58 protein-coding genes and 1 riboswitch (1 of these 59 cut by a window edge) are annotated in these 55,582 nt (G+C 62.1%); of the genes, 33 read left to right on the top strand and 25 right to left on the bottom strand.

Annotation, left to right across the window (positions count from 1 at the left end; translation table 11 throughout):
* The 6 genes from thiL to IDM28_RS19980 form a co-directional block, all read left to right on the top strand.
* Positions 1-58 carry the 3' end of a thiamine-phosphate kinase gene (gene thiL, locus IDM28_RS20005; protein ID WP_188036748.1) on the top strand. Its footprint begins 908 nt before the window's first position, so the window shows 58 of its 966 coding nt (coding positions 909-966); its start codon lies beyond the left edge, outside the window; its stop codon occupies positions 56-58.
* On the top strand, positions 55-558 hold the full coding sequence (locus IDM28_RS20000; protein WP_101322304.1) for a phosphatidylglycerophosphatase A: 504 nt from the start codon (positions 55-57) through the stop codon (positions 556-558). Before thiL ends, IDM28_RS20000 begins: the two co-directional genes overlap by 4 nt.
* 14 nt (positions 559-572) lie before the next feature.
* On the top strand, positions 573-1,322 hold the full coding sequence (locus tag IDM28_RS19995; protein ID WP_188036747.1) for a substrate-binding periplasmic protein: 750 nt from the start codon (positions 573-575) through the stop codon (positions 1,320-1,322).
* A gap of 124 nt (positions 1,323-1,446) precedes the next feature.
* On the top strand, positions 1,447-2,064 hold the full coding sequence (gene ribA, locus IDM28_RS19990) for a GTP cyclohydrolase II (RefSeq protein WP_101322302.1): 618 nt from the start codon (positions 1,447-1,449) through the stop codon (positions 2,062-2,064).
* The gene (locus IDM28_RS19985) at positions 2,061-2,480 is read left to right on the top strand and encodes an MFS transporter (protein ID WP_101322301.1); all 420 of its coding nucleotides are present in this window, start codon (positions 2,061-2,063) and stop codon (positions 2,478-2,480) included. The genes ribA and IDM28_RS19985 overlap by 4 nt, the downstream gene beginning before the upstream one ends.
* Positions 2,480-3,295, top strand: coding sequence for a cobalamin-binding protein (locus IDM28_RS19980; RefSeq protein WP_188036746.1), 816 nt, complete (start codon positions 2,480-2,482; stop codon positions 3,293-3,295). Before IDM28_RS19985 ends, IDM28_RS19980 begins: the two co-directional genes overlap by 1 nt.
* Here the strand turns inward: IDM28_RS19980 and IDM28_RS19975 are convergent.
* The 4 genes from IDM28_RS19975 to IDM28_RS19960 all read right to left on the bottom strand — a co-directional run bounded on the left by IDM28_RS19975 (position 3,267) and on the right by IDM28_RS19960 (position 8,443).
* Positions 3,267-5,144 (bottom strand): TonB-dependent receptor domain-containing protein, encoded by a 1,878-nt coding sequence (locus IDM28_RS19975; RefSeq protein WP_188036745.1) that lies wholly within the window; start codon positions 5,142-5,144, stop codon positions 3,267-3,269. The two genes, IDM28_RS19980 and IDM28_RS19975, sit on opposite strands and share 29 nt — an antisense overlap.
* 155 nt (positions 5,145-5,299) lie before the next feature.
* On the bottom strand, positions 5,300-7,195 hold the full coding sequence (gene dxs, locus IDM28_RS19970; protein WP_150570991.1) for a 1-deoxy-D-xylulose-5-phosphate synthase: 1,896 nt from the start codon (positions 7,193-7,195) through the stop codon (positions 5,300-5,302).
* 121 nt (positions 7,196-7,316) lie between these two features.
* On the bottom strand, positions 7,317-8,204 hold the full coding sequence (ispA, locus tag IDM28_RS19965) for a (2E,6E)-farnesyl diphosphate synthase (protein ID WP_188036744.1): 888 nt from the start codon (positions 8,202-8,204) through the stop codon (positions 7,317-7,319).
* Positions 8,201-8,443, bottom strand: coding sequence for an exodeoxyribonuclease VII small subunit (locus IDM28_RS19960; protein ID WP_188036743.1), 243 nt, complete (start codon positions 8,441-8,443; stop codon positions 8,201-8,203). Before IDM28_RS19960 ends, ispA begins: the two co-directional genes overlap by 4 nt.
* Before the next feature lie 255 nt (positions 8,444-8,698).
* On the opposite strand from IDM28_RS19960, the gene IDM28_RS19955 reads away from it, so the two are divergent.
* From IDM28_RS19955 to IDM28_RS19945, 3 genes are read left to right on the top strand one after another with little or no spacing between them, the layout of a single operon-like run.
* Positions 8,699-10,102, top strand: coding sequence for an MBOAT family O-acyltransferase (locus tag IDM28_RS19955; RefSeq protein ID WP_188036742.1), 1,404 nt, complete (start codon positions 8,699-8,701; stop codon positions 10,100-10,102).
* Positions 10,089-11,189 carry a DUF459 domain-containing protein gene (locus IDM28_RS19950; RefSeq protein ID WP_188036741.1) on the top strand — a complete coding sequence of 367 codons (1,101 nt, stop codon included), beginning with the start codon at positions 10,089-10,091 and terminating at the stop codon, positions 11,187-11,189. The genes IDM28_RS19955 and IDM28_RS19950 overlap by 14 nt, the downstream gene beginning before the upstream one ends.
* 1 nt (position 11,190) lies before the next feature.
* Positions 11,191-12,384, top strand: a complete 1,194-nt coding sequence (locus tag IDM28_RS19945; protein WP_188036740.1) for an SGNH/GDSL hydrolase family protein — start codon at positions 11,191-11,193, stop codon at positions 12,382-12,384.
* 60 nt (positions 12,385-12,444) lie between these two features.
* Here IDM28_RS19945 and ribB read toward each other — a convergent pair whose 3' ends face one another.
* Complete coding sequence (ribB, locus tag IDM28_RS19940; protein WP_188036739.1) at positions 12,445-13,095, bottom strand: 3,4-dihydroxy-2-butanone-4-phosphate synthase; 651 nt, start codon at positions 13,093-13,095, stop codon at positions 12,445-12,447.
* Between the two features lie 79 nt (positions 13,096-13,174).
* A riboswitch (FMN riboswitch) is annotated at positions 13,175-13,316 on the bottom strand.
* A 156-nt stretch (positions 13,317-13,472) separates the two neighbouring features.
* On the opposite strand from ribB, the gene IDM28_RS19935 reads away from it, so the two are divergent.
* Positions 13,473-14,462, top strand: a complete 990-nt coding sequence (locus IDM28_RS19935; protein WP_181107895.1) for a zeta toxin family protein — start codon at positions 13,473-13,475, stop codon at positions 14,460-14,462.
* Between the two features lie 20 nt (positions 14,463-14,482).
* Here IDM28_RS19935 and IDM28_RS19930 read toward each other — a convergent pair whose 3' ends face one another.
* Positions 14,483-15,379, bottom strand: a complete 897-nt coding sequence (locus IDM28_RS19930) for an alpha/beta hydrolase (RefSeq protein ID WP_188036764.1) — start codon at positions 15,377-15,379, stop codon at positions 14,483-14,485.
* Between the two features lie 213 nt (positions 15,380-15,592).
* Between IDM28_RS19930 and IDM28_RS24065 the strand changes: the two genes are divergently transcribed.
* From IDM28_RS24065 to IDM28_RS19920, 3 genes are all read left to right on the top strand, one after another.
* Entirely contained in the window at positions 15,593-16,018 is a 426-nt protein-coding gene (locus IDM28_RS24065) for an Arm DNA-binding domain-containing protein (protein ID WP_316937019.1), read from the top strand.
* Positions 15,990-16,292, top strand: coding sequence for a hypothetical protein (locus tag IDM28_RS24060; RefSeq protein WP_316937018.1), 303 nt, complete (start codon positions 15,990-15,992; stop codon positions 16,290-16,292). Before IDM28_RS24065 ends, IDM28_RS24060 begins: the two co-directional genes overlap by 29 nt.
* A 520-nt stretch (positions 16,293-16,812) precedes the next feature.
* The gene (locus IDM28_RS19920; RefSeq protein WP_188036738.1) at positions 16,813-18,573 is read left to right on the top strand and encodes a retron Ec67 family RNA-directed DNA polymerase/endonuclease; all 1,761 of its coding nucleotides are present in this window, start codon (positions 16,813-16,815) and stop codon (positions 18,571-18,573) included.
* 67 nt (positions 18,574-18,640) lie between these two features.
* On the opposite strand, the gene IDM28_RS19915 is transcribed toward IDM28_RS19920, so the two are convergent.
* From IDM28_RS19915 to IDM28_RS19860, 12 genes are all read right to left on the bottom strand, one after another.
* Positions 18,641-18,871, bottom strand: a complete 231-nt coding sequence (locus tag IDM28_RS19915; protein ID WP_188036737.1) for a helix-turn-helix domain-containing protein — start codon at positions 18,869-18,871, stop codon at positions 18,641-18,643.
* Positions 18,837-19,972, bottom strand: a protein-coding gene (locus IDM28_RS19910) for an IS3 family transposase (protein WP_188036736.1) whose coding sequence is annotated in 2 segments (ribosomal slippage) — positions 18,837-19,717 and positions 19,717-19,972 — 1,137 coding nt in all. Because the reading frame shifts where the segments join, the coding sequence is not laid out codon by codon here. The genes IDM28_RS19915 and IDM28_RS19910 overlap by 35 nt, the downstream gene beginning before the upstream one ends.
* 509 nt (positions 19,973-20,481) lie before the next feature.
* Positions 20,482-21,183, bottom strand: coding sequence for a helix-turn-helix transcriptional regulator (locus IDM28_RS19905; protein WP_188036735.1), 702 nt, complete (start codon positions 21,181-21,183; stop codon positions 20,482-20,484).
* Between the two features lie 204 nt (positions 21,184-21,387).
* Entirely contained in the window at positions 21,388-21,915 is a 528-nt protein-coding gene (gene ppa, locus IDM28_RS19900) for an inorganic diphosphatase (protein WP_101322289.1), read from the bottom strand.
* A 93-nt stretch (positions 21,916-22,008) separates the two neighbouring features.
* Positions 22,009-22,824 (bottom strand): zinc-dependent peptidase, encoded by an 816-nt coding sequence (locus IDM28_RS19895; RefSeq protein WP_188036734.1) that lies wholly within the window; start codon positions 22,822-22,824, stop codon positions 22,009-22,011.
* Positions 22,825-22,831: 7 nt separating this feature from the next.
* Positions 22,832-23,479 (bottom strand): DedA family protein, encoded by a 648-nt coding sequence (locus IDM28_RS19890; RefSeq protein WP_101322287.1) that lies wholly within the window; start codon positions 23,477-23,479, stop codon positions 22,832-22,834.
* A gap of 221 nt (positions 23,480-23,700) precedes the next feature.
* The gene (locus tag IDM28_RS19885; RefSeq protein WP_101322286.1) at positions 23,701-24,165 is read right to left on the bottom strand and encodes a GNAT family N-acetyltransferase; all 465 of its coding nucleotides are present in this window, start codon (positions 24,163-24,165) and stop codon (positions 23,701-23,703) included.
* 108 nt (positions 24,166-24,273) lie between these two features.
* Positions 24,274-25,092, bottom strand: coding sequence for an ethanolamine ammonia-lyase subunit EutC (gene eutC / locus IDM28_RS19880; protein ID WP_188036733.1), 819 nt, complete (start codon positions 25,090-25,092; stop codon positions 24,274-24,276).
* Between the two features lie 8 nt (positions 25,093-25,100).
* Complete coding sequence (locus IDM28_RS19875) at positions 25,101-26,495, bottom strand: ethanolamine ammonia-lyase subunit EutB (RefSeq protein WP_188036732.1); 1,395 nt, start codon at positions 26,493-26,495, stop codon at positions 25,101-25,103.
* A gap of 49 nt (positions 26,496-26,544) precedes the next feature.
* Positions 26,545-27,993 carry an ethanolamine permease gene (gene eat / locus IDM28_RS19870; RefSeq protein WP_101322284.1) on the bottom strand — a complete coding sequence of 483 codons (1,449 nt, stop codon included), beginning with the start codon at positions 27,991-27,993 and terminating at the stop codon, positions 26,545-26,547.
* A gap of 209 nt (positions 27,994-28,202) precedes the next feature.
* Positions 28,203-29,723 carry an aldehyde dehydrogenase family protein gene (locus tag IDM28_RS19865; protein ID WP_101322283.1) on the bottom strand — a complete coding sequence of 507 codons (1,521 nt, stop codon included), beginning with the start codon at positions 29,721-29,723 and terminating at the stop codon, positions 28,203-28,205.
* A gap of 38 nt (positions 29,724-29,761) precedes the next feature.
* Positions 29,762-29,929: a hypothetical protein gene (locus IDM28_RS19860; RefSeq protein WP_188036731.1), complete on the bottom strand. Its 168-nt coding sequence runs from the start codon at positions 29,927-29,929 to the stop codon at positions 29,762-29,764.
* A 62-nt stretch (positions 29,930-29,991) separates the two neighbouring features.
* Between IDM28_RS19860 and IDM28_RS19855 the strand changes: the two genes are divergently transcribed.
* The 4 genes from IDM28_RS19855 to IDM28_RS19840 all read left to right on the top strand — a co-directional run bounded on the left by IDM28_RS19855 (position 29,992) and on the right by IDM28_RS19840 (position 34,224).
* Positions 29,992-31,896, top strand: a complete 1,905-nt coding sequence (locus IDM28_RS19855) for a sigma-54-dependent Fis family transcriptional regulator (protein WP_188036730.1) — start codon at positions 29,992-29,994, stop codon at positions 31,894-31,896.
* A 68-nt stretch (positions 31,897-31,964) separates the two neighbouring features.
* On the top strand, positions 31,965-33,314 hold the full coding sequence (gene mpl, locus IDM28_RS19850; RefSeq protein WP_150570980.1) for a UDP-N-acetylmuramate:L-alanyl-gamma-D-glutamyl-meso-diaminopimelate ligase: 1,350 nt from the start codon (positions 31,965-31,967) through the stop codon (positions 33,312-33,314).
* The gene (ubiX, locus tag IDM28_RS19845; protein ID WP_101322280.1) at positions 33,311-33,940 is read left to right on the top strand and encodes a flavin prenyltransferase UbiX; all 630 of its coding nucleotides are present in this window, start codon (positions 33,311-33,313) and stop codon (positions 33,938-33,940) included. The genes mpl and ubiX overlap by 4 nt, the downstream gene beginning before the upstream one ends.
* Positions 33,937-34,224: a YceK/YidQ family lipoprotein gene (locus IDM28_RS19840; protein ID WP_101322279.1), complete on the top strand. Its 288-nt coding sequence runs from the start codon at positions 33,937-33,939 to the stop codon at positions 34,222-34,224. The genes ubiX and IDM28_RS19840 overlap by 4 nt, the downstream gene beginning before the upstream one ends.
* A gap of 28 nt (positions 34,225-34,252) precedes the next feature.
* Here IDM28_RS19840 and IDM28_RS19835 read toward each other — a convergent pair whose 3' ends face one another.
* The 3 genes from IDM28_RS19835 to IDM28_RS19825 form a co-directional block, all read right to left on the bottom strand.
* On the bottom strand, positions 34,253-34,897 hold the full coding sequence (locus IDM28_RS19835) for an oxidoreductase (RefSeq protein ID WP_101322278.1): 645 nt from the start codon (positions 34,895-34,897) through the stop codon (positions 34,253-34,255).
* Between the two features lie 26 nt (positions 34,898-34,923).
* The gene (locus IDM28_RS19830) at positions 34,924-36,657 is read right to left on the bottom strand and encodes a C13 family peptidase (RefSeq protein ID WP_188036729.1); all 1,734 of its coding nucleotides are present in this window, start codon (positions 36,655-36,657) and stop codon (positions 34,924-34,926) included.
* Positions 36,658-36,760: 103 nt separating this feature from the next.
* The gene (locus IDM28_RS19825) at positions 36,761-37,216 is read right to left on the bottom strand and encodes a MaoC family dehydratase (protein ID WP_150570978.1); all 456 of its coding nucleotides are present in this window, start codon (positions 37,214-37,216) and stop codon (positions 36,761-36,763) included.
* 146 nt (positions 37,217-37,362) lie between these two features.
* Between IDM28_RS19825 and IDM28_RS19820 the strand changes: the two genes are divergently transcribed.
* From IDM28_RS19820 to IDM28_RS19810, 3 genes are read left to right on the top strand one after another with little or no spacing between them, the layout of a single operon-like run.
* Positions 37,363-37,725, top strand: coding sequence for a CidA/LrgA family protein (locus IDM28_RS19820; RefSeq protein WP_101322275.1), 363 nt, complete (start codon positions 37,363-37,365; stop codon positions 37,723-37,725).
* Complete coding sequence (locus IDM28_RS19815) at positions 37,722-38,438, top strand: LrgB family protein (protein ID WP_101322274.1); 717 nt, start codon at positions 37,722-37,724, stop codon at positions 38,436-38,438. The genes IDM28_RS19820 and IDM28_RS19815 overlap by 4 nt, the downstream gene beginning before the upstream one ends.
* 9 nt (positions 38,439-38,447) lie before the next feature.
* Positions 38,448-39,035 carry an LON peptidase substrate-binding domain-containing protein gene (locus IDM28_RS19810; RefSeq protein ID WP_101322273.1) on the top strand — a complete coding sequence of 196 codons (588 nt, stop codon included), beginning with the start codon at positions 38,448-38,450 and terminating at the stop codon, positions 39,033-39,035.
* A 32-nt stretch (positions 39,036-39,067) separates the two neighbouring features.
* On the opposite strand, the gene IDM28_RS19805 is transcribed toward IDM28_RS19810, so the two are convergent.
* Both IDM28_RS19805 and IDM28_RS19800 read right to left on the bottom strand, forming a co-directional pair.
* The gene (locus IDM28_RS19805; RefSeq protein WP_150570977.1) at positions 39,068-40,384 is read right to left on the bottom strand and encodes a bifunctional DedA family/phosphatase PAP2 family protein; all 1,317 of its coding nucleotides are present in this window, start codon (positions 40,382-40,384) and stop codon (positions 39,068-39,070) included.
* 2 nt (positions 40,385-40,386) lie between these two features.
* Complete coding sequence (locus tag IDM28_RS19800; protein ID WP_101322271.1) at positions 40,387-41,079, bottom strand: DNA-3-methyladenine glycosylase; 693 nt, start codon at positions 41,077-41,079, stop codon at positions 40,387-40,389.
* Positions 41,080-41,353: 274 nt separating this feature from the next.
* Here IDM28_RS19800 and IDM28_RS19795 point away from each other — a divergent pair, with 274 nt between their 5' ends.
* From IDM28_RS19795 to IDM28_RS19735, 13 genes are all read left to right on the top strand, one after another.
* The gene (locus IDM28_RS19795; RefSeq protein WP_101322270.1) at positions 41,354-42,625 is read left to right on the top strand and encodes a glutamate-5-semialdehyde dehydrogenase; all 1,272 of its coding nucleotides are present in this window, start codon (positions 41,354-41,356) and stop codon (positions 42,623-42,625) included.
* Entirely contained in the window at positions 42,594-43,286 is a 693-nt protein-coding gene (nadD, locus tag IDM28_RS19790; protein WP_101322269.1) for a nicotinate-nucleotide adenylyltransferase, read from the top strand. The genes IDM28_RS19795 and nadD overlap by 32 nt, the downstream gene beginning before the upstream one ends.
* A 46-nt stretch (positions 43,287-43,332) precedes the next feature.
* On the top strand, positions 43,333-43,755 hold the full coding sequence (gene rsfS, locus IDM28_RS19785; RefSeq protein ID WP_101322268.1) for a ribosome silencing factor: 423 nt from the start codon (positions 43,333-43,335) through the stop codon (positions 43,753-43,755).
* 9 nt (positions 43,756-43,764) lie between these two features.
* The gene (gene rlmH, locus IDM28_RS19780) at positions 43,765-44,232 is read left to right on the top strand and encodes a 23S rRNA (pseudouridine(1915)-N(3))-methyltransferase RlmH (protein WP_101322267.1); all 468 of its coding nucleotides are present in this window, start codon (positions 43,765-43,767) and stop codon (positions 44,230-44,232) included.
* Positions 44,233-44,249: 17 nt separating this feature from the next.
* Positions 44,250-46,139 (top strand): penicillin-binding protein 2, encoded by a 1,890-nt coding sequence (mrdA, locus tag IDM28_RS19775; protein ID WP_150570975.1) that lies wholly within the window; start codon positions 44,250-44,252, stop codon positions 46,137-46,139.
* Positions 46,140-46,177: 38 nt separating this feature from the next.
* Entirely contained in the window at positions 46,178-47,281 is a 1,104-nt protein-coding gene (gene rodA, locus IDM28_RS19770; protein ID WP_178080848.1) for a rod shape-determining protein RodA, read from the top strand.
* A gap of 17 nt (positions 47,282-47,298) precedes the next feature.
* Positions 47,299-48,309 (top strand): lytic murein transglycosylase B, encoded by a 1,011-nt coding sequence (gene mltB, locus IDM28_RS19765; protein ID WP_101323117.1) that lies wholly within the window; start codon positions 47,299-47,301, stop codon positions 48,307-48,309.
* Positions 48,309-49,316: a septal ring lytic transglycosylase RlpA family protein gene (locus IDM28_RS19760; RefSeq protein ID WP_150573289.1), complete on the top strand. Its 1,008-nt coding sequence runs from the start codon at positions 48,309-48,311 to the stop codon at positions 49,314-49,316. The genes mltB and IDM28_RS19760 overlap by 1 nt, the downstream gene beginning before the upstream one ends.
* A 217-nt stretch (positions 49,317-49,533) precedes the next feature.
* Positions 49,534-50,694 carry a D-alanyl-D-alanine carboxypeptidase family protein gene (locus IDM28_RS19755; RefSeq protein WP_101322263.1) on the top strand — a complete coding sequence of 387 codons (1,161 nt, stop codon included), beginning with the start codon at positions 49,534-49,536 and terminating at the stop codon, positions 50,692-50,694.
* Between the two features lie 74 nt (positions 50,695-50,768).
* Positions 50,769-51,044 (top strand): DUF493 domain-containing protein, encoded by a 276-nt coding sequence (locus tag IDM28_RS19750; RefSeq protein ID WP_101322262.1) that lies wholly within the window; start codon positions 50,769-50,771, stop codon positions 51,042-51,044.
* Positions 51,044-51,691, top strand: a complete 648-nt coding sequence (lipB, locus tag IDM28_RS19745) for a lipoyl(octanoyl) transferase LipB (protein WP_101322261.1) — start codon at positions 51,044-51,046, stop codon at positions 51,689-51,691. The genes IDM28_RS19750 and lipB overlap by 1 nt, the downstream gene beginning before the upstream one ends.
* 2 nt (positions 51,692-51,693) lie before the next feature.
* Positions 51,694-52,710, top strand: coding sequence for a lipoyl synthase (gene lipA / locus IDM28_RS19740; RefSeq protein ID WP_101322260.1), 1,017 nt, complete (start codon positions 51,694-51,696; stop codon positions 52,708-52,710).
* A gap of 143 nt (positions 52,711-52,853) precedes the next feature.
* Positions 52,854-53,792: an LD-carboxypeptidase gene (locus IDM28_RS19735; RefSeq protein WP_188036728.1), complete on the top strand. Its 939-nt coding sequence runs from the start codon at positions 52,854-52,856 to the stop codon at positions 53,790-53,792.
* Positions 53,793-53,930: 138 nt separating this feature from the next.
* Here IDM28_RS19735 and IDM28_RS19730 read toward each other — a convergent pair whose 3' ends face one another.
* Positions 53,931-55,244, bottom strand: a complete 1,314-nt coding sequence (locus IDM28_RS19730; protein ID WP_101322258.1) for a lytic murein transglycosylase — start codon at positions 55,242-55,244, stop codon at positions 53,931-53,933.
* Between the two features lie 61 nt (positions 55,245-55,305).
* Positions 55,306-55,470 carry an alternative ribosome rescue factor ArfA gene (gene arfA, locus IDM28_RS19725; RefSeq protein WP_103435107.1) on the bottom strand — a complete coding sequence of 55 codons (165 nt, stop codon included), beginning with the start codon at positions 55,468-55,470 and terminating at the stop codon, positions 55,306-55,308.
* Positions 55,471-55,582: the final 112 nt, after the last annotated feature.

Here is a 55,582-nt window from a genome sequence, read left to right as displayed (position 1 = left end):
CGGCCAGGACATCACCCCGCGACAACGCGGCTATCAACATTTTAGGGAGACACCGTGACCGACCACCCCAATCAGGTGCCTGCGGAGTTCGTTCCGCCTTCGGTCTGGCGCAACCCGTGGCACTTCATCGCCTTTGGCTTCGGTTCCGGCACTTTGCCCAAGGCCCCCGGCACCTGGGGCTCGCTGGTGGCGCTGCCGTTCATTCCGCTGTGGCAGATGTTGCCCGACTGGGGCTACTGGCTGCTGCTGGGTATGACCATGCTGTTCGGCTTCTGGCTGTGCGGCAAGGTCGCCACCGACTTGCGCGTTCACGACCATGAAGGCATTGTCTGGGACGAAATGGTCGGCATGTGGATCACCCTGTGGCTGGTGCCGGAGGGTTGGCAGTGGTTGCTGGCCGGGTTCCTCATGTTCCGCTTCTTCGACATCCTCAAGCCGTGGCCGATTCGCTGGATCGACAAACATGTGCATGGTGGATTCGGCATCATGCTCGACGATATCCTCGCCGGTGTGTTCGCCTGGCTGGGCATGCAGGTTCTAGTTTGGGCGGTAGCCTGATACGGGAGTGGCAGATGGGGTTAAGGACGACGGTGCTGCTGTTGCTGATGCTGCTTGGCGGCGCTGTTGCCAACGCCAGCGACAAGCCTCAGTTGGGCCAGATCCATCTGGTCAGTGAAGACTGGCTCGACTACACCAACGCCGACGGCACTGGCCTGGCGTGGGATGTGTTGCGCCAGGTGTTCGAGCCCGCCGGGGTCAAGGTGTCCATCCAGAGCGCGCCTTACAGCCGTGCCATTGGCCTGGTCAAACGTGGCGAGGCGGATGCCTGGGTTGGCTCCTACAAGCAGGAGAGCGACGACAACCTCTACCCGCGCTGGCACTTCGATGTCGATCATATCTATGCGCTGGGCCTGACCAGCAAGCCCGTGCCGACCCCCGCCAATATCGGCGACTATCGCCTGGCCTGGGTGCGCGGCTACGACTACGGCAGTTACTTGCCGAATGTTCATGAGTTCAGGGAAATCCAGCGCCGCGAAGGGATTCTGCCGATGCTCGAGCATAACCGGGTCGACTTCTATGTCGATTCACTCACAGAAGTCGAGTACGTCCAGGCCCAGGCGCCCAAGCCGGACAGCTTTCGCCGCACTCATGTAGCAGAATTGCCGCTCTATCTTGCCTTTGCTCACAATGAGCAAGGCAAGGCGCTGAGTGAGCTGTTTGACCAACGCATGCAGCAACTGGTGCGCAGCGGCGAGCTGGAAGCGGTCTTCAAGAAGTGGAAGCAGCCCTATCCGTTCACTGCCGACAGCCAGCCTCGCTGAGCACATCCTCGCTAAGCATCGAACCTTTCGATCTTAACCGACGGTATTCACCGTGCGCACGCTTGTCAGCCTGCTGATACAATCGGCCCACGTGAAATTCCAAGTTACTAATCAGGAGCACAACGTGCCCGTCGTCTTTGTTGCCGCCTCGAAACTTCCGACTCCTTTTGCGACCTTCACCATGCATGGCTTTCTTGATGAAGCCACGGGCCGCGAGCACGTCGTGCTCAGCCTGGGTGATATCGCTGATGGTGAGCCGGTGCTCGGGCGTCTGCACTCCGAGTGCCTGACTGGGGATGCGCTGTTCAGCCAGCGTTGCGACTGCGGTTCGCAGCTTGAAGCTGCGCTGCAGGCGATTGCCCGCGAAGGCCGCGGCGTGCTGTTGTACCTGCGTCAGGAAGGCCGCGGTATCGGCCTGTTGAACAAGATTCGCGCCTACGAGCTGCAGGATGGCGGCGCCGACACGGTTGAGGCCAACGAGCGCCTGGGCTTTGCCGCCGACCAGCGCGACTATGGCATCTGCCTGCCGATGCTCGAGCACCTGGGCGTCAAGTCGCTGCGCCTGATGACCAACAACCCGCGCAAGGTCAAGGCGCTGACTGCCATGGCCATCAACGTTGCCGAACGCGTGCCGCTGCACACCGGTCACAACCCGCACAACAGCCACTACCTGGCGACCAAGGCCGGCAAGCTCGGCCACATGATGGGCACCGAGCACCAGGGTGAGGTGCCGCAGGCGTGACCCGCAGCGAGGTCAAGCGACGGCTGGCCCTGACCTGGTGGCAGTACCTGGCGCTGGGCTTGCTGCCGCTGCCGATCATGGCCTGGGCGTTTGGCGGCGGTGACGGCCTGATTCCGGTGCTGGCGATGCCGCTGTTCATTGCCGGTGCCGCGACCATGTTTCTTAGCCTCGCTCGGTTTGCCGCGTACAAGCGCGCGTTGATCCACACCAGCAAGGTGCTCGGCAGCGTCGAAGAGCCCGCGGCCTGGATCGAGCTGGCGCGGGTACGCCGCCTGGCCATGCTGTACGCCTGCATCCCCGCCTGGGTCGCCGCACTGTCGGTGCTGGTCGGGCTGGAGGCAGTGCCCCAGGTGCTGCTGGCGTTGTCCACCGTGGTGATCCTGTACCTCTATCGCATCCCGCGTCAGCTGGGTTGATGCGGCTGCTCTGCTGCCTGCTGCTGATGCTCGGCAGCACCGTTGCCGCCGAGCCACTGCGGGTGGTCAGCCTGGCGCCGTCGATGAGCGAAATCATGCTCGAACTGCACGCCGATGACCTGCTGGTGGGCGTGCTCGACGGCGGCGAGCGGCCAGCGGCGCTGCGTCAGCTGCCGTCGGTGGGTCGCCAGGGCCAACTGGACATGGAGCGCCTGCTCAGCCTGCGGCCTGACTTGCTGTTGTTGTGGCCCGGCGCCGTGGCCCCCGCCCAGCGCGAGCAACTGCGCCGGCTGGGCATCGCCAGCTACGATGGCGAAGTGGCCACGCTCGAACAATTGCTCAGCCACATCGAAGCCATCGCCAGCCGTATCGGCCGGGCCGAACAGGGCCAGCGCTACGCGGCGGGCTTGCGCCAGCGCCTGCAAGAGCTGCGGCAACGCTACCATCGCGAGCAGCCGCTGACCGTGTTCTATCAGGTCTGGGACAAGCCGCTGTATACCTTGGGCGGCAAGCAGATCGTCAGCGATGCGCTGAGTGTATGTGGCGCGCGCAACGTGTTCGCCGACCTGCCGCAGCCGGCGCCGTTGGTTAGTGTGGAGTCGGTGCTGGCGCGCAACCCTGATGTGATTGTCGCGGGCGACCAAGCCCAACTGGCGAGCTGGCGGGCCTGGCCGCAGCTCAAGGCCACGGCTGGCGGTCACCTGCTGGTGCTGCCGGACAACGGTTTGGAGCGCCCAAGCGGGCAGATGATCGAAGCTACCGCCAAGCTGTGCGCCTTGCTCGACGCTACAATGCCGGCGTCCAGGTCACGCTGAACAGCCAGCGGCGGCCTTCTTCGCGGTAGGCGTAGGCGCTGTTGTCGTAGCTGTAGAGCGCGCGGCTGTAGCCTTTGTCGAGCAGGTTATCCAGCTTCAGCTCCAGCTTTAATTCATCACTCGCGGCCCAGCTACTGCGCAGGCCGAGCAAGCCATAGCCGGCCAATCTGTTGCGGTTGGCTTCGTCATCAAAGCTGCTGCTGACGGCTTGCCAGCTGGCGCCCACGCCGAAGCGCTCGTACTGGCGGTCCAGATCCAGGCTCAGCGTGCGGCGCGTGCGGCGGGCGAGGGTGTGGCCGCTGTCGCGGTCACGCGGGTCGATCATGGCCAGGCCGAGTTGGCTGTGCCAGGCACCCCACGTCTGTTTGAGGGCGAGTTCGGCACCGTTGATCCGAGCGCTGGCAACGTTGCGCGGGATCGAGCCCTGGCCAAAGATGATCGCATCGCTCAATTCGGTGCGGTACAGCGACGCCTCCAGCTGGCTGTCGCTGCCGAGCTGGTTGCGCCACTGCAGCTCGACGGTCTTGGAATGCTCAGGCTTGAGGTCGGGATTGCTGTACGACGGGTAATACAGGTCATTGAAGGTCGGCGCACGGAAGCCTTCGCTGTATGACAGCAGCACATCGTTGGCCTGATTGACCGGTAACGTCAGGCTGGCGCTCCAGGTTGTTTGGCCACCAAACTGCTGGTTCTGATCACGGCGCACGCCAAGCTCGCTGGAGAAGTGCTCACCCTGATAGCGATGCTGCACAAATGCGGCACGGTTCCAGCGGCTGTCCTGATCCAGCTCGGTGTTGGCGTGCACGCGGTCCTGATACCAGTCACCACCCAGCAGCAGCGCGTGCTGCTCGCTCAGGGTCAGGTCGTTCTGCCAGGTCAGTTGGTCGCGGTAGGTGTTGAACACAAAGCGCTCGTCACTGAACTTGTCGCGTTTGTCGTCGCGGTTCTCGCTGTGCGCCAGCTCAAGGCGCGAATGCCAAAAATCGCTCAGTTGTGCATCGAAATAGCTGCCCAGGCTGCTGACGTTGAAGTCGGTGTAGGGCTGCTGGCCGAAGGTCTGGCCGCTGGCGAAGTCATAACGGCCGAACGGGTTGTCGTATTCACTGCGGCCTTGGCTGTCGAGCAGGTTCAGGCCCGCCTCGAAGCGCTCGTTGAACGTGTGGCTGAGGCTCAGGTTGAGCGAACGGTTACGGTAGGCATCATGGTCGCCATCTCTGGCCAGCGACGGCCCGGTCGAGTCGATGCCGGCGGTTTCGTCGAGGCTGGCACCGAGGTTGAAGCGGGTCGCGTCGCTGCCGCCAGACAAGCCCAGGCTGCGCTGCCAGGTCTGGTTGCTGCCGCCCGCAACGCGCAGGCGTGGCTGCAGGCCGGGGCCGCCGCTGCGCCGGGTGAAGATCTGAATGACTCCGCCGATGGCATCGCTGCCGTACACCGCCGAACGCGAGCCGCGCAGCACTTCGATGCGCTCGATCTGATCGATGTCGAGAAACTGTAGGCCGCTGTCGCCGGAGGTGGCATTGGCGATACGCACGCCATCGACCAGTACCAGGCTCTGGGCGGCCTTGGTGCCGCGGATGAATATCCCGGGCAGGCTGCCGCGTCCGCCGGTGGGAGCAACCTGCACCCCGGGCACGCGGGTCAGCAGGTCAGTCACGCTGGAGGGTTGCAGGCGGTCGATGTCGCTGCGAGTGAACACGGTATTGGCGGCAGCGGTGCTGGTGCGCGATTCGACCTGGCGGCTGGCGCTGATCAGTACGTCTGGCAGCTTCAGGGCGTCATCGCGGCTGGGTTCGGCGGCGAGCAGGGTGCTGGGGAGGGAGAGGAGGGTGGCCAGGGTTGCGAGTTTCATGACGGTTCCGTGCGGCGCTTTGGGGCCGCTCCGCGGCCCTTCGCGGCGGTCCGGCGTCCCGGTGAACCCGCTCCCACAAGATTTAGCAGCGTCGCCGAACCCTGTGGAAGCGGGCTTGCCGGACCGCCGCGAAGGCCGCAAAGCGGCCCCAGCAATCACAAGCCGAGCTTGACCATCCGGGCCCGCACCGAAGCTTCGATGCCAGCCGCGTCCAGCCCACATTCAGCCAGCATCTGCGCAGGTTTGGCGTGCTCGACGTAGGTATCTGGCAGGCCCAGGTGCAACAATTGCTTGAGCACCGCTTCGCGGCTGAGGAATTCGCCAACCGCAGCGCCAGCGCCGCCCATGATGGCGTTTTCTTCGATGGTCACCAGCAGCTCGTGGTTGGCCGCCAGTTCCAGCACCAGGGCCTCGTCCAGTGGTTTGACGAAACGCATGTCGACCACGGTCGCATCGAGCTTTTCAGCCACTTGCAGGGCTTCGCTCAGTTGCACGCCGAACACCAGCAAGGCCACGGTTTTGCCTTGGCGGCGAACCACGCCTTTACCGATCTCGATGGGCTCGAGGTCGGCACTGATCGGCGTGTTCGGGCCGGTCCCGCGAGGGTAACGCACGGCAGCCGGGCCGTTGTAACGGTGGCCGGTGCTGAGCATCTTGCGCAGCTCGTTCTCGTCGCTCGGGGTCATCACCAGCATGCCGGGGATGCAGCGCAGGTACGACAGATCGTAAGCGCCAGCGTGGGTCGGGCCGTCTTCGCCGACCAGGCCGGCGCGGTCGATGGCGAACAGCACATCGAGGTTTTGCACGGCCACGTCGTGAATCAGCTGATCGTAGCCACGCTGGAGGAACGTCGAGTAGATCGCCACCACCGGCTTGGCGCCTTCACAGGCCATACCGGCAGCCAGCGTCACCGCGTGCTGTTCGGCGATAGCTACGTCGAAATAGCGCTCGGGGTAACGCTCGCTGAACGCAACCAGGTCGGAGCCTTCTTTCATCGCCGGGGTGATACCCACCAGGCGCGGGTCGGCAGCCGCCATGTCGCACAACCACTGGCCGAACACTGCCGAGTACTTCGGCCCGCTGGCTTGCTGCGGCACTACTGGCTTGTCGGCGGGTTCGAGCTTGGTGATGGCGTGATAGACGATCGGGTCGACCTCGGCCGGAGCGAAACCCTTGCCCTTCTTGGTCACCACGTGCAGGAACTGCGGGCCCTTGAGGTCACGCATGTTGCGCAAGGTGGCGATCAGGGTCGGCAGGTCGTGGCCATCGATCGGGCCGATGTAGTTCCAGCCGAGCTCTTCGAACAGGGTGCCAGGGACCAGCATGCCCTTGGCGTACTCTTCGGTACGGCGGGCGATTTCCCAGGCGCCGGGCAGGCGCGAGAGGACCTTCTTGCTGCCTTCGCGCATGCTCGCATAGGTGCGGCTGGAGAGGATCTTGGCCAGGTAGTTGGACAAGCCACCGACGTTGCGCGAGATCGACATGTCGTTGTCGTTGAGGATCACCAGCATGTCGGCGTTGACTTCCTGGGCGTGGTTCAACGCCTCGAAGGCCATGCCGGCGGTCAGTGCGCCGTCACCGATCACCGCAATCGACTTGCGCGCGCTGTTTTGCAGGCGGGCGGCGATGGCCATGCCCAGCGCAGCGCTGATCGAGGTGCTGGAATGGCCCACGCCAAAGGTGTCGTACTCGCTCTCGGAGCGGCGCGGGAAGGCGGCGATGCCGTCCTTCTGGCGCAGGCTGAGCATGCGCTGGCGACGGCCGGTGAGGATCTTGTGTGGATAGGCCTGATGGCCGACGTCCCAGACCAGACGATCATCGGGGGTATCGAACACGTAGTGCAGGGCTACGGTCAGCTCGATCACACCGAGGCCGGCACCAAAGTGCCCGCCGGTCTGGCCTACGGTATAGAGCAACTCCTGGCGCAACTCGTCGGCCAGGTTCTCCAGGTCGGCTTCGGCCAGCCGGCGCAGGCCGGCGGGCGTGTCGGCGCGGTCCAGCAGCGGAGTGGCCGGGCGTTCGCGGGGGATCTCTTGAAACGTCGTGGGCATCAGGCGAGTCGTTATAGGTTTGAAGACCCGGCAGTTTACCCCATTGTTCGGCAAACTGCCCATTCACACAGGTTCAGCCGCCGCGCTGCCAATGCAACGCGAGCGGGTACTGCCAGTACTGTCAGTGGCGGCGCTCGACGATATAGCGGGCCAGCGCACGCAGGGGTTCGGCGTGCTCGCCAAAGCCGCTCAGCGCCGCCAGGGCCTGGTCACGCAGTTCGCCGGCATAGGCTTTGGCTGCGTCCAGCCCCAGCAGGGCCGGGTATGTTGGTTTGTCACGGGCTATGTCAGCACCCTGGCGTTTGCCCAGGGTCGCGGTATCGCTCTCGACATCGAGAATGTCGTCCTGCACCTGGAAGGCCAAGCCAACCGCGCGTGCATACACCTGCAATGCATCCAGCTGTGCTTGATCGGCGCGGGCGCTGGCCAGGGCGCCAAGGCGCACGCTGGCTTCGATCAAGGCACCGGTTTTGTGCCGGTGCATGTATTCCAGCGCCTGCTGATCCAGCTTGACCCCGACCGAGCCGAGGTCGATGGCCTGGCCGCCGACCATGCCGGCAGGGCCGGCAGCGTTGGCCAGAGTTTGCACCATGGCCTGGCGGATCGAGTCGGCTTGCGGGCTCAGGCCCGGGTCGAGCAGGGCGGTGAAGGCCAGGCTCTGCAAACCGTCGCCGGCAAGAATCGCACAGGCTTCGTCAAACGCCTTGTGGGTGGTCGGCTGACCGCGGCGCAGGTCGTCATCGTCCATCGCCGGCAGGTCATCATGAACCAGCGAATAAGCGTGGATCAGCTCGACCGCACAGGCTGCGCCGTTGGCTTGCTCGGCCGGCGTGCCGAAGGCTTCGCAGGCGGCATAGGCGAGCAATGGCCGCACGCGCTTGCCACCGTTCATCACGCTGTAGCGCATGGCCGCATACAGGCGCTGCAATTGTTCGGCAGGCGCTTGCAGCAGCGGTTCGAGGGCGGCGTCGACGCGGGCCTGGCAGCTGGCCTGATAGGCTTTGATCATGCTTCAGGCTCGGCGTCGAACGGCTGCGCGACAAGTTCGCCGTCGCGCTCGAGCAGAATCTGCACCTTTTGTTCGGCCTGGGCGAGCGCGCCCTGGCAGTCACGGGTCAGGGCGATGCCTTGCTCGAAGGCGGCCAGCGACTCTTCCAGCGACAGTTCACCGTTCTCCAGACGCTCGACCAGGGTTTGCAGGTCGGCGAGGGATTGCTCGAAATCGATGGAGGTTTTTTTGCGGGCCATGGCGACGGTCTCGGTGGCGATCTTAACGGCGCGACACTAGCAGAGGCAGGCATGCGGAGCAAATTCGACGGGCGTGAGCGGACCTACTGGCATGCAATAAATGCTGTCGCATTTTGTAGCACTTACCTTGGTGTGCTCATCTTGCGTTTTACAGACTTGTCCAATTGTCGCCCTCTGGTCCCTCTGACATAATCCCGCGCGCTCTATTCCGGTGCTTTACCGCCCCTCTCTCCACGTCACGTAACGGACTACGTTGTGAGCTTCCTTTCGATCGAATTTGGCCTCTGCTTTGCGTTGTTCTTCCTGCTCTACTGGAGCCTGTGTTGGAGCCTGCGTCTGCAGAACGCACTGCTGTTGGCGGCGAGCTATGGCCTGGTGGCCAGCTTCAGCCTGCAGTCGCTGTATATCCTGCTCGGTTACAGCGTGCTGGTGTACGCCCTCGGGCTGCTCGCGGCGCGCTATCCCGGGCGCTGGTTCATCAGCGGTTTGCTGCTGACGTTGGTGTTGGGCTGCTTCTATCTATTCAAGTATCAGGAGTTCTTCGTCAGCGGCGCACAAAACGCCCTGGCTGCGCTGGGCCTTGATGTGTCGTTGCCCATCGTCGAACTGCTGGTGCCGATCGGGCTGTCGTTCTATGCCTTTCACTCGGTCAGTTACCTGGTCTCGATCAACCGTCGCGAGCTGAGCACGTCGGCGCCGTTGGACCTTGCCCTGTATCTGGCGTTTTTCCCAAGCCTGGTGGCCGGCCCGGTCAATCGGGCCCTGCACATGCTGCCGCAGATTCGCCCCGAGGCGATGCGTCAGGTGCTGGAGCCGCAACGGGCGCTAGGGCTGATCGCCATGGCGGTGGTCAAGCTGTTCTTCCTCAGCGCCTGGCTTGGCAGCGAGTGGGTCGATCCGGTGTTCGACACTCCGGGCAGTGCCAGCCCCGAGCAGGTGTTGCTGAGCGTGTATGGCTACAGCCTGCTGATCTACTTCAACTTCAGCGGCTACACCAATCTGGTCACCGGCATTGCCCTGCTGCTGGGCTTCCGCCTGCCGGACAACTTCGCCGCACCCTACGCTGCGCACAATCTCAAGGAATTCTGGGGACGTTGGCATATCAGCCTGTCGCGGTTCATACGTGACTATGTCTATATCCCGCTGGGCGGCAACCGCCAGGGTGCCTGGCGCGGCAACCTGAACATGTTGCTGGCCATGCTGGTGTCCGGCTTGTGGCACGGCGCCAGCGCCAACTTCCTCATCTGGGGCGCGCTGCACGGCATTGGCCTGGCGATCTACAAGCTGTTCGCACAATCGGCGCCGGGCTTCGCCAAGGTGCCCGGGGCGGGCTTGCTGGCGCGCTTGCTGACCTTCCACTACGTGGCCTTTGCCTGGATCTTCTTCCGCAGCCCGACCCTCGACGGCGCCCTGGAGATGCTGGCGGATATCGCCCATGTCAGCCTGGCCGGGCTGAACTCGTCCAGCGGCGTGCTGATCCTTGCCTGCGTGCTGTATCTGGCCATTTATCCACAGTTGCTCAAGCTGCTCGAGCGCAGCCTGGCGGCCAGCCAACGCCTGCCGTGGCAGTTGTACCCGGTGCCGTTGGCGCTGTTCGTGTCGTTGATCATCTTCGCCTCGCAGTCGGGCGTACCGGGGTTCATCTATGCCAGCTTCTGATTCAGGGCAATTGCTGCGCGTGCAGTTGGACGCGGCCAAGGCGCTTTACGCGATCGTGGTGGTGATGGGCATCTTGTTCTGGCTCAACCAAGACTCGATCAAGCTCTACTGCCAACAAAAATATCACCAGAGCTGCGAGCTGCCGCTGGTTGGGCAAGCGCCGGCCTGGCGCTTCGGGGCCAGCCTGACCACAGCGTTGGGCGCGGCGCGCGACAGTTTCATCGCCAGCCTGGAGGGCGACAAGCAGGGGGTCGCGGCGCCAGCCACAACCGTGCTGGCGCCGAGCATGCCGGTGGTGACCGTCGATCTTGAACAACCGCTGCCTGCGGCCAGGCCCGAGCCTTTGCACAGGGTGGCCGAGCCTGGCGCAAGTGCGCCGCTGCCGGTTATCCAGCAGGCGCCAGTGCCTTTGGCGCAAACCGCTAGCAGCGTGGTTCTGGCCGCCGGTGACCAGGTGTTTCTGGTCGGTGACTCGTTGATGCAAGGGGTCGCCCCTCACCTGGCCAACAGCCTGCGCAAGCGTTACCAGATCAACACCGTCAACCTCAGCCGGCAGAGTACCGGCCTGGCTTATCCGGGCTTTTTCAACTGGCCGCAAACCGTCGCCGACACGCTGGCGCGGGAGCCGAACATCCGCCTGATGGTGGTGTTCCTCGGCCCCAACGATCCTTGGGACATGCCGCAAGGCAAGGGCAAGCCGTTCCTGCGCTTCAAGTCAGCGGAATGGGAGCTGGCCTACCGTGCCCGGATCGACGCTATCCTCGAACAGGCCCGCGCGCGAAATGTGCAGGTAATCTGGGTCGGGCCACCGAACATGAACCAGCCGCGGCTGTCTGCTGCAATGGCTTACCTGAGTGGCTTGTACCAACAACAGACGGCGCTGTTCGGCCAGCACTTCGTGTCCGCCAACCCGTTTCTGGGTTACCCCGACGAACAGTTCTCCTTCACCGTGCAAACGCCGGAAGGCAAGCGGGTCAAGGTGCGCTACGACGACGGTGTGCACTTCACCATTACCGGCCAGAAAATGATCGCTGCACAGGTACTGTCGCTGATCAGTTTTGCTGGCCTGACCGTTACAGGACACTGATATGCGCCCATGGCGTCACTTGCTGGGCCTGGCCCTGTTGATCAGCAGCATGCAAGGCTGCAGCGCTGGCGTAACCGCGCCGCCACAGCCGCAGCCGGTCAAACAGGCAAAAAACCCCAGCCCGACCCGGGACGGCAACGTCAGCCTGCTCGCGGGCAAGCTGCGCAACGCCGGCCGAGCGCCGGTGGCGATTGTCCAGCTGGGCGACTCGCATACCGCTGCAGACTTGTTCAGCGGCGAGCTGCGCCGGTTGCTGCAGGCGCGTTACGGTGACGGTGGCATTGGCCTGGTGCCGGCCACCGCCGTGCCCGGCATCCGCCATGACCGGGTGATCATCAACAGCGAGCCGCGGCAGTGGACGCTGGTGTCGGCGCGCAACCAGCAGAGCAGCCAGTTTCCGTTGGGTGGTTACTTGTCCATCCCGCAAGCGGCGCAGCCGGTGGTCACCCTCAAGGCGCGTGATGAGGACCACCAGCGCTATCGCATCTCTGCGTTGTACCAGGCAGCCAGCAACAGCACGCTGGTGGCCAATCGCACGCAGCGGCGCATGCTCCCGGCCACCGCCGGCAAGTGGCAACTGAGCCCGGCCTTCCCCAACCTCGGCTTGCCCGTGCAGATGAGCTTGCAGCCCAGCCAGGGCGTACTGCTCGGTGGCTGGTACATCCAAGGGCAGAAGAACAGCGGGGTGACCTTGTCGGCGTTGGGTATCAACGGCGCCCGCCTGGAGGTGGTCGACAAGTGGCAGCCAGGTTGGCAAGACAGCCTCAAGGCGCTGCGCCCCGACCTGGTGATCCTCGCCTACGGCACCAACGAGGCGTTTGACGACACCCTTGATCTGGCGCTGTACCAGACGCAACTGGACACCACCCTGACGCGATTGCGGCAGGACATGCCGCGCAGCGCGATCCTGCTGGTCGGCCCGCCGGACTCGATCAAGCAGCGCAAGGCGCGCAGCTGTGCAGCACGCCAGCCGCAGCCATTGGCCGCAGTTGTGCGCATCCAGCGTCAGCTGGCGCAGAAGCACAAGGCGTTGTTCTGGGATTGGCAGGGTTACATGGGTGGGCCGTGCTCGATTGCAACCTGGCAGGCACAGGGGCTGGCGCGGGGTGATCTGGTGCACCTGACCGCAGATGGCTATCGCAAGAGTGCGGCGGGCTTGTACCAGTTCCTGAAAGGTCCGCTAGGCTTGCGCTAGCGCGCTCAGGCTGGCACGGGGCAGGCCGCAGATACCGGCTCGCCCCGCGTCAGGTTGCGATCAGACGGCGACGGCTTCCAGCTGGATCAGCGCCACGCGGTACTGGGCCAACTCCTCGATGGTCAGCATCGGCATGCTGTTTTCACGCGCATACAAGGCCACCTGCTCGCCGCGGGCCATGCTGCCATCCGGGTTCATCAGTTCGCACAGCACGCCGGCCGGCCGCAGCCCGGCCAGGCGCGCCAGGTCGACCGTGCCTTCGGTGTGACCACGGCGGGTCAGCACGCCGCCATTGCGCGCCCGCAGCGGGAACACATGGCCCGGGCTGACGATATGGCGCTGTTCGGCGCTCGAGCTCAAAGCCGCCTGAATGGTGGTGATCCGATCATGCGCAGAAACACCAGTGGTGATGCCCTCGGCTGCCTCGATGGTGACGGTGAAACCGGTGCCATGGCGGGCCTGGTTGTTCTTCACCATCGGCGCCAGCTCGAGCGCGTCGACCGTGGCTTCGTCCAGGCACAGGCAAACGATACCGCTGCAATCGCGGATCATCATGGCCATGGTTTGCAGCGAGATGTTTTCGGCGGCGGCAATGATGTCCGCTTCGTCCTCGCGGTCATTGTCGTCGAGCAACAGGACCGGACGGCCTGCCTGGAATGCAGCCAGTGCGGCGGCAACATTGGGGAATTGCTGTTGGTGCTTGGGTGACATGAAACGCTCCTCGTGAAAAATCGATGAACGTCTCGGGGCGAACAAAACGCGCGCACAGGGGCACCTGATGGCCCCTGCCAAACGCCTTCTTTCATCCGGACTATGACCGTCGGCCCTGGAATCTCACCAGATCTGCTGTCCCCCGACCGGGTCGGGGCGCTCGCGGGCTCATCTTTCGATTTACCGCCGGTGGGGACTTGCACCCCGCCCTGAAGACCGGCTCAGCATACAGCACCGAGGCACCGGGCTGGCAAGCGCCGGCTCTGCGACTTTCGCCGTAGTCGGCGGTGGCAATTATTTACCGCCTCAGCCTGGCGAGCGTGCTGCAGCCTATCGACCCGCCCGACATCGGGCTGATCCTCAAGGAGCACACGCGCATGACCAGTCAATACCCATTCAGCGATGACGATGTGCAGAAAGCGTTCGATCAACTCAGCGTGACGCTGTTCGACGTACAACGTGATTTCGACCCTGACGACCACCAGTTGCCGAGCCCGAAAATACTGATCGTCGCCGGTGCGCAGGGCTCGGGCAAAACCTTCCTGCTGGAAAAAACCCTGCTACCCAGTGGGTCCTATGAGAACTACGTACGCCTATACCTGCCGGCGTTTCGTGAGTTGCACCCCAGTTACGCGCAGATGCAGGCGCAGGGTGTGCTCCATGTGTACGAGCACACCGAAAAGTTCATCTGGGCACTGGGCGAAAAAGTGTTCGCGTACGCCTTTGCCAACAAGTACAACATCATCATGGAGTCGGCGCTGGATAACATCGAATTTGCCAGATTTCCACCGGCGGCAACGGCAGCGGGCTACCGTTTCGAGGTCCATATGATCGCCTGCCAAAAGGAACTCAGCCATTGGGCAACGCTTGATCGAGTGGTCAAAAGCATCGAAACCAGCGAGCTTGAACGAGTGGTGTCATTGACCCAGATCGAGGAGGCGCAGTTCAACGCCAAGGCGATTCTGGATGCTTTCGAAAATGCCTGCACTCAAGTGCCCGGCTCGGAAATCACGCTCTACCAGCGCGACCTGCCGACCAACATGGAGCGCCAAGTGCTCTGCCACAGTACCTGCGACAGCTATGCAGAGCTCACGCCGCAGGCGGACTTCAAGGGCCAGCCGTTCGCTCAGGTGCCACATCTGGGCGTTAAGTTTGGCATCCTGCGCAATGCTCAGGCCAACTCCCCATGCGCTTATCTGCAGTATGCGCAAGTCGTTCACGCTGGGCTGATAAGCGAAGAGGTGCGCCAGAAAATGGTTCAGAAGTGTTGCGCTACATTGGCCAAAGCCCACCCGCTGATGCCCGCGATTCCGGCTGAGGTGTTCCGCGCCTTGTCCATGTATGTGCTCAAGTACGTCCATCCATAACGCAGCACACCGCCTGCTGATTACTTTGAAAGCGTTTCCAGCAGATGCGCGAGCGATGCAGGCAGCATTGCTCCGTGGCTCAGGTCATCGAAGCGTTGGTAAGAGACGTGCAGGCCGTTTACCTGGCCAAGCTCGGTCGCCAGCTCACGCATCGGCCGCTCGGCATCTGCCTGCTGCTGTCCACGCGGACTGGCTGGTTCGGCTGTGCCACGCATCAGCAGCAGGGACGGTCGAGCCTGACCCAGGCGCTGCAGCAGGCCTTGTGCCTCGCGCACAATCGCACCGTCATGCCACCACAGCGAGGGGCTGGCGGCTGCGTAGTGGCTGAACTCGCCTGGGCGGGTGAACAGCGCATGCAGGACCGCCAGGCCGCCGTAGGAGTGGCCCCACAGCGTCTGCCGGTTGGTGTCGATTGGCGCGACACTGGCGACCAGCGGGCGCATGCGCTGGCTGAGCAGGTCCAGAAACGCGTCGACACCACCGCTGGGCAGGCCCGTTAGCGGGTCGAGCTGTTCGGTCAAGCCAGTTACGGTAGGCGTGTAATCGAAGCTGCGCGCGTTTCGGTCAATGCGTTGCTCACCCTGATAACCCACGGCTACCAGCAGTGGGGCTTGTCCGTTGGCGAGTTTCTCCAACAGCCCCGGTTGCAGCACAGCCATCGCTGCATTGCCGTCGAGCATCCAAAGCACCGGGTAGCCGGCAGCCGGGGCCGGGCTGTCGGGTTGGCCGACCCACAATTGGTAGTGGCGCTTGCCATCGTCGGAGTCCAGCCTGAAGGTGCTGAAGCGATAGGCCTGACTATCGCTTTGCAGCCCGCTCGAATCGACCGTCTGCTCGCGGGCAGGAGGCGCTGCAAGCGTCTGGCCAATGACGACGGGGCCGAACAGGAGGGTAATCAGCAGCGGGACGATTTTCATCATGGGCTACCTGCGGGAGGGCGGGTGAATTGCGGGCATTAAAAAGCCGGCTTGTGGGCGGCTTCTCGATTGTCCGAGGATGTTTGCGATGATCCGCAACCCCTTACAAAATAAGAATTTTCTCCTGTAATCCTTCCAGTGACGTCCGCCCTCGTTCGCTGAAAACCGGTGCTGAGGTGTGGGTTAAGGTGTGGGTCTACAGGAGTTGAATGAGTGGGGAGCCTGACTATAAAAGGCATTGCGTGGATCATCAAGAAAGGCCAACCAGGCAAGACAGGGGATGGTGATGGTCTCTATCCCCAGATCAGCAAGGCGGGAGTACCTAGCTGGATCTATCGATATAAATCTGACGGCAAAAGCCGCGAGATGGGGTTGGGCCGCTACCCTGATGTCACATTGGCGGATGCGAAAGGCGCCGCGTCGGATCACCGGAAAATCCGCCTGTCCGGCGTAGACCCGCTTGAAGCACGGAATGGCGAGCGTCAGAAGCGTAAAGCTTCCGCGCAGGCCTCAGCAGAAACACCATCCTTTAGAGAACTGGCGCACAAATATCATCTGAAACACACGGAAGGGATGAGCGAAAAGTGGAAGAAGGGGTGGATAAGGAAGTTTGAGCTTCACGCTTTTGATTATAGATGAACTAAAACAAATTAAAATTCGCGATGCTGATGCTGCCCGCTTGCTCATCTATACGTGTGCTCGAACCATAATGGTGCGTTTCGCAGAGTGGCAAGAGATCGATCTAATAAAGAAGGGTTGGACTGTCCCCGGACTTAAGATGAAGATGACTGAAGATTTTAAAATTCCGCTGCCGCCTGTTGTGATCGGATTTCTGAGAACACTGCCTAGATACAAAAATACAACTTGTATTTTTCCAGGATTAGGTAAAGCTGGCGTTATGGGGGCTAATTAAATTCGTACGCTGCTTCATAAGATGGGGCATGCAGATGTCACCCGGCACGGATTTAGATCTTCAGGTAGAAATTGGGCAGCCGAGCAGACTAATTACCCTCGTGAGGTATGTGAGATGATGCTGGCCCACGACGAACGATCGAACAGAAAAAGCCTATAATCATACTGACTATTTTTGAAAACGCATGCCTCTTTTGGCTGATTGGACTGCCTATCTGTCATCCCATGGATCGGAAAGACGATCTACTGCGCACTTGTCATAACCCTAAATGGCGCTACACGGCAATCCCCGCAATCGTTGGCAGATGAAATTTATTCATCCGCCGACGTTGCAATCGGATCCAATTTTTTGCTAGCCTCCGGTTTCGGCTTACGGGCAGATTTTGGGTCGCGCATCGCGATCAGTGAAAAAATTGTCCGAAAGGATTGCCCTTGAGATGACTTAGCGATTCTTCGCGGTCCTGGTAATGCCTAAGAGTGCCCGTAAGCCACCTCATTTCCCGGCATGGCAGCAGTGAGTAATGAAGAAGATTGATGGTCTACGCGCAGCAAGAACTAAACCGGATCTTGCCCTGCTACTGAAAATCGATTCTTCTCATCTCACCAATGTCCTGTACAGATTGAAGCCTGAGACTCAGTACAAGAGTTTCACTATTCGTAAGAAAAGTGGCGGTGATCGCACTATTCAGGCACCCTCCGATGAATTGAAATCTATTCAGAAAGCTCTTTCGATTTTATTGCAAGACTGCGCTGAAGAAATTGAAAAATTAAAGGGGCCGAAATTTAAGTCTACTCTTGCTCATGGCTTTGTCCGCGAGCGATCAATTTTGACCAATGCGGTGATGCATTTAAATCGGAAAAATGTTCTAAACATTGATCTGAAAGATTTTTTTGATGGTTTTAACTTTGGTAGAGTTCGAGGCTTTTTTATCTCCAATAGGAATTTCCAGCTCGATCCTGCAGTCGCGACAGTAATTGCACAAATTGCTTGCTATGATAATAAGCTGCCTCAAGGAAGTCCGTGCTCCCCTGTTATCACAAATTTGATTACGCACTCTCTTGATATCCGGCTGGCATCTCTCGCAAAAGATAATTCATGCATTTATACGAGATATGCAGACGATATAACATTTTCGACTCGCGAGAAAGAGTTCCCTACTACCTTAATGGTGGAGGGTGCTAGCAGCTATACGCCAGGTCAACGGTTGCAATCAGAGATCAGACGAGCTGGATTTGAGATTAATCATCCGAAAACAAGAATTCAATACCGAGATTCACGCCAAGATGTAACGGGTCTGATCGTAAATAGAAAGCCTGGAGTTAAGAGCGAATATTGGAGAACGGTGCGATCCCAGTGTCATTCGCTCTTTAATACTGGGGCTTACAAGGAAAATGAGTCTGGATCTCCGGTAGAGGGAAATATTTTTGCCCTCGAAGGTAAATTGAATTTCATAGATCAGATTGATTTTTTTAATAGAAAGCGCAACAAGCCCGCTCTAAATCCCAACTACGAGCCGTCTAATCATGGCTCTAATACGCGAAAATTATTGAGTGGCCGTGAGCGTACGTTGAGTCGCTTCCTGTACTATAAGTATTTTTACGGCAATCTTAAGCCAACGATTATCTGTGAAGGTCAAACTGATAATATTTATTTGAAGGCAGCAATTAATAGGCTGGCTGTTGGTTATCCTAAGTTGGTTAGGCCAAAGACAGCTGCTGCGCCTTACGAATTGCTTGTTCAATTCATCAATTACACTGGTCGCACCAAGTTTTTGCTTGAGCTTGCAGGTGGCACTGACTATTTAAGAAAGTTTGTCGCGGAGTTTGGTGCCCATTTTAATTCTTACAAGGCTCCAGTTCCGACGCGCCCCGTTATATTGATACTTGATAATGATGATGGTTTCAATTCGATTGAGGGGATTTTGAAGGGCACTAAGTATAAGCCAACTATTTCTCCTTCCGGTTTAGCTGCTAATGAGTTCAGAAAGGCTGATTTCATTCGCGTGGCCTATAATCTTTATATTATCCTCACTCCATTGAAAGTTGGTGGAGCAAAGACTTCTATTGAGGATCTGTTTCCTCAAGATGTGCGGGATACTAAGCTGGGTGATAAAGTTTTCAATAAAGAAAATAAGATTGATACTGCAAAAGAATATGGCAAAGAATTTTTTGCCACAAAGGTTGTGGTTCCGAAAAGGAATGAGATCGATTTTTCTGGCTTTAATATCATTCTGACAAGAATGGTGCAGTGCATTGAGCACTTTTCTAAATTGAAATTGTAACTCCTGAGTTGTTGGTATGGTTCTAGTTCGCGATCACTCTCAAGCATAATAGCTGAATCGCTATCAACTACAGGTCTGACTCGCTGAGCAGGTCTGACGCCCGGCATCCCAAAGCCCTCGCAATTCTGAGGATGTTAAGGATCGTCACGTTGCGCTCCCCTCTCTCAATCTTCCCAAGATGCGCTCTGTCGATACCTGAGGCGTCTGCCAAGGCTTCTTGACTCAGCCCGACAACTTTTCTGCGAACACGGACTGTGTAGTGGTCAACTGATCCCGGACACAGTTTTGAGTTTTTCATCAGCTTTTGCCGGAGCCAGCCCATCGTTGAATTCATGCGGGCGGATCCAGTTGTAATGGCTCATTAAGTACTGGCTGATGTCTCGCTGTGCTTGCTGCCCAGTCAGGTACCCCGTGGTCGGTATCCACTCTGATTTCAAGCTGCGAAATACTCGCTCCATCGGCGCATTGTCCCAGCAATTTCCTCGGCGGCTCATACTCTGGCGGAATTGACGGCTGCCATATTGCGATTTCTGGTCGGAGTGGAACAGCATTCCTTGAGGTTTGCCAGGTTGTTCGTAAGCCCCGTCCAGCGCCTTGACCACGAGGTCTGCGTCCGGCTTTTCTGATAGGGCCCAGCCCACCACTCTGCGTGCATAGAGATCCAGGACAACTGCCAGATAGTGCCATTTGCCCTGCGCCCAAACGTAAGTGATGTCGCCACACCAGACCTGATTTGGCGCTTCGACATCAAACGCTCGGTTCAAAATATTCGAAATATCTGGCCGCTCCACTGTGGCCTTTTTGTACGCATGCGACCTTGGCTGCTTGCTCACCAACGCCAGCTCACGCATCAGGCTGCGCACCTTTAACCGGCTGATTTGCTCACCTTCTTCTTGCATCATTACCTTGATGCTACGGCTGCCGGGCGCACTTCGCCCCTGCGTGAACAACTCATTCACCCGACTGCGCAATCGCAGTCGCTCAACGTCCGGAGTTCGTCTTCTATGGCGATGTGCGTAGTAACTTGAGCGAGTGACTTCGAAGACCTCGCACAACCAATCAACGGGTTCATCGGCGCTGAGCTGACGGATCAGCGAGTACGCTCGAGATCTTCCGACATCAAGAGCGCGGTAACCTTTTTTAGTATCGATTTCTCACGTTCAAGACGCGTTACCCGAGCTTCAAGCTCTTGGATTTTCTGCTGCTCTGGGGTCAACGCTTTGCTGGTGGGCGTGATGCCGCCACGCTCCTGCTGAAGCTGGTTAACCCAACGGCGCAGGGCCGACTCGACCAAACCGAGCGAGCGGGCTGCTTCGGCATGACTGTAGCCTTGATCGAGCACTAGGCAGGCAGCTTCGCGTTTGAACTCAGGAGTAAAGGTACGGCGTTGCTTGGTCATCAGACACCTCTCTGTGGCGAGCATTCTCGCCTAAATGGGTGTCCGGTTTCATTAGACCACTACAGGGACAGGGACAGGGACAGGGGACAGAGCTATGGAGGGGTAAGGCAGAGGCGATTTATAGGAAGGGAAAAACGTGGGATTTAGGCAGTGGGCATCTTTCTCGCGCCCGCTCGTCGTCACGTCGCTAATTCTTATCAGCGATAAAGTGTGGGTCAAAGTGGGGGTCAAAACGAGGAGGAAGGCAGCGAAGTCCAGTGAATACGGGGGGTTGTGGAATTAAAAAGCCGGCTTGTGGCCGGCTTCTCGGGGACGATCTTGGCTCATTTTTGGTAAGCCGCAACCGCCTTAAACGGTATGACCTCAAGGGCCATGAAAAGAAGGCAGACGGCTGTGTCAGGCGTCGCCGAGCCCTCTGCAACGCGGCCTGGGCCGGTGTGGGGCGTAATGTGGGCCGAAGCATACTAGGGCTGGCAGCCGATGCCCAGCAAAAAATTGCACGGGGTATTTCAGGAGCTGGCCCGCTGGTTGAAATATGACCAGTGGAATACCCAGCCGATGATTTCCAGCCCTTGCTCCTGACGTTGCGCGAAGGTGTAGCGCTCGACCGCGTAGTTACGCTGGTCATGGCTGTGCAGGCATAGGGTGTCGTCGTGCTCGAGGCTGAGACAGTGCACCTTGAGCTGGCCGTTGTGCAGCAGGGCATAGGTTTGGCCATCGACTACGTGGGTGCTGCCGCGGTCGATGGCAATGATCGCGTCCTGCGGGATCATCGGCGCCATGTTGCCGGCGGGCATGAGCATGCAGATCGCTCGCTGAGGGAACACGCCGAGGGTTTCCAGGGACTGTGCCGGCAGGGTCAGGTGGCCCTGCATGTCAGGTGACAGCTGGTTACCGTGCAGCCGGTACAGGGAGATCCGCAGCAGCCGGCCGTCCAGGTCGAGCAGCGAGGTGGGTTGGTGCACTGCCTCGGCGCAGACGCCGCTCTGGCGCAGGATGGCGCTGTGGTATTTGGGCCCTACGCCGTTCATCAGCCAGCGCCGGTGCACGCAGAACAGATCGGCCATTTCGTCCATGCGTGCCAGAGGCACACCGCGTTTGAACCAATTGTTGACGTGCTGGGGGGTAACGCAACGCTGGGCGGCGAAATCGGAAGGGGTCAGGTCGCATTCTTGCAGGAGTGCCTTGAGGCGATCGCCGGATGTCGTCATGGGCGAAGTTTAACGGGGGCAGAGCGGCAGGAAAATGAACTGAGGGTTTGATTTTGTTGTGGGAAAACAGAGGGTTTGTAGGAAGGATCCTAGGACGGATTTTGTGCGAGGGAATCTGCAGCAGGGAAGAGTAGGCATGAAAAGGGGCGCAGAGCGCCCCTAGACACATGGTCTGAACGGCATCACCGCTCAGACTTGTTCGGCTCAGCCCTTGTAGGCAGCAACCGATTTGGTGATCGCTTCACGGGCGGCATCGGCGCCGGCCCAGCCTTCGATCTTGACCCATTTGCCCTTCTCGAGATCTTTGTAGTTCGCGAAGAAGTGCTCGATCTGCTGGATCAGCAGCGCTGGCAGGTCGGTGTACTCTTTGACGTCGACGTACAGCTGCGACAGCTTGTCGTGCGGGACAGCGATGACCTTGGCGTCGCCGCCGCCATCGTCGGTCATGTTCAGCACGCCGACCGGACGGGCGCGGATGACCGAGCCTGGCGCTACCGGGTACGGAGTCACGACCAGCACGTCGAGCGGATCACCGTCGTCGGCCAGGGTGTTGGGGATGAAGCCGTAGTTGGCCGGGTAGAACATCGGGGTGGCCATGAAACGGTCGACGAACAGGGTGTCGCTGTCCTTGTCGATCTCGTATTTGATCGGGGCGTGGTTAGCCGGGATTTCGATGGCGACGTAGATGTCGTTCGGCAGGTCTTTGCCAGCCGGAATCTTGCTGTAGCTCATTGGGCAGGGCCCCCGTGTCTGTTCAGAAAATTGGCGGCGATTATAGGCATATTCCGCCAGTGCACGCCACGCCCTGCCTGATGTGTGGCCAGCTCAGGGCTGACTGGCGCAATACTGCGGATCTTCGGCCTGCAGCCGGCTCAGGCGGGCCAGCGGGTCCTGCCGGTAGAACTGGACCAATTGCTGATAGACCTGCGGATACGCCTGTTGTAGCAGGTCAGGCCCACTAAAGAAGTATTCGCTGGTGACGGCGAAAAACTCTGCAGGATTCTCCGCGGCATAGGGGTCAATTGCGGTCTCGGCATCCGGGTTGGCATCAAGCTGGCGGTTGAGGTCGTCGTAGGCGCTCTGCATCGCAGCCGACCAGTCGCCGACGTGCATGCCGTGGTGCAGCGGCGGCAGGCCGTTGGCATCGCCATTGAGCATGTCGAGTTTGTGCGCCAGCTCGTGGATCACCAGGTTGTAGGCCTCCCAGCCGCCACCGGCGAGTACCCCGTCCATTGCCAGAATGACCGGCCCCTGTTGCCAGGCTTCGCCGCTGTGCTCGCCGTCATAGACGTGCTCGACGCCGCTGGCATCGCGGTGGCGCTGGGGGCTTTTGAAGTCGTCGGGGTAGAGGATGATCTCGTGAAAACCCTGATACCAGTCAAGATCCCCCAGGTGCAGCAACGGCAGTTGCGCCTGGGCGGCGAGCAGCAGGCGCTGCTCGTCATCCAGTTCGAACCCGGGCAGGCAGGTCAGGTGTTTGGCATGCAGAAACAGCACGCAGGCCTCACGCAGCCAGTGGTCTTCCTCGGCGGTTATGCCATCGAGCACCGGCAGGCGCTGGCGCACGGCCTGCCACAACTGCGCATCGATTGGGTAGCGCGCCAGGGTGCGCCGGCGCCGCCAGGCGCGTAACGACCACATGTGCCGATCAGTGCGCCTTGGCCGCGCGACCGAAGCGGCCACGCAGCAGGCCGAGCAGCATCGGCACCAGCGACAGGACGATGATCACCACCACCATCAGCGACAGGTGCTGCTTGATGAACGGCACGTTGCCGAAGAAGTAGCCCAGGGTGACCAAGCCGCCGACCCAGAGCAGCGAACCGGCCACGCTGAAAGTCAGGAAACGCGGGTAGTGCATGTGGGCGATGCCGGCGACAAACGGCGCAAAGGTACGCAGGATCGGCAGGAAGCGCGCCAGGGTCACGGTCTTGCCGCCATGCTTGTCGTAGAAATCATGGGTCCGCTGCAGGTAGTCGCGGCGGAAGATCTTCGAGTTGGGCTTGTTGAACAAACGTTCACCGGCCGTGCGGCCTATCACGTAGTTGGTGCTGTCGCCGAGGATCGCTGCGGCCATCAACAGGCCGGCCAGCAGCACCGGGTCCATGCCACCACCGGCCGCCACTGCACCGGCAATGAACAGCAGCGAGTCGCCCGGCAGGAATGGCATCACCACCAGCCCGGTTTCGCAGAAGATCACCGCGAAGAGAATGGCGTAGATCCACGGGCCGTAGTTGTTCACCAGCAGATCAAGGTAGGCATCGAGATGCAGGATGAGGTCAAGCGGGTTGAAATCCATGTACAGCACCTGTGTTCTTGACCCGCGACAACGGGCGCGCAAAGACGGAAATCGGCTACGCATGTGTGAGCGTAGGTAAACTTTCACACATGTAAAAAAGGGATTATACGGACAAGCTGGGATCGTGCCCGGGGAGATTGTAGCGGCGGATTACCGGCCGGCGGCAAAGGTGGTGGCGCTGGTGTCTGCAGCAGCGGCTGCACGCCGCTGCCACAGCGCGATCAATCCGAGTTGATCGGCAGGGTGTAGTTCTTGAACTCGGTGTCCTCGCGAAAGCCCATAGACTCGTAGGTTTTCATGGCGACCTGATTGTCGGTGCTGGTCGATACGCGCATGCGCACGGCGTTGGTTTCCTTGGCCATCTTCTTTGCTTCACGCATCAGGTGGTCGGCTACCAGCATTCGCCGGGCATCTTCGGCGACATAGATGTCATTGAGGATCCACACACGCTTGAGCGACAGCGACGAGAAGCTTGGATACAGCTGGCAGAAGCCCAGCAGCTTGCTGTCGTCGACATCGTCATCGGCGAAGGCCAGATAGATCACCGACTCCTCCAGCCGCAGGCGCTTTTCGAGAAAGCTGCGTGAGCTGTCCGGGTAGGGCAGTTGCCCGTAGTACTCGCGGTATTTGACGAACAATGGGTTGAGCAGGTCGAGATGTGCCAGGGTTGCCTTGATGATGCGCATGTACGGCCCTCAGAGTCCATTTAGGCAAACGACAGGTTGCCGACAACGTTCGCGCCCATGCTGCCCCAAAGCAGGCGCGAAGCGCAATCCAGCCGCCAGCAGTGATAACTACTGTTCGCCGAGCAAAAAGTTACCGCGTTTTGCGCTGGGGTCTGACGAGTCGAGGCTCAGTACCTCGGCTTCGTCCTTGAGGTTCACGCCCGACAGCTGGCGCCGACACGCTTCGCGCATCAGATACAACAGGCGATGCGCGGCCATGCCGTAGCTCAACCCCTCTAAACGCACGTTGGAGATGCAGTTGCGATAAGCATCGGTCAGGCCGACCTTGGGCGCGAAGGTGAAGTACAGGCCCAGGCTGTCGGGCGAGCTCAGCCCCGGTCGTTCGCCGATCAGCATGACCGTCATGCGTGCACCGAGCAACTGGCCGACCTCGTCGGCGACCGCGACGCGGCCTTGTTCGACCAGCACCACCGGTGCGCTGCTCCAGCCATCGGCTGCGGCCTGCTCTTCAAAGCGGCTGAGAAACGGCAAGGTATGCCGATGCACCGCCAGCGCAGAAAGGCCATCGGCCACGACGATAGCCAGATCGACCCCGCCGGGGTTGGCCTTTACGTGCTCGCGCAGTTGTTCGACCGAGGCTTCATTTAGCCGTCGACCCAGGTCAGGGCGCTGCAGGTACTGGTCGCGATCACTGGCGGCGCTGTGCAGCAGCAGGCTTTCGCGGCCGCGGTCGCTGAGCTGACTGCGCAGCCCGGCGTGGTCGAACGGCAGGTGCACGGCATCGCGGGCCTGGGCGTGGGCGAACTGGAAATCCAGCTGGGCGCTGGTCGGCAGGCTGATGCCGCTGCGGCCCAGGGCGATGCGCGCCGGAGTCAGGCTGCGCAGGGCCAGCCAGGGGTTGTCGGTGGTTGGTGGGTGCTGATCCATGGTCATCCCTATGCGAGCTGCGCCAAGGCCTGGCAAAAAGCGGGCGGCAGGTTGTCGCCAAAGCGAATGCGGCCATCGGCCTGGGTGAAGATGCCGGTGCGCTCCAGCCAGGCTTCGAATTCCGGCCCGGGCTTGAGGCCAAGGGTCTGGCGCGCGTAGAGGGCGTCGTGGAACGAGGTGGTCTGGTAGTTGAGCATGATGTCGTCGGAACCGGGGATGCCCATGATGAAGTTGATCCCGGCGACCCCCAGCAGGGTCAACAGGGTGTCCATGTCGTCCTGATCGGCTTCGGCGTGGTTGGTGTAGCAGATGTCGCAACCCATCGGCACACCGAGCAGCTTGCCGCAGAAGTGGTCTTCGAGGCCGGCACGGATGATCTGCTTGCCGTTGTACAAGTACTCCGGGCCGATGAAACCGACCACGGTATTGACCAGAAACGGCTTGAAGTGGCGCGCCACGGCGTAGGCGCGGGTTTCGCAGGTCTGCTGGTCGACGCCATGGTGGGCGTTGGCCGACAGCGCGCTGCCCTGGCCGGTCTCGAAATACATCAGGTTCTGCCCGACGGTGCCACGCTTGAGCGACAGGCCGGCTTCATAGCCTTCCTGCAAGACATTGAGGTTGATGCCAAAGCTGGCGTTGGCCGCTTCGCTGCCGGCGATCGACTGGAACACCAGGTCCAGCGGCACGCCGCGGTTGATCGCCTCGATCGAGGTGGTGACGTGGGTCAGCACGCAGGCCTGGGTCGGGATCTGGTAGCGCTGGATGATCGCATCGAGCATTTCCAGCATGGCGCAGATCGACGAAATGCTGTCGGTGGCCGGGTTGATGCCGATCATCGCATCGCCGTTGCCGTACAGCAGGCCGTCGAGAATGCTCGCGGCGATCCCGGCTGGCTCATCGGTCGGATGGTTGGGCTGCAGGCGGGTCGACAGGCGTCCGCGCAAACCCATGGTGCCGCGAAACTGAGTGACTACGCGGATCTTCTGCGCGACCAGGATCAAGTCCTGTACCCGCATGATCTTCGACACCGCCGCGGCCATTTCCGGGGTCAGGCCAGGCGCGAGGGCGCGCAGGCTGTCTTCATCGGCCTGCTCGCCGAGCAGCCAGTCGCGCAAGCCGCCAACGGTCAGGTGGCTGACCGGGGCGAAGGCCTCAGCGTCGTGGCTGTCGATGATCAGGCGGGTGACTTCGTCCTCTTCGTAGGGGATCAGCGCTTCGCTTAAAAAGTGCGTGAGGGGGATATTGGCCAGGGCCATCTGCGCGGCGACGCGTTCGCCGTCATTTTCGGCGGCGACTCCGGCGAGGAAGTCACCGGAGCGGGCCGGGCTGGCCTTGGCCATGACTTCCTTGAGGCTGTCGAAGCGGTAGACCAGATGGCCTACCGTGTGTACGAAACTTGCCATACAGACTCTCCAGAGCGCCGCAGGCAGGGCCTGCGGCGCATAGCGGCAATCAGTGCAAGGCCTCTTCGGCCTTCTGGATCGCAGCGAACTCTTCTTCCGGTGTGCCCGCTACCAGGTGGTGACGGCTGTAGAACGCAAAGTAGGCAATCAATACTGCATAGATCACCGCAGCGCCAATTACCACTCGCGGATCGACCAGGAACCCGGCAATCACCGCCACGCAGGCCAGCACCAGCGCCACGCCCGAGGTGAAGATGCCGCCCGGGGTGCGGTACGGGCGGTCCATTTTCGGCCGGCGGATACGCAGGGTGATGTGCGCCGCCATCATCAATACATACGACAGCGTCGCGCCGAAAACCGCGACCAGAATCAGCAGATCACCTTGACCGGTCAGCGACAGCGCGAAACCGATGATGCCCGGGATGATCAGCGCCAGTACCGGCGCCTTGCTCTTGTTGGTCTGCGACAACTTGCGCGGCAGGTAGCCGGCGCGCGACAGGGCGAAGATCTGCCGGGAGTAGGCATAGATGATCGAGAAGAAGCTGGCGATCAAACCGGCCAGGCCGACCAGGTTGACGAAGCCGCCCATCCAGGTCGAACCGCCGTAGGCTTTCGACAGGGCTTCGACCAACGGGTTACCCGAGGCTTTCAGCGCTTCCGAGCCGGCTCCGCCGGGGCCGATCACCAGAATCAGCAGGGCAAACGCCAGCAGCACCAGCATCGCGCCGATCAGGCCACGCGGCAGGTCACGTTTCGGGTTCTTGGTTTCTTCGGCAGCCAGCGGCACGCCTTCGACCGCGAGGAAGAACCAGATCGCATAGGGGATTGCCGCCCACACACCGAGGTAGCCAAACGGCAGGAAACTGCTGGCGCCGGCGGCGTTGGTTGGAGCGATGTCAAACAGGTTGGCCGCATCAAAATGGGGCACCATGCCGAGCAGGAACACCACCAGGGCAATCGCTGCCACCGCGGTGATGATGAACATCAGCTTCAATGCCTCGCCGACCCCAAAGATGTGGATGCCGATGAAGATGATGTAGAAGGCCAGGTAGATCATCCAGCCGCCAATGCCGAACAGCGACTCGCAGTAGGCGCCGATAAACACCGCAATCGCCGCGGGGGCAATGGCGTACTCGATCAGGATCGCGGTGCCGGTGAGAAAACCGCCCCACGGGCCGAACGCACTGCGGGCAAAGCCGTAGCCACCGCCGGCGGTAGGGATCATCGACGACAGTTCGGCCAGCGAGAAGCACATGCACAGGTACATCGTCGCCATCAGCAAGGTGGCGAGGAACATGCCGCCCCAGCCGCCTTGGGCCAGGCCGAAGTTCCAGCCGGCGTAGTCACCGGAGATCACATAGGCGACCCCGAGACCGACCAGCAGGACCCAGCCGGCGGCGCCTTTTTTCAATTCGCGTTGCTGGAAATAGTCGGAGCCGACCTTTTCGAAATCGACGGAAGAAGTAGCCGGCGTACCGGCGGGATGATCGCTTGGCATTGGATTCACCAGTTATTTTTTTTGGGGGCCGAAGGGAGTGCGGCCACTTGGTGATTTGTCTTGCATGAAGCGCGCCAGAGCGGTTGCTGCTCTGGGGGGGTGGTGTGTCATCGCCATTTTGCGGCCCTTCGCGGGGAAGCCCGCTCCCACAGTCGGCTGTAGGAGCGGCCTTGTGTCGCGAAAGGGCTGCAAAGCAGCCCCGGGCGTATTTAGAAGAAGCCCAGCGGATTGATGTCGTAGCTCACCAGCAGGTTCTTGGTCTGCTGATAATGATCGAGCATCATCTTGTGCGTTTCGCGGCCAACCCCGGACTTTTTGTAGCCACCAAACGCGGCGTGCGCGGGGTACAGGTGATAGCAGTTGGTCCATACCCGGCCGGCTTTGATGCCACGGCCCATGCGGTAGGCGCGGTTGATGTCGCGGGTCCAGACCCCGGCGCCGAGGCCGAACTCGGTGTCGTTGGCAATCGCCAGCGCTTCAGCTTCGTCCTTGAAGGTGGTGACACTGACCACCGGGCCGAAGATTTCTTCCTGGAACACGCGCATCTTGTTGTTGCCCTTGAGCAGGGTCGGCTGGATGTAATAGCCGGTGGCCAGGGCGCCTTCGAGTTTTTCCACCTTGCCGCCGCTGAGCAGCTCGGCGCCTTCGGCCTGGGCGATGTCCAGGTAGGAGAGAATCTTCTCGAACTGCTGCTGCGAGGCCTGAGCGCCGATCATGGTCTCGGTGTCCAGCGGGTCGCCACGCTTGATCTGCTTGACCTTGTTCAGCACCGCTTCCATGAACTGCGGATAGATCGACTCCTGGACCAGCGCCCGCGATGGGCAGGTGCACACTTCGCCCTGATTGAAGAACGCCAGCACCATGCCCTCGGCGGCCTTGTCGATAAAGCTCGGCTCGGCCTGCATGACGTCTTCGAAGTAGATGTTCGGCGACTTCCCCCCCAGTTCGACGGTGGACGGGATGATGTTCTCGGCAGCGCATTTCATGATGTGCGAACCGACTGGGGTCGAGCCGGTGAAGGCGATCTTGGCAATGCGCTTGCTGGTCGCCAGCGCTTCGCCAGCCTCACGGCCATAGCCCTGCACCACGTTGAGCACGCCAGGTGGCAGCAGGTCGCCGATCAGTTCGACCAGCACGGTGATGCCCAGCGGGGTTTGCTCGGCGGGCTTGAGCACCACGCAGTTGCCGGCAGCCAGGGCCGGGGCGAGCTTCCACGCGGCCATCAGGATCGGGAAGTTCCACGGGATGATCTGGCCGACCACGCCCAGCGGTTCGTGGATGTGATAGGCCACGGTGTTTTCATTGATTTCGGCAGCGCCGCCTTCCTGGGCACGGATGCAGCCCGCGAAGTAGCGGAAGTGGTCGACCGCCAGCGGGATGTCGGCGTTGAGGGTTTCGCGGATCGGCTTGCCGTTGTCCCAGGTTTCGGTGATGGCCAGCAGCTCGAGGTTCTGCTCGATACGGTCGGCAATCTTCAGCAGTACGTTGGAGCGATCCTGTACCGAAGTGCGGCCCCAGGCATCGGCAGCAGCGTGGGCGGCGTCCAGCGCCTTGTCGATGTCTTCGGCAGTCGAGCGCGGGAATTCAGCGATCAGCTTGCCGTTGACCGGCGAAGTGTTTTCGAAATATTGACCTTTGACCGGAGCTACGAACTCGCCACCGATGAAGTTGCCGTACTGACGCTTGAAGTTGACCTTGGCGCCGTCGGTACCGGGATGTGCGTAACGCATGGTGTCTCTCCTGGTTAGTTATGTTTGTTAGGGAGTTATCAAGCGTAGAGCAAAGGTCGGGCCAGCGCCTGCCAGGCCTTGTAGATCAAGGGCTTGGCCCAGTGCAGCGGGCGTGACGGCCAGCCGTTGTGCCAGGGCTGGAACGCGCTGGGTGACACTTTGTACCACTGGCGGTACAGCCTGTGCCGGCCACGCCAGCGCACCATTGCAAAGGCTTCTCGGGTGGAGGATGCTGGCCACAGACTGTATCTGCGGAGTCCAACAACAAATGCAGAACACCACGTTCAGCCAGCATGCCCAGCAGGTCCTGACCACCGCCCGCGGTGAAGGCAACGGCCCGGCCAGCGACCCTTCCATTGCCCGTTCGTGGCTGCGTTGCCTGGAGGACTACCACCTTGATCCTGCGCGCAGCCAGGCGCCGGTGGTGCTTGAGCACGGGCGCCTGTTGGAGACCCGCGAGCGCCTGCGCCAGGTGCTGCACATTGCCGACGGCGAGATGAACAGTCTGCACCAGCAGCTCTCTGGCGCCGGCCATGCGGTGCTGCTCACCGATGCCCACGGGGTGATCCTCAACTGCGTCACGGCGCCCACCGAGCGGCGTATCTTCGAGCGCGCCGGGCTGTGGCTGGGGGCGGACTGGAGCGAAGCCAGCGAGGGCACCAACGGCATCGGCACCTGCCTGGTCGAGCGCCAGGCGCTGACCATTCATCAGAATGAACACTTTCGTGGCCGCCACACCGGCCTGACCTGCTCGGCGAGCCCGGTATTCGACCCGCACGGCGAACTGCTGGCGGTGCTCGACGTGTCCTCGGCGCGAGCCGACGTGTCGCGTCAGAGCCAGTTCCACACCATGGCGCTGGTCAACCTGTCGGCGAAGATGATCGAGAGTTGCTACTTCCTGCGCCACTACCAGCACCAATGGCTGCTGCGTTTTCACCTGCAGGCAGAGTCGGTCGGGCTGTTCAGTGAAGGCTTGCTTGCCTTTGATGGCGATGGCCGGATCAGCGCGGCCAACCAGAGCGCGCTGAACCTGCTGGGCAGCATTCGCAGTGGCGTGCTGGGCAAACCGATCGATATGTTCTTTGCCTGCAACCTCGACGAGTTGCTCGGTCGCGCGACGCCGCAGGGCAGTACCGCCTGGCCCCTGCACACCCGCGATGGCCGTCAGGTCTATGCCAGCCTGCGCGGGCAGGCACCGGTAGCGGCCTGGGCCGTGCCCGCCGCGCAGCCCTTGCCGGTGGTGGCGCCAGCAGCGCAGATCTGCCTGCTCGACCCGGCCCTGCAAACCGACTTTGGCCGCGCCCTGCGCGTGTTCGAGCGCGATGTGCCATTGCTGCTGCGTGGTGAAACCGGCTGCGGCAAGGAGGCCTTTGCCCAGGCGGTGCACCAGGCCAGCCAGCGCCGGCACAAGCCGTTTGTGGCGATCAACTGCGCGTCGATCCCGGAGAGCCTGATCGAGAGCGAGCTGTTCGGTTATCGCGGCGGCAGCTTTACCGGCGCGCGCAAGGAAGGCATGCGCGGCAAGCTGCTCCAGGCGGATGGCGGCACCTTGCTGCTGGACGAGATCGGCGACATGCCGCTGGCCTTGCAGACGCGCCTGCTGCGCGTGCTGGAAGAACGCCAGGTAGTGCCCATCGGCGGCGAGGCGCAGGCCGTGGATGTGCGCATCATCAGCGCCACCCACCGCGATCTGCTCGAGCGGGTCGAGCAGGGCAGTTTTCGCGAAGACCTCTACTACCGCCTCAACGGCCTCGAAGTGCCCTTGCCAGCAGTCCGCGAGCGTAGCGACAAGGGCCAGTTGCTCGACTTCATCCTGGCGCAGGAGGCCGATGGCCAGCCGCTTGAGCTGGAGCCGGCGGCGCGTGAGGCGCTGCTGGCCTTCGCCTGGCCCGGTAACGTGCGCCAGCTGCGCAACGTGCTGCGTACGCTGGTGGCGCTGTGTGACGATCGGCGCATCGGTCTGGCTGACCTGCCGGCGATCATCACCCGCACCGCTCCGGCAACGGCTAATGCCAGCGTGGCCGCGCCGTTGGCCGATGCCGAGCGCGAAGCGCTGCTGGCCACCCTTGAACAACTGCGCTGGCACCTGACCCACGTCGCCAGCCACCTGGGCATCAGCCGCAACACCCTGTATCGCAAACTGCGCAGACACGGCATCACCCGAGTCAGTTGAAGCTGAATCAGCGGGTGCGAATTGGCGCGCCCTGGGCTACCCTGCCTCGACGTTTTGCGAGGTCGATCATGCACATTCATATTCTCGGTATTTGCGGTACTTTCATGGGCTCCCTGGCCGTGCTGGCGAAAGAGCTCGGCCATCGGGTCACCGGCTCCGATGCCAATGTCTATCCGCCGATGAGCACCCAGCTCGAAGCCCAGGGCATCGAGCTGATCCAGGGCTATGACCCGGCGCAGCTGGAGCCAGCCCCTGATCTGGTGGTGATCGGCAACGCCATGTCGCGTGGCAACCCGGCAGTCGAATATGTGCTGAACAAAGGCCTGCCGTATGTTTCCGGCCCGCAGTGGCTGGCCGACCATGTGCTGCAAGGCCGCTGGGTCCTGGCTGTCGCCGGCACCCATGGCAAGACCACCACCAGCAGCATGCTCGCCTGGGTGCTGGAGCATGCGGGCATGAGCCCGGGCTTCCTCATTGGTGGCGTGCCGCAGAACTTCTCGGTGTCGGCGCGTCTCGGCGATACGCCGTTCTTCGTGATCGAAGCCGACGAATACGACAGCGCCTTCTTCGACAAGCGCTCGAAGTTCGTCCATTACCACCCGCGTACCGCGATCCTCAACAACCTTGAGTTCGACCACGCCGATATCTTCCCCGACCTGGCCGCCATCGAGCGTCAGTTCCATCACCTGGTGCGGACCATCCCGAGTGAAGGGCTGGTCATTCATCCGACCACCGAGCAAGCCCTGGAGCGGGTGATCGGCATGGGCTGCTGGACGCCGGTGCAGACCACCGGTGCTGGCGGGCAGTGGCAGGCGCGCCTGCTCAGCGCCGACGGCTCGCAGTTTGAAGTGCTGTTCGAAGGCGTGGTGCAGGGCACCGTCAATTGGCCGATGACTGGCCAGCACAACGTTGCCAATGCCCTCGCGACGCTGGCTGCGGCGCGTCATGTCGGCGTCGTCCCGGCGATGGCCATCGACGGACTGAATGCCTTCAAGAGCGTCAAGCGGCGCATGGAGAAGGTTGCTGAAGTACAGGGCGTGACCATCTATGATGACTTCGCTCACCACCCGACCGCGATTGCCACCACCCTCGATGGCCTGCGCAAGCAGGTCGGTGAGGCGCCGGTGATCGCCGTGATCGAACCCCGTTCCAATTCGATGAAGCTCGGTGCGCACCGCGACGGCCTGCCCGAGAGCGTCAAGGATGCCGACCAGGTGATCTGGTATGCCCCGGCCAACCTCGGTTGGGATCTCGCCGCGACTGCTGCGCAGTGCAAAGTGCCGGCGATTGTCGCCGACAGCCTTGAGGCGATCATCGAGCGGGTCAAGGGCCAGGCGCGCCCCGGGACCCATGTGGTGATCATGAGCAACGGCGGCTTTGGCGGCCTGCACGGCAAGCTGGCCGAGGCCTTGAAGTGAACGGCCCGCAGCGCATTACCCTGGCCATGACCGGCGCCTCCGGCGCGCAATACGGCCTGCGCCTGCTCGATTGCCTGGTACGGGAAGACCGCGAGGTGCATTTTCTGATCTCGAAGGCCGCCCAGCTGGTAATGGCCACCGAGACCGATGTGCAGCTGCCGCCCAAGGCGCAGGCGATGCAGACCTTCCTCACCGAATACACCGGCGCTGCCGCCGGGCAGATTCGCGTGTACGGCAAGGAAGACTGGATGTCGCCGGTTGCGTCCGGCTCCGGCGCGCCTGCGGCCATGGTCGTGGTGCCGTGCTCGACCGGGAGCTTGTCGGCGATTGCCACAGGTGCCTGCAACAACCTGATCGAGCGTGCCGCCGACGTCACTTTGAAGGAGCGCCGCCAGCTGATTCTGGTGCCGCGTGAGGCGCCGTTCTCGACCATTCACCTGGAGAACATGCTCAAGCTGTCGCAGATGGGCGCGGTGATTCTGCCTGCAGCGCCTGGGTTCTACCATCAGCCGCAGACCATCGATGACCTGGTCGACTTTGTCGTCGCGCGGATTCTCAACCTGCTGAACATCCCTCAGGACATGCTGCCGCGCTGGGGCGAGCATCACTACGGAGTGGATGATTGAGGCGGGCTCTGCTGGCCTTGCTGGTCGCTACTTCGCTGGGCGGCTGCGCCACCGTGCGTACGCTGGATGCGAACAAGCCTGGGGCGCCGGTGGTATACGCCGGCACCCGTCTGGATTGGTATGTGATGAAGGGTGGCTGCTGCCCTGCGGATCGCTTTGGAGCGCAAGCCCCGGCTTATCCGGCGCTGGACCTGCCCGGCAGCGCACTGCTCGATACCCTGTTGCTGCCGCTGTCGTTGCTGACTGCACTTGGCGTGGGCTTCAACGCATCAGGTGGGCTGTGAGATTGCCGGGGCAGCCCCCGGCAATTGCTTAGTTTTTACCCAGTTTGCGCAGTTCGTCCGACTCGATCACTCGGATACCGTCTTCTTCTTCCAGCGCCAGGCGCCACAATGCCCGGGCCAGGGTACACGCCTCGATGCCACCGTACTTGCCAGGCAGCAGCCGGGCAATCGGCGCGGCCAGGCGCTCGGCGAGGCGCGGTTCAATCCGCTCACCGAGCAACAGCGATGGCCGCACGATGGTCAGCTGTGGCCAGTCCTGCGCTTTCAGCGCCTCTTCCATTTCGCCTTTGACCCGGTTGTAGAACACCGACGACTTGGGGTCTGCGCCAATGGCGCTGACCACCAGCAGATGGCGTGCACCCATTTCCCGCGCACGTTTGCTGAACGCCACCACCATGTCCAGATCGACAGCGCGAAACGCCGACTCCGAGCCCGCCTGCTTGATGGTAGTGCCCAGGCAGCAGAAGGCGATATCGACTCGGCCGCCCAGTTGCGGCAGAAACACCGCAGGGTCGCCGACCGGGTTTTCCAGGTGTGGATGCTCTGCCAGCGGCCGGCGCGTTGGCGCCAGCACGCGACTGATGGTGGGTTCATTGAGCAGCCGGTCAAGCAGGTGTTCACCTGTCAAGCCAGTAGCGCCGGCGATCAGGACATGCTGAGGCGTCAAGTACATGATGTCTCTCCCTTGTTACACACAGCTTAGCGCTTAGCAGGTGGTTTTGCCTGCGGCGGTACGGCTGTCTGAGCTTCATTGCGCAAGGCTTCTTCGGCCTGCTGCTGGCGCAGCCGTTGCCAGTGTGCCAGTACTGCGGGCGGCGCCCACAGCTGCGGTTCAGAGGCCTCGAAACCTTCCCTACGTTCCCGTTCGGCAACGCTGGCGCGCGCCAGTTCAAACGCCTGTTTCAAATCGTCGGTCTGGTTCAGGGCTTCAGCGAACAGGGCGTCGCCGAAATAGGTGAAGTCGGCCTCTTCCGAACAGCCAAATGACACCCGGTCCGGGCGCGCGGCGGTCATGATCAGGGTCCGCTCATCTTTCAGTGGCGGGATATAACCGCCGGAGTAGCAGGCCGAGATCACCACCACCTTGTCGCGGTCTTTGAGCGGCGCGAGGGTGCTGGCCAGCTCATCGGCGGAGAGATCGGCCAGTTGCAGGCGCGGCTGGTCGAGCACCAGCTGGTGATCGGCGCTGCCGTGGCTGGTCAGGTAGATGAAGATCAGGTCTTCCGGGCCGCTGCGCTCGGCCAGGGTTGTGGCGGCGCGGGTGAGGTTCTCGCGGGTGGCCATTGGCCGATCGGCCAGGTGATCGCGGTGGTTGACCAGGGTGATCTGGCCGCTGGCGCCAAAGCGCACCTTGAGCATGTTGCTGACATAGTCGGCTTCACGCATGAACACACTTTGCTGGCCATCGCCGGCCAGCACCAGGCTGTACAGCTGGATCGGCGCCTTGGATGGCGGCACCTGGGCCAGCGCGTCCTTGAGCAGCTTGCCCTGATTGAGCAGAGCCAGGTCGAGCGGGTCGGGCAGCAGCTTGCTCTGTTCGTCGCGCACACGCACGCCCTTGACCCAGTAGCCGCCCTCGATGCGGCCGTCGGCGTGGATCAGGCGGCCATGGCCCTGGTAGGCGTCGTCGGCAAAACCGCCGATGTACTGGCTGCCGTCCGCCAGGTGCAGGCGGCCTTCGCCCGAGAACCGCCAGTTGCGAAAGCCGCCCTTGTAGCGGCTGCCATCGCTGCCCAGCAGCTCGCCCTGGCCGTCCAGCGAGCCATCGCTGAACTCACCGATCCAGACGTCGCCGTCGGCGTTTTCGAAGCGGCCGCGGCCTTGCAGGCGGTTGTCCTTGAATTCGCCGATGTACTGCTCGCCATCGGCGCTGTCGTAAGTGCCGCTGCCTTGCAGCTGGCCATCGACGAAGTAGCCACTGAACTGATTGCCGCTGGCATCGCTGCGCACCCCGGCGCCGTTCGGCTGGCCCTTGGCGAACAGGCCCTGGTACTGGCTGCCGTCGGTCAACTTGAGCTCGCCGGCGCCATGGTACTGGTCGTCCTTGAACTGGCCACGGTAGACCTGATCGTTCTGTTTGAGGGTGCCTTCACCGTCGCGCCGGCCATGCTTGAAGGTGCCTGTGTAGTGGCTGCCGGGCGTGGTCAGCTCGCCCAGGCCCTCGAACAGGCCGCTGGCGAACTGGCCGCGGTAGACCTCGCCGTTGCTGCCATGCCATTCGCCCTGGCCATGCCACTGGCCGTTGGCGAAGGTGCCGGCGTACCAACTGCCATTGGGGTAGTCGATCCGGCCCTCGCCCTGCAGCAGGCCATTGACCACCTGGCCGCGGTAGCGGCCACCGTCAGGCAGGCGGGCGTCTGGCGGCGACAGTGGTTCGCCGTCGCCACAGGCAGCAAGCAGAACGGTGAGGGCGAGGGGCAGCAGTACACGCATGGCGGATCTCGGCAATAGATGTGCCGAGTATGCCGCACAATGCGTGGGCTGAGACAGTGCCCAGCCAGCAATCGCAGGGCCGCGTGGCAGCCCCGTCAGTGGCTCAGACGAAACACAGGGTCAACGGCTCGGCGATATAAGCCGGCTTGTCTTCGCCTTCGATTTCCAGGGTAGCGAGGATCTTCAGCAGCCACTGGCCAGGCTTTTTCTCGGTCGCTTCCTTCAGCTCGACCTTGAGACGCACATTGCTGTCGACCTTGACTGGCTGGATGAAGCGCACGCTGTCCAGGCCATAGTTGACGATCATCTTCATGCCCTCGGGCAGCACGAGGATGTCTTCCATCAGCTTGGGGATCAGCGACAGGGTCAGAAAGCCATGGGCGATGGTGCAGCCGAACGGAGTCTTGCTGGCTTGTTCCGGGTCGACGTGGATGAACTGGAAATCGCCAGTGGCTTCGGCGAACAGGTTGATGCGTTGCTGATCGATGGTCAGCCAGGCGGAACGTCCCAGTTCCTTACCAACATACTGCGAAAGCGCTGCAACAGGTACATAGGGCATCGTGACTCTCCAGGTTGTCGTGTCTGCTCAAGTGGTACGCGCGTGCAAGATCATCATGTTGGCAGCGCGCGGTCAAGCAACCATGTGCTGGCCACGCGCCCGGCCACGCGTGTTTATAATGGCCGCCATGCCCCAAGGAGAAGCTTATGCTGTTGCGTGGATTGACCTGGCTGGTGTTGTTTCAGTTGCTGGGTACGGCACTCAATCACCTGCTGGTGCCGATTCTGCCTGGGCCGATCATCGGCCTGTTGCTGCTGCTGGTATTTCTCATCGCCCGCGGCGAAGTCGGCAAACCGTTGAACGAAGCGGCCTCCAGCCTGTTGCGTTACCTGCCGTTGCTGCTGGTGCCGCCTGCCGTTGGGGTGATGGTCTATGCCAAAGACATTGCTGCTGACTTCTGGGCCATCGTCGGTGCGTTGGTGCTGTCTTGCCTGCTGACCCTGGTATTCGTCGGCGTCTTGATGCAGAAGCTGATCCAGCGCCAGAGCAAGCCGGAGGAGCACCCATGATCCTCGATTGGCAAGGCGCACTGGATGCCGTAGTGCACCATCCGCTGTTTGGCATCGGCATCACCCTGGGTGCTTACCAGTTGGTGCTGGCGGCCTTCGAGAAGACCCGTTGGATCTTTTTGCAGCCGGTGCTGGTCTCGATGGTGGTGGTGATTACTATCCTGCTGCTGTGCGGCATCGATTACAGCGAGTACCGCAAGAGCACCGAGATCATGAATATCCTGCTTGGCCCGGCCACGGTCGCGCTGGCGGTGCCGCTGTATCTGAACCTGCGGCGGATTCGCCAGTTGTTCTGGCCCACCTTTACTACGCTGGTAATCGGAGGGGTGTTCGCCACTGGTGCCTGTGTGCTGCTGGGTTGGTGGTTCGGTGCCGAGCACATGATCCTGATGACCATGGCGCCCAAGTCGGTGACCTCGCCGATTGCCATGCTGGTGGCCGAGCAGATCGGCGGCGTGGCCGCGCTGGCGGCGGTGTTCGTGTTGATCACCGGGGTGATCGGGGCGATTTTCGGCCCGGCGCTGCTCAGCCGTTGTGGTGTGCACAGCGCCGAGGCGCGGGGAATGTCGCTGGGGATTACCGCACATGCGGTAGGCACCTCGGTGGCCCTGCAGGAAAGTGACGAATGCGGCGCCTTTGCGGCGCTGGCGATGAGTTTGATGGGGGTGGCCACGGCGGTATTCCTGCCGTTGGCGGTTAGCCTGGTGGCTTGAGGATTGAACATGACGCTACCGCTGTTTCCGCTCAACACCGTGCTGTTTCCCGGGTGCATGCTCGATCTGCAGATCTTCGAGGCGCGTTACCTGGACATGATCGGCCGCTGCATGAAGCAGGGCGCTGGCTTTGGCGTGGTGTGCATCCTCGAGGGCGAGCAGGTCGGCAAGGCGCCAATGGGCGTTGCGCCGATTGGCTGCGAAGCGCTGATCCGCGACTTCGAACAGCAGGACAACGGCCTGCTGGGCATTCGCGTCGAGGGCGTGCGCCGCTTCGAGGTCGGCCAGACCAACGTGCAGAAAGACCAACTGCTGCTGGCCGAGGTGAACTGGCTGGCCGACAGCGCCGACAGCGCCTTGAGCGAGGAAGATGATGACCTGGTGGCGCTGCTGCTGGCCCTGGGTGAGCATCCAATGGTCGCGGCGCTGGATATGCCGCGCGCCGAGGGGCGCCAGGCGTTGGCCAACCAGTTGGCCTACCTGCTGCCGTTTATCGAAGAAGACAAGCTCGAGCTGCTGGCGATGGACTCGCCGCAGCAGCGCCTGGCCGCGATTCAATCGCTGCTCGAGCGCATGCAAGGCGAGCTGTTTGCCTGATCAGGAGCGCCTGGCCAGGCGCTCCTTCACACTCAGTACTGATAGCGCAGTAGTGCGTGGGGCAGGGCGTACAGGGCAAAAAACGCCAGCAATGCCACGCACGCCGGGAGGATCAGCCACCACACCCGCAGCGGTAGCGCCGTCAAAGGCTGGCGCCACTGCACCAGGGTCAGGCTGAGGGCGCAGATACAGCAGGCCAGCAGGGCCCCGGCAAGGATATCGGTCGGCCAGTGCGCGCCCAGGTAGACCCGCGACAGGGCGATGGACAGCGCCGGGATGCAGCCGAGCATGATCCAGGTCAGGCGCATCCGCGGCGGTTGCCCGCGGCCGGCCAGTACCGCCATCACCAGGAAGAACGCAAACGAGGCCGAACTGTGCCCGCTGGGCATGCTGTAAGTGGTCAGCGGGTCGCTGAGCACTTCTGGTCGGGCTCGGGCAAACAGCCATTTCAGCGTGCCATTGGCAATCGCGGTGCCCATCAGGGCGCTGCCGGCGAAGACCGCATGGCGCCATTGCCGGGCCAGCAACAGCAGGCCGGTCAGCAAGCCGCCGAGGAACAGTTGAGTGCGGAAGTCGCCCAGGCGGGTGACGATCACCACGATGCCGTCGAACGCCTGGCTGCGGTGCTCCTGCACCAGAGTCATCACGCCCTGATCGAACTCATGCAGGAACGGCCAGCCGAGAAACACCCCGGCCAACGCCAGAAAACTCATTCCGGCGATCAGCCGGGTCCCGTGGCGCTGGTCGCGAATGCTGCTGCTCAGGCTCAGGCCGATCAACACGGCCAAGGTGCCGGCGATGATCCCTGCATCCAGCCAGAAACCTTCCGGCAGCGGCAGGCGCATCGCCGCGCCGGTCGCCCAGCCAGGCAGCAGATAAGCCACCGACCAGCCGGCGCCGGCCACCAGGCTCACCGCAATGAAGCGCGGCAACGGCATGTCGAACATGCCGGCGACCATCGGCAGCATCGGCCGCAACGGCCCGATAAAGCGCCCCACCAGCAGGCTGGCGATGCCATAGCGCTGGAAGTAGGTCTCGGCGCGGCCGATCCACTCCGGGTGATGGCGGATCAGCGGCAAGCGCCGGATGTTCTGGTGGAAATACTTGCCGATGGCATAGGACATCGCATCCCCGAGCAAGCCGCCGGCAAAGCCCAGCAGCAGTGTTTCGCCCAGGGTGAATGCGCCACTGCCGGCCAGCACCGCAACGGCAAACAGCAATACCGTGCCCGGCACGATGATCCCGGCAATCGCCAGGCATTCGACACAGGCCACCACGAAGATTGCCACGCCAAGCCATTGTGGATTGGCGCTGAGCCAGCCGGTCAGGCTGTCGAGCCATTGGCCCATGGTCAGCTTCCTTGTACGAGAGTTGAGTAGTCCCGGCCTTCGACTTGGCCCCGACGCAGCGGGTTCCGTGTGCAGAAACGGGCGAATTGAGCATCGACGAAGCGGTACGGCAGGTGCTCGTCGCGGCCATGGGGAATGCCCAGGCGAGCGCACTGGATGATCTGCGGCACTGCCAGCGCACAATCCTCGACATACAGCGCCTGCGGATCGAAGCGTTGGCCGTCCCAGTGCGGCACCTTCAGGCCCAGCGCGCGGCAGAGCAGGGTCTGCCCGGCGCAAAGGCGCTCGGGTGGGCGCAACTGGCCGCTGGCATCGGGGTTGTTCAGTTGCATCCGGGCCAGGCTGTTGGCGTCCGAGAGCGCGTCGGTGAACGGGTAGGCTGACTTGATCAGCACCGCATTGCCCGGGCCGTGGGCACTGAAGTTCAGCGAATCGCCGCCGCGGGCGTAGTACATATAGATGTGCCCGCCGTCGAGAAACAGCGCCTTGCGCTTTTCGGTATAGCCCAGCGAGGCGTGGCTGCCCTTGTCGGTCAGGTAATAGGCTTCGGTTTCGATGATCCGCGCAGCCAGCCACAGGTCGCCCTGACGGTGGCGAATGACTTTGCCCAGCAGCGCCTTGGCCAGGGTCTGGGCATCACGGTCGAAAAAGCTGTCTGGCAGGGCGCGGGCCGGGCAGGGGGCTGGGTCTGGCATGCTGGCTGTTCGTGATTGAATGGCGCGATCATAGCAATTAATCGCTTAATCGAGGCTGAACGCTGCTGCAGATGGCTGCCTGCCGGTGCAAACCGCTGGCGCCCAGTACTCACGGGGCTTTCAGACCTCGCCCGGAGCATTTTAGTCAAGCCAGGTTACATCTTTCCTGTCTATTAACCGCGTCATCTTCTACCATCCGCCACCCGCCGCTGGGCGTACTGGTGCCCGCCAGTTATAATCAGCCGATTTCCCCTTTCGCCAAGACACCGAGCCCATGACTGAGTCCGTTCTTGACTACATGACCCGCCTGGGTCGCGCTGCCCGCCAGGCCTCGCGCGTGATCGCCCGCGCCAGCACCGCACAGAAGAACCGTGCCTTGCAGGCTGCTGCCGATGCGCTGGACGCCGCCCGCGCCGAGCTCACTGCCGCCAATGAGCAGGACCTCGCCAATGGCCGCAGCAATGGTCTGGAAGCGGCGCTGCTCGATCGTTTGGCGCTGACTCCTGCGCGTATCGACGGCATGATCACCGGCCTGCGCCAGGTGGCCAGCCTGCCCGACCCAGTCGGCGCCGTGCGTGACATGAGCTACCGCCCGTCGGGCATTCAGGTCGGCAAGATGCGCGTGCCGCTGGGCGTGATCGGGATCATCTACGAGTCGCGGCCGAACGTGACCATCGATGCTGCCAGCCTGTGCCTGAAGTCGGGTAACGCGACCATTCTGCGTGGCGGCTCCGAGGCGATTCATTCCAATCGCGCGATTGCCACCTGCATCCAGCGCGGCCTGGCTGCCGCAGGTTTGCCAGCGGCAGTGGTGCAGGTTGTGGAAACTACCGACCGTGAAGCGGTCGGTGCACTGATCAGCATGCCCGAGTTCGTCGACGTGATCGTCCCGCGTGGCGGCCGTGGCCTGATCGAGCGGATCAGCCGCGATGCCCGCGTACCGGTGATCAAGCACCTCGATGGCATCTGCCATGTGTACATCGACGCGCACGCCGACCTCGACAAGGGCTGGCGCGTTGCTTTCAACGCCAAGACTTACCGCTACGGTATCTGCGGCGCCATGGAGACCTTGCTGGTCGACCAGGCCATTGCTGCAGACTTCCTGCCGGAAATGGCCCGGCGCTTCCAGGAACACGGCGTCGAGCTGCGCGGCTGCGAGCGCGCCCGGGCGATCATCCAGGCAGCACCTGCCAGCGAAGACGACTGGCACACCGAATACCTCGACGCGATCCTGTCGATTCGCGTGGTCGACGGCCTCGAGCAGGCCATCGAGCACATCAATCACTACGGCTCGCACCACACCGACTCGATCATTACCGAACACCAGGGTCAGGCCCGGCGCTTCATCGCCGAGGTCGACTCGGCGTCGGTCATGCTCAACACCCCGACCTGCTTTGCCGACGGCTTCGAGTATGGCCTGGGTGCCGAGATCGGTATTTCCACCGACAAGCTGCATGCGCGCGGTCCGGTCGGCCTCGAAGGCCTGACCTGCGAAAAATACGTAGTGATTGGCGATGGCCAGCTGCGCGGCCAGGAGCCGAGCTGAGTTGAATCAGGCCCCTGCAGTGCGGCGCGTCGGCATTTTCGGCGGTACCTTCGACCCGGTTCATATCGGCCACCTGCGCAGTGCGCTGGAAGTGACCGAGCTGATGGGCCTGGACGAGCTGCGCCTGCTGCCCAACGCCCGCCCGCCGCACCGCGACACGCCACAGGTAGACGCTCAGGCGCGCCTGGCGATGGTGCAGAGCGCGGTCAGCGGGGTCGACTGCCTGAGCGTCGATGCGCGCGAGCTGGGCCGTGACAAACCGTCGTATACCATCGACAGCCTGGAATCGATCCGGGCCGAGCTGGGCGGCGATGACCAGTTGTTTCTGGTCCTGGGCTGGGACGCGTTCTGCGGACTGCCGGGCTGGCACCGCTGGGAAGAATTGCTCCAACATTGCCACATCCTGGTGCTGCAACGCCCGGATGCGGATGTCGAACCACCAGACGAGCTGCGCAACCTGCTGGCTGCGCGCTCGCAAAGCGATCCCACTGCCATGTCCGGCCCGGCGGGTCACATTTCGTTCGTCTGGCAGACCCCGCTTGCGGTGTCGGCCACGCAAATCCGACAGCTGCTGGCCAGCGGCAAGTCGGTACGGTTTCTGGTGCCGGATGCAGTACTGGCCTACATAGAGGCGCACGATCTATATCGTGGGTCCAACTGAGGGCGCCGTTGGGGCGCCTCATTCAAAACGAGTTGAACGAGTAACTATGAAGAAGCAAAACGACATCACTGCCGAAGAACTGGTCGAAGTGGCCAAGGAAGCGCTGGGAGAGGTCAAGGCCCTGGATATCCAGGTGATCGACGTGCGTGACAAGCACAGCCTGACCGACTACATGATCATCGCTACCGGTACCTCCAATCGCCAGATCAACGCGATGCTGGACAAGGTTCGCGAGCTGGTCAAAGCCAAGGGCGTCATGCCGCTGGGCGAAGAAGGCAAAGGCGAAAGCGATTGGGTGCTGCTCGACCTGAACGACGTCATCGTGCACATGATGACCGCCGCTGCGCGTCAGTTCTACGACCTCGAGCGCCTGTGGATGGGTGCCGAGCAGAGCCGTGCTGCCGATGGCAAGCACCACAGCTCCGAGAACGGCGCCAACGAGTACTTCGACAAGCTCAACAAGCAATAAGGAAGCGCCGTGCGTCTGCGATTGATCGCGGTCGGCTCGCGCATGCCCAAGTGGGTCGAGGAAGGCTGGCATGAATATGCCAAGCGCCTCCCTGCTGAGTTGCCGCTCGAGCTGGTGGAAATCCCGCTGAACACCCGGGGCAAGAACGCCGACGTGGCTCGCCTGATTCGTCAGGAGGGGGAGGCCATGCTGGCCAAGGTTCAGCCCGGCGAACGCATCGTCACCCTCGAAGTCCACGGCAAGCCGTGGAGCACCGAGCAGTTGGCGGTCGAGCTGGATCGCTGGCGCCTGGATGCGCGGACGGTGAATTTGATGGTGGGTGGGCCGGAAGGCCTGGCGCCTGAGGTGTGTGCGCGCAGCGAACAGCGCTGGTCGCTGTCGCCGCTGACCTTGCCGCACCCGTTGGTAAGGATACTGATCGGCGAACAGATCTACCGCGCCTGGACCGTGTTGTCCGGGCATCCCTACCACAAATGAGCCTGTAAGCCCGCCCGATGTCGCAGCCGATCCGCCTCAAAGACCACGAGAAAGACGCCCGTCTGGTGCGCAACCGCGTCGTGGTCGGCGCTGTGGCGATCATGTTGTTGGTGTGCGTGCTGATTGCTCGGCTGTACTACCTGCAGATCATCCAGTACGACTATCACTCGACGCTGTCGGAGAACAACCGGGTGCATGTGCAGCCGATCCCGCCGACCCGCGGGCTGATCTTCGACCGCAACGGGGTGATCATCGCCGACAACCGGCCCAGCTTCAGCCTGACCATGACCCGCGAACGCGCCGGCAAATGGCCAGAGGTGCTGGACGCCATCGTCGAGGTGCTGGGGCTCACAGCGGACGACCGTGCCCTCTTCGAGAAGCGCATGAAGCAGGGTCGGCGGCCGTTCGAGCCCGTGCCGATCCTGTTCGAGCTCAGCGAAGACCAGATCGCCCGGATCGCCGTCAACCAGTTCCGGTTGCCGGGCGTGGAAGTGGCTGCGCAGTTGGTCAGGCATTACCCGCAAGGTGCGCACTTTGCCCACTCGGTCGGCTATGTCGGGCGGATCAACGAGAAAGAGCTGAAGACCCTTGATCCGGTCAACTACAGCGGCACCCACCATATCGGCAAGACCGGCGTCGAGCGCTTCTATGAAGATGCCCTGCACGGTCAGGTCGGTTACGAGGAGGTCGAGACCAACGCCCGCGGCCGCGTGCTGCGCGTGCTCAAGCGCACCGACCCGATCCCCGGCAAGGACATCGTGCTGGGCCTGGACATCAAACTGCAGGAAGCCGCCGAGCTGGCTCTGGGTGGTCGGCGTGGCGCTATCGTGGCGCTTGATCCACGCTCGGGTGAAGTACTGGCGATGGTCAGCCAGCCAAGCTTCGACCCCAACCTGTTCGTCACCGGCATTGGTTTTCAGGCCTATGCTGACCTGCGCGATTCGATCGACCGGCCGCTGTTCAACCGGGTCCTGCGCGGGCTGTATCCACCCGGTTCGACGATCAAGCCCGCAGTGGCCATCGCCGGCCTCGACAGCGGTGTAGTGACAGCCGGCAGCCGGGTGTTCGACCCGGGCTATTACCAGTTGCCCAACTACGACCACAAATACCGTAACTGGAACCGCAGCGGTGACGGCTGGGTTGATCTTGACCTGGCGATCATGCGTTCCAACGACACCTACTTCTACGATCTTGCGCACAAGATGGGCATCGATCGCCTGTCGACCTACATGAACAAGTTCGGCCTCGGCCAGCGCGTGTCGCTGGACATGTTCGAGGAATCCTCCGGGTTGATGCCGACCCGTGAGTGGAAGCGCGCCACCCGCCGCCAGGCGTGGTTCCCGGGCGAAACGCTGATCCTCGGCATCGGCCAGGGCTACATGCAGACCACGCCGTTGCAGATGGCCCAGGCTACCGCACTGATCGCCAGCAAGGGCAAGTGGTTCCGCCCGCACCTGGCCAAGACCATCGAGGGCCAGCCGCCGGTCGACGAAAACCCGATCGAGGACATCGTCCTGCGTGACCCGTCCGATTGGGCCAAGGTCACCCACGGCATGGAGCAGGTGATGCACAACGCCCGCGGCACCGCCCGCGCGGCTGCTACCGGCGCGCAGTACCGCATCGCCGGCAAGAGCGGTACTGCTCAGGTGGTCGCGATCAAGCAGGGCGAGAAGTATGACCGCAACAAAGTCCAGGAGCGTCACCGTGACCACGCCCTGTTCGTCGGTTTCGCCCCGGCTGACGATCCGAAGATCGTCGTCTCGGTGATGATCGAGAACGGCGAGGCTGGTGGCCGCGTGGCGGCGCCGGTGATGCGCCAGATCATGGACGCCTGGCTGCTCGACGCCAACGGCCAGTTGAAAACCGAGTTCGCTCCCGCCACCGTCGCTCAGGAAAAGGCCCAGTGATTAACAATTTTGATCGCATGCTCTCCAGCGAAGACGTCATGCGTCGGCGCGCGAGCTTTCTTCAGCGCATCCACATCGACGGCCCGCTGCTGATCATTCTGCTGACCCTCGCCGCCGGCAGCCTGTTCGTGCTGTATTCGGCCAGCGGCAAGAACTGGGACCTGCTGAGCAAGCAGGCGACCTCGTTCGGCATCGGCCTGGTCTCGATGTTCATCATTGCCCAGCTCGAGCCACGCTTCATGGCCCGCTGGGTGCCGCTGGCGTACCTGACCGGGGTGTTGCTGCTGGTGGTGGTCGACGTCATGGGTCACAACGCCATGGGCGCCACGCGCTGGATCAACATCCCCGGAGTGATCCGCTTCCAGCCTTCGGAATTCATGAAGATCATCATGCCGGCAACCCTGGCCTGGTACCTGTCCAAGCGCACCTTGCCGCCTGATCTCAAGCATGTGGCGATCAGCCTGGTGCTGATCGGCGTGCCGTTCATTCTTATCGTGCGCCAGCCGGACCTGGGTACTGCGCTGCTGATCCTGGCTTCCGGCGCGTTCGTGCTGTTCATGGGTGGCCTGCGCTGGCGCTGGATCATCAGTGTGATCGCCGCGGCAGTGCCGGTGGCGGTGGCGATGTGGTTCTTTGTCATGCACGACTACCAGAAGCAGCGCGTGCTGACCTTCCTCGATCCTGAGAGCGACCCGCTCGGCACTGGCTGGAACATCATCCAGTCCAAGGCCGCGATCGGCTCCGGCGGAGTATTCGGCAAGGGCTGGTTGCTCGGTACGCAGTCGCACCTGGACTTTTTGCCGGAGAGCCACACCGACTTCATCATCGCCGTGCTCGGCGAGGAATTCGGCCTGGTCGGCATCTGCATGCTGCTGATCGTTTATCTGCTGCTGATCGGCCGCGGCCTGGTCATCACCGCACAGGCGCAGACCCTGTTCGGCAAGCTGCTCGCGGGCAGCCTGACGATGACCTTCTTTGTTTATGTGTTCGTCAATATTGGTATGGTCAGTGGCTTGCTCCCGGTGGTGGGGGTGCCGCTGCCCTTCATTAGCTATGGCGGAACTTCGTTGGTGACGCTGCTGTCAGCGTTTGGCGTTCTGATGTCGATCCACACCCACCGCAAATGGATCGCGCAAGTTTGAATAAGGTGAACAATTTCATGCAAGCAGTGCGTAGCTGGGCGGCCCGTTGGGCGCCGTGGATCGGCGCAATGGGCCTGCTCGGCGCAGTCCAGCAGGCCAGTGCCGGCGACTACGACGGCTCGCCGCAGGTGGCCGAGTTTGTCGGCGAAATGACCCGCGACCACGGCTTTGCCGGCGAGCAGCTGATGGGCGTGTTCCGCGAGGTGCAGCGCAAGCAGTCGATTCTTGACGCGATCTCGCGTCCGGCGGAGCGGGTCAAGCCGTGGAAAGAATACCGGCCGATGTTCCTCACCGATGCGCGCATCGCTCGTGGTGTCGACTTCTGGCGCCAGCACGAGGCAACCCTGGCGCGTGCCGAGCAGGAATACGGTGTGCCGGCCCAGGTGATCGTGGCGATCATTGGCGTGGAAACCTTCTTTGGTCGCAACACCGGCAACTACCGGGTGATCGATGCCCTGTCGACGCTGGGTTTCGACTACCCGCCGCGGGCTGAATTCTTCCGCAAGGAGCTGCGCGAGTACCTGCTGCTGGCCCGTGAAGAACAGCTCGACCCGCTGACCCTGAAAGGCTCGTACGCCGGCGCCATGGGCCTGCCGCAATTCATGCCGAGCAGCTTTCGCGCCTACGCAGTGGACTTCGACGGTGACGGCCATATCAATATCTGGAACAACCCGGATGACGCCATCGGCAGTGTCGCCAGCTACTTCAAGCGCCACGGCTGGGTTGCCGGGGAAGGCGTGGTCAGCCGCGCCCAGGTGCGCGGCGAGCGTGCCGACGAAGGCCTGACCAGCGGCATCGAGCCGGTCAAGACCGTCGCCGAATTGCGCGCATTGGGCTGGTCGAGCAATGATGCGCTGCGCGATGATCTGCCGGTCACCGCCTTCAAACTGGAAGGCGACAACGGCCCTGAATACTGGATGGGCCAGAAGAACTTTTATGCGATCACGCGTTACAACCGCAGTGTGATGTACGCCATGGCCGTGCATCAGCTTTCGCAACAGCTGGTCATTGCACGGGGCGTCAAGTAATGCGCGGATTGTTTACTACTCATTCCTTCAAACTGCTGACCTGCATCGCCATCAGTGCGGTCCTGGTCAGTTGCTCATCGAGCCGGCCTGCACCCAAGAGCAGCGGTGCGGGTGGCAACGTCATCCGCTCGCAGCCGGGCCTGGACATCAACCGCGCGCATAAAGACGGCGCGCCATGGTGGGATGTCGACGTCAACAAGATCCCCGACGCCACCCCGACCGTGCACACCGGCAACTACAAGGCCAACCCGTACACGGTGCTGGGCAAGACTTATTACCCGATCCAGGAGTCGCGCAACTACCGCGCCGAGGGTACTGCATCGTGGTACGGCACCAAGTTCCACGGTCAGAACACCGCCAACGGCGAGGTCTATGACCTGTACGGCATGAGCGCGGCGCACAAGACCCTGCCGTTGCCGGCCTACGTCAAGGTGACCAACCTCGACAACCAGCGCAGCGTGATCCTGCGGGTCAACGACCGCGGCCCGTTCTATTCGGACCGGATCATCGACCTGTCGTACGCCGCCGCCAAGAAGCTCGGTTACGCCGAAACCGGCACCGCGCGGGTGCGCGTTGAAGGCATCGACCCGCAGCAGTGGTGGGCCCAGCGCGGCCAGCAGGCGCCGTTGGTGCTGAAAGAGCCGCAGGTCGCGCAGACGCAGCCGCTGCCCGCCAGCACCGGCAAGGTCGAGCAGTGGACACCGCCAGCGCAGCAGCATGCCGCTGCCGTGGTGCCGGTGCAGATCGCCAGCAACAGCGTGCCGAGCAACACCGGCGGCATGTTCCTCCAGGTCGGCGCCTTCGCCAACCCGGATGCTGCCGAGCTGCTGCGCTCGAAACTGAGCACCATGGTCAGCGCGCCGGTGTTCATCAGCTCGATCGTGCGTAACCAGCAGACCCTGCACCGCGTGCGCCTGGGGCCGATGAGCAGCCAGGGTGAAGTGCAGCAGACTCAAGACAGCGTGCGCCTGGCCAATCTCGGCCAGGCCAAGCTGGTCACCGACTGAACGCGGAACTCACGGCGCCCGCTGCGGCCTGAAGTGGGCGCCGGGCTGTCCGTTTTGTCATGAATTGCCCGGCGCGGCCATGTACAATGGCCGTTTTTGCCCCGCCAGGCCCCGCGCCAGGCTCCTGGGCTGCCACGCAGCTCACATAACTAGACTGACTGGGCGTTGGGCTTCGAGCCCACGGAACATCAGACCATTAGCGATTTTCGAGAGACGGATGAACATCACCAACCTTGCCAAACGACTTTGCCTGCCTGTCCTGCTGATGATCACCCCTGCTGCCTTTGCAGCAGAGCAGATGATGCCAGCCCCACCACAGCTGGCAGCCAAGTCCTACGTACTCATGGACGCGTCCAGCGGCAACGTGCTGGTCGAAAACAACGGTGACGAGCGCCTGCCGCCAGCCAGCCTGACCAAGCTGATGACCGCCTACATCGCCACCCTCGACATTCGTCGTGGCCAGATCGGCGAGAACGACCCGGTTACCGTCAGTGAAAACGCCTGGCGTACCGGCGGTTCGCGGATGTTCATCAAGGTAGGCAGCCAGGTTACCGTCAGCGACCTGCTGCACGGCATCATCATCCAGTCGGGCAACGATGCCTCGGTCGCTCTGTCCGAACACATCGCCGGCAGCGAAGATGCCTTCGCCGACATGATGAACAAGACTGCTGCCGATCTGGGCATGAGCAACAGCCACTTCATGAACCCGACCGGTCTGCCGCACCCCGAGCATTACTCGTCGGCCCACGACATGGCCCTGCTGGCTCGCGCGATCATCAACGAAGACCCGGCTCACTATGCGATCTACTCGCAGAAAGAGTTCTTCTGGAACAACATCAAGCAGCCCAACCGCAACCTGCTGCTGTGGCGTGACAAGACCGTCGATGGCCTGAAAACCGGCCACACCGACGAAGCCGGCTACTGCATGGTCGCCTCCGCCGTACGTGATGGCCAGCGCCTGATCGCCGTGGTGTTCGGTACCAACAGCGAGCAATCGCGTGCCGCCGAAACGCAAAAGCTGCTGACCTATGGCTTCCGCTTCTTCGAAACCCAGACCTTCTACCAGAAGGGCACCGAGCTGACTCAGGCGCCGGTATGGAAAGGCGCGACCAATCAGGTCAAGGCCGGTCTGGCCAACGACCTGACCATGACCATGCCTAAAGGCCAATTGAAGCGCCTGGCCGCCTCGATGACCATGAACCCACAGCTGACCGCGCCCATCGCCAAAGGTGACGTGATCGGTAAAGTCGAAGTCAAACTTGACGAGAAAGTGGTTCACAGCGCCGACCTGATCGCCCTCGACGGCGTTGAGGAAGGTGGTATCTTGCGCCGTATGTGGGATAGCATTCGTCTATTCTTCTACGGGTTGTTCAACTGATAACGTGACCTGCCACGCTCCCGCCAATCCGGCGGGAGCGTTGTTGTTGCCACGGCTTACGAGGCCGTTTCCGCATGAGCGAAGCTGACGTCAAGTCGCACAAGATCGAATTCCCCTGCGCTGATTACCCAATCAAGGTGATCGGCGATACCGTGGTCAATTTCAAGAACACGGTCATCGAGATTTTGAAGAAACACGCTGAGGTCGACATGTCGACCCTGGCCGAGCGCCAGAGCAAGGAAGGCAAGTACACCACCGTGCAATTGCACATCGTGGCGACCAGCGAAGACCAGTTGCATGACATCAACAGCGCCCTGCGTGCTACCGGCATTGTGAAAATGGTGCTCTGATGCCGGCCAGCCTCGGTATCCGCGAGCTTGGCCTGCAGCCCTATGAACCGGTGCTGGAGGCCATGCGGCGTTTTACCGAGCAGCGTGGTACCGACAGCCTGGACGAAGTCTGGCTGGTCGAGCACCCGCCGGTGTTCACCCAGGGCCAGGCCGGCAAGGCCGAGCACCTGCTGGTGCCGGGTGATATCCCGGTGGTGCAGAGCGACCGCGGTGGCCAGGTGACCTACCATGGCCCCGGGCAGTTGGTGGCTTACCTGTTGCTTGATGTGCGCCGGCTTGGTTTTGGCGTGCGTGAACTGGTTACCCGGATCGAAAACAGCCTGATCGATCTGCTGGCCAGTTATGACGTTGTGGCGGCGGCCAAGGCCGATGCGCCCGGAGTCTATGTTGACGGGGCCAAGATCGCCTCGCTCGGCTTGCGAATCCGCAACGGCCGTACCTTTCACGGCCTTGCTCTGAACGTGGACATGGACCTTGCGCCATTCCGCCGAATCAATCCCTGCGGCTATGCGGGGCTGGCGATGACCCAGCTGCGTGATCTGGCAGGTCCGATCGAACTCACCGAGGTCAGGACAAGGCTGCGTGGACAGCTGGTCAAGCACCTCGACTATGCTGAGCAGACGACCCTTACGGGCGGAATCGACTGAATATGACAACTGTGCAAGAAGCCGTGCCGAACCTGATCACCACCCATGACGTGACCCCGCGCCCGGCGCCGAAGAAGGTCGAAGCCGGGGTCAAGCTGCGTGGCGCCGACAAGGTCGCGCGCATCCCGGTAAAGATCATCCCTACCGACGAGCTGCCGAAGAAGCCTGACTGGATCCGCGTGCGCATCCCGGTTTCGCCGGAAGTCGACCGTATCAAGCAACTGCTGCGCAAGCACAAGCTGCACAGCGTCTGCGAAGAAGCCTCGTGCCCGAACCTGGGTGAGTGCTTCTCGGGTGGTACCGCCACCTTCATGATCATGGGTGACATCTGCACCCGTCGTTGCCCGTTCTGCGACGTCGGCCATGGCCGGCCGAAAGCACTGGATGCCGACGAGCCGATGAACCTTGCCGTGGCCATCGCCGACCTGCGTCTGAAGTACGTGGTGATCACCTCGGTAGACCGCGACGACCTGCGTGACGGCGGTGCCCAGCACTTCGCCGACTGCATTCGCGAGATCCGCAAGCTGTCCCCGGGCGTGCAGCTCGAGACCCTGGTGCCGGACTACCGCGGGCGCATGGACGTGGCCCTGGCGATCACCGCTCAAGAGCCGCCAGATGTGTTCAACCACAACCTGGAAACGGTACCGCGCCTGTACAAGGCCGCGCGTCCGGGTTCGGACTACGACTGGTCGCTGGACCTGCTGCAGAAGTTCAAGCAACTGGTGCCGCACGTACCCACCAAGTCTGGCCTGATGCTCGGCCTGGGCGAAACCGACGAAGAAGTGATCGAAGTGATGCAGCGCATGCGCGAGCATGACATCGACATGCTGACCCTCGGCCAGTACCTGCAGCCATCGCGCAGCCACTTGCCGGTGCAGCGTTTCGTGCACCCGGACACCTTTGCCTGGTTCGCTGAAGAAGGCCACAAGATGGGCTTCAAGAACGTCGCCTCCGGGCCGCTGGTGCGTTCCTCGTACCACGCTGACCAGCAGGCGCACGAAGCCAAGATCAAGCTGTAAGCTGATCCGCTGGGCCAATGCCGATGCGCGCCGGGAGGTGCCATCGGCATTTTTGTTGGGGATCTGTACCCTGTGGGCAACGATCTCGGGCTGGCCCATTGTTGCTGCCCATTGATCTGCAAATGCTTTCAAGGAGTTGCTGGATGGACTGTGCTGAACACCTAGGTTCACTATTGCCGCGAAAGCTGGCAGCGAATGCCTGTTTTGCGGTGATTGCCCCCGCAGGGCCGGCGCGGCTGGATGCCGACAAGGCCCAGCAGTGGTTCAACGAGCGTGGCCATCGGTGCCGGCTATATCCCAGCGTGAGCAGCAGCCAGGGTTATCTGGCCGGTACTGACCAGCAAAGGCTGGATGACCTGCATGCTGCATTCGCCGATCCGCAGGTGGACGCCATTCTGTGCATGCGCGGCGGCTACGGCAGCATGCGCCTGCTCGACCAGATCGATTTCGAGCTGATTGCCCGCAACCCCAAACCCTTGATTGGCTACAGCGACATCACCGCGCTACACACCGCGATCAACCGCTACTGCGGGTTGGTCAGTTTTCACGGTGGCATGCTCAACGCCGACCTGCTGGGCGGCAAGCTTGAACCGACAGTCAGCTCGCTGCTGCGGCAATTGCGCGGTGAAGTGGGGCAGGGCGATGCACTCGTCCATCCCCATGCTTATCCCTTGACCACAGCGCTGCCAGGCGTTGCCAGCGGGCGCCTGCTGGGCGGCAATCTGTCGATGCTCGGCGCGACGCTGAGTACGCTTGGGGAGATCGACACCGACGGCGCCATCCTGTTTATCGAAGACGTCAACGAGCCGTTGTACCGGGTTGACCGGCTGCTCACGCAACTGCGCCTGGCAGGCAAGCTGCAGGGCGTGCGCGGGGTGTTGGTGGGTGACTTTGCCGGGATTACCGTAGCCGCCATGACGCCGCTGTTGCAGGACATTTTTGCGCCGCTGGGGGTGCCGGTACTGGCCGGTTGGCGCAGTGGCCATTGCGATCCGAACCTGTGCCTGCCGCTGGGCGCTCAGGTGCGGCTCGACAGCGACATGCAGACACTGGTGCTGCAGCAGGATTTGTTCAGGGCTTGAGATTGCCGGGGGCGCTTTGCGCCCCTATCGCGACACAAGGCCGCTCCTACAGTTGGCCGCGCACGTCAATTTTACGCGGTCCCTGTAGGAGCGGCCTTGTGTCGCGAAAGGGCTGCGAAGCAGCCCCCGGCAATCTCACTACTGACGCAAACTCTCGAGCAGCTTGTGCGTCGGGTAGCCGTCAGCGGGCATGTTCTGCGCCTGCTGAGCGGTACGGATGGCCTTGCGGGTATTGGCGCCGATGATGCCGTCGGCATTGCCCGCGTCATAGCCGCGCGCATTGAGCAGGTTCTGCAGCTCGATGCGCTCGCTGCGGCTCAATGGCAAGTCATCCTTGGGCCAGCTGCCGGCAATGAAGCCCCAACCGGAGAAACGATCGCCCAGCAGGCTTACCGCCAGCGCGTAGGACGACGAGTTGTTGTACTTGAGAATGGCGCGGAAGTTGTCCAGCACCAGGAACGCCGGGCCACGTGCGCCGGCCGGCAGCAGCAGCGCCGCCGAGAGTTGATTGCTGCCCGCTGGCAGCTGGGTGCCATTGGGCAGCTTGACGCCCAGTTGCAGCCATTCACTGACGGTCTTGCGCTGGGCGCCATCGGCGATCCAGAAGTCGAAATCGGCCGGCACCTGGACTTCGAAGCCCCACGGTTGGCCACGCTTCCAGCCCGAGCTTTGCAGGTAATGCGCGGTCGATGCGAGGGCATCGGCTGTGCTGTTCCAGATGTCGCGGCGGCCGTCGCCGTCGAAGTCGACGGCATGGGTGTTGTAGGTGGTCGGGATGAACTGGGTCTGGCCCATCGCCCCGGCCCACGAGCCACGCATGGCCTCAGGCTGAATGTCGCCGTTCTGCAGGATCTGCAACGCCGCGATCAGCTGGTCCTGGGCAAACTGTGGGCGGCGGCCCTCATAGGCCAAGGTCGCCAGCGAGCGGATTACCGATTTGCTGCCCTGGAACTGGCCGAAGTTGCTCTCCATGCCCCACACCGACACCAGCACCTGGCGGTCCACGCCATAGCGTTGTTCCAGGCGCGTGAGCAGCTCGGCGTTCTGTTCCAGCAGCTTCTTGCCGTTGCGCACCCGCAGCGGCGACAGCGCGCCGTCGAGGTATTCCCACACCGGACGGCTGAACTCGGGCTGGCTGCGATCGGCCTTGATCACGTCCATGTCCGGCGTGACACCGGCAAACACGCGGTCGAACAGCCCGGCATCAATGCCGGCCTGCAACGCTTGTTGACGGAAACCGGCCTGCCACTGGGCAAAGCTCTGCACTGGCTGGATTTCAGCGTTGATGTCGGCGTTGCTGGTGGGCAGGGTAACCACCGGTGCGGGCTGGGCAGGGGCCAGTGGCACGGCGTCGGCGGCGGTAGGTTTTTCCGCACAGGCGACCAGCAGGATAAGGCTGGAGGCCGCGATCAGCTGGCGTGGTTGCCAGCGTGGGAACAGACTGAGGGACATGCACAGATCCAGGAATTACAGGTCAGGTAGCGACCATATCATGCCTGCGCGCTGGATGCTTTCATGCGGCCAAAAAGTAAGAAGCCTCCCAATCTCTCGATTGGAAGGCTTCGCGGCGGTAGCTGCCTTTGCCCTTGTCTGGTTGCTCCTGGCGGCTGCGAAACAGCGGCTGGGCAATGATCGACTTGGCTTTGTTGGGGCGGTGCTTTTGCGGCTTTTTGCTCATGGCGGGGTTCCCCGGCTTGGGTGGGTGTGCGGGGCGGACTTTAGGGCTTGGCGCGGGGTGGGGCCAATTGATTGTGTATATGGTCGAGATTGTTGGGGCCGCTCTGCGGCCC

Origin of the sequence: Pseudomonas sp. EZ-C24, from assembly GCF_014525325.1 — a bacterium.
Classification (GTDB): domain Bacteria; phylum Pseudomonadota; class Gammaproteobacteria; order Pseudomonadales; family Pseudomonadaceae; genus Aquipseudomonas; species Aquipseudomonas shirazensis.
The sequence above is the reverse complement of the archived record's forward strand: the minus strand, read 5'-3'. Positions and strand labels throughout refer to the sequence as shown.

Coding starts and splice junctions, on each gene's coding strand:
- IDM28_RS19995 (WP_188036747.1), top strand. CDS start 573: ATGGGGTTAAGGACGACGGTGCTGCTGTTGCTGATGCTGCTTGGCGGC.
- IDM28_RS19980 (WP_188036746.1), top strand. CDS start 2,480: ATGCGGCTGCTCTGCTGCCTGCTGCTGATGCTCGGCAGCACCGTTGCC.
- IDM28_RS19975 (WP_188036745.1), bottom strand. CDS start 5,144: ATGAAACTCGCAACCCTGGCCACCCTCCTCTCCCTCCCCAGCACCCTG.
- dxs (WP_150570991.1), bottom strand. CDS start 7,195: ATGCCCACGACGTTTCAAGAGATCCCCCGCGAACGCCCGGCCACTCCG.
- ispA (WP_188036744.1), bottom strand. CDS start 8,204: ATGATCAAAGCCTATCAGGCCAGCTGCCAGGCCCGCGTCGACGCCGCC.
- IDM28_RS19960 (WP_188036743.1), bottom strand. CDS start 8,443: ATGGCCCGCAAAAAAACCTCCATCGATTTCGAGCAATCCCTCGCCGAC.
- IDM28_RS19950 (WP_188036741.1), top strand. CDS start 10,089: ATGCCAGCTTCTGATTCAGGGCAATTGCTGCGCGTGCAGTTGGACGCG.
- IDM28_RS19945 (WP_188036740.1), top strand. CDS start 11,191: ATGCGCCCATGGCGTCACTTGCTGGGCCTGGCCCTGTTGATCAGCAGC.
- ribB (WP_188036739.1), bottom strand. CDS start 13,095: ATGTCACCCAAGCACCAACAGCAATTCCCCAATGTTGCCGCCGCACTG.
- IDM28_RS19935 (WP_181107895.1), top strand. CDS start 13,473: ATGACCAGTCAATACCCATTCAGCGATGACGATGTGCAGAAAGCGTTC.
- IDM28_RS19930 (WP_188036764.1), bottom strand. CDS start 15,379: ATGAAAATCGTCCCGCTGCTGATTACCCTCCTGTTCGGCCCCGTCGTC.
- IDM28_RS19920 (WP_188036738.1), top strand. CDS start 16,813: ATGAAGAAGATTGATGGTCTACGCGCAGCAAGAACTAAACCGGATCTT.
- IDM28_RS19915 (WP_188036737.1), bottom strand. CDS start 18,871: ATGAAAAACTCAAAACTGTGTCCGGGATCAGTTGACCACTACACAGTC.
- IDM28_RS19905 (WP_188036735.1), bottom strand. CDS start 21,183: ATGACGACATCCGGCGATCGCCTCAAGGCACTCCTGCAAGAATGCGAC.
- ppa (WP_101322289.1), bottom strand. CDS start 21,915: ATGAGCTACAGCAAGATTCCGGCTGGCAAAGACCTGCCGAACGACATC.
- IDM28_RS19895 (WP_188036734.1), bottom strand. CDS start 22,824: ATGTGGTCGTTACGCGCCTGGCGGCGCCGGCGCACCCTGGCGCGCTAC.
- IDM28_RS19890 (WP_101322287.1), bottom strand. CDS start 23,479: ATGGATTTCAACCCGCTTGACCTCATCCTGCATCTCGATGCCTACCTT.
- IDM28_RS19885 (WP_101322286.1), bottom strand. CDS start 24,165: ATGCGCATCATCAAGGCAACCCTGGCACATCTCGACCTGCTCAACCCA.
- eutC (WP_188036733.1), bottom strand. CDS start 25,092: ATGGATCAGCACCCACCAACCACCGACAACCCCTGGCTGGCCCTGCGC.
- IDM28_RS19875 (WP_188036732.1), bottom strand. CDS start 26,495: ATGGCAAGTTTCGTACACACGGTAGGCCATCTGGTCTACCGCTTCGAC.
- eat (WP_101322284.1), bottom strand. CDS start 27,993: ATGCCAAGCGATCATCCCGCCGGTACGCCGGCTACTTCTTCCGTCGAT.
- IDM28_RS19865 (WP_101322283.1), bottom strand. CDS start 29,723: ATGCGTTACGCACATCCCGGTACCGACGGCGCCAAGGTCAACTTCAAG.
- IDM28_RS19860 (WP_188036731.1), bottom strand. CDS start 29,929: ATGGTGCGCTGGCGTGGCCGGCACAGGCTGTACCGCCAGTGGTACAAA.
- IDM28_RS19855 (WP_188036730.1), top strand. CDS start 29,992: ATGCAGAACACCACGTTCAGCCAGCATGCCCAGCAGGTCCTGACCACC.
- mpl (WP_150570980.1), top strand. CDS start 31,965: ATGCACATTCATATTCTCGGTATTTGCGGTACTTTCATGGGCTCCCTG.
- IDM28_RS19835 (WP_101322278.1), bottom strand. CDS start 34,897: ATGTACTTGACGCCTCAGCATGTCCTGATCGCCGGCGCTACTGGCTTG.
- IDM28_RS19830 (WP_188036729.1), bottom strand. CDS start 36,657: ATGCGTGTACTGCTGCCCCTCGCCCTCACCGTTCTGCTTGCTGCCTGT.
- IDM28_RS19825 (WP_150570978.1), bottom strand. CDS start 37,216: ATGCCCTATGTACCTGTTGCAGCGCTTTCGCAGTATGTTGGTAAGGAA.
- IDM28_RS19820 (WP_101322275.1), top strand. CDS start 37,363: ATGCTGTTGCGTGGATTGACCTGGCTGGTGTTGTTTCAGTTGCTGGGT.
- IDM28_RS19815 (WP_101322274.1), top strand. CDS start 37,722: ATGATCCTCGATTGGCAAGGCGCACTGGATGCCGTAGTGCACCATCCG.
- IDM28_RS19810 (WP_101322273.1), top strand. CDS start 38,448: ATGACGCTACCGCTGTTTCCGCTCAACACCGTGCTGTTTCCCGGGTGC.
- IDM28_RS19805 (WP_150570977.1), bottom strand. CDS start 40,384: ATGGGCCAATGGCTCGACAGCCTGACCGGCTGGCTCAGCGCCAATCCA.
- IDM28_RS19800 (WP_101322271.1), bottom strand. CDS start 41,079: ATGCCAGACCCAGCCCCCTGCCCGGCCCGCGCCCTGCCAGACAGCTTT.
- IDM28_RS19795 (WP_101322270.1), top strand. CDS start 41,354: ATGACTGAGTCCGTTCTTGACTACATGACCCGCCTGGGTCGCGCTGCC.
- nadD (WP_101322269.1), top strand. CDS start 42,594: ATGGCCAGCTGCGCGGCCAGGAGCCGAGCTGAGTTGAATCAGGCCCCT.
- rsfS (WP_101322268.1), top strand. CDS start 43,333: ATGAAGAAGCAAAACGACATCACTGCCGAAGAACTGGTCGAAGTGGCC.
- mrdA (WP_150570975.1), top strand. CDS start 44,250: ATGTCGCAGCCGATCCGCCTCAAAGACCACGAGAAAGACGCCCGTCTG.
- rodA (WP_178080848.1), top strand. CDS start 46,178: ATGCGTCGGCGCGCGAGCTTTCTTCAGCGCATCCACATCGACGGCCCG.
- mltB (WP_101323117.1), top strand. CDS start 47,299: ATGCAAGCAGTGCGTAGCTGGGCGGCCCGTTGGGCGCCGTGGATCGGC.
- IDM28_RS19760 (WP_150573289.1), top strand. CDS start 48,309: ATGCGCGGATTGTTTACTACTCATTCCTTCAAACTGCTGACCTGCATC.
- IDM28_RS19755 (WP_101322263.1), top strand. CDS start 49,534: ATGAACATCACCAACCTTGCCAAACGACTTTGCCTGCCTGTCCTGCTG.
- IDM28_RS19750 (WP_101322262.1), top strand. CDS start 50,769: ATGAGCGAAGCTGACGTCAAGTCGCACAAGATCGAATTCCCCTGCGCT.
- lipB (WP_101322261.1), top strand. CDS start 51,044: ATGCCGGCCAGCCTCGGTATCCGCGAGCTTGGCCTGCAGCCCTATGAA.
- lipA (WP_101322260.1), top strand. CDS start 51,694: ATGACAACTGTGCAAGAAGCCGTGCCGAACCTGATCACCACCCATGAC.
- IDM28_RS19735 (WP_188036728.1), top strand. CDS start 52,854: ATGGACTGTGCTGAACACCTAGGTTCACTATTGCCGCGAAAGCTGGCA.
- IDM28_RS19730 (WP_101322258.1), bottom strand. CDS start 55,244: ATGTCCCTCAGTCTGTTCCCACGCTGGCAACCACGCCAGCTGATCGCG.
- arfA (WP_103435107.1), bottom strand. CDS start 55,470: ATGAGCAAAAAGCCGCAAAAGCACCGCCCCAACAAAGCCAAGTCGATC.